This is a genomic window from Dyella sp. SYSU CM1112 (assembly GCF_058216415.1).
The window spans coordinates 114,008-171,678 of the sequence record NZ_JBZEGI010000005.1; the positions used below are offsets into that span (position 1 = coordinate 114,008).

Below are 57,671 nucleotides of genomic sequence, written 5' to 3' on the forward strand. Positions count from 1 at the left end.
ACCCCGCATGGTAAGAAGGAGCCCTTCGGGCCGCCAGGAAGCGTGCAGGGCCTCAACAGCTACACCGATTGGTTCAAGGGTGATCCGCAGATGGAAGGGGCCTACCTCGGTTATGACGGTCCGTGCCCGCCATGGAACGATTCGCTTGTGCACCACTACCACTTCCACATTCACGCGCTGGATCTCGAGTACCTTGCATTGAAGCCCGGCTTTTCATTAGCCGAGCTGCGTGCAGCCATGAATGGGCATGTCCTGGCAGAGGCTTCGCTGACCGGCACCTACAGCTTGAATCCCAACGTGCCGGCTTGACGGTTCCGGCAGCGGTATCCGGCGTCCGGACCCTGGAGGCTTTCACGCCAGGACAGCGCGCCCTGTGGCACATCGGACCAGGTGCGGCAGCAACCGCCCTGTCGGAAGCCGGGAGGCAGGATCGAAGAGGAGGACGCCGTCATGTTGCATTACGCCCTGGTGTTCCTGGTTATCGCGGTGATCGCGGCCATCCTCGGCTTCACCGGCATTGCCGGGACGGCCGCATGGATTGCCAAGGTGCTGTTCGTTTTGTTCCTGATCCTGGCGCTGATTGCGTTCTTTCGGCGTAGTAACTGAACAGACGGTGCGCGATTCAGCCAATGTCCCGACAAAACGCTAGAGTGAAGACTTAGGGATGCCTTCACTCCGTTGTGAAACGGCGATGTCGATAAGCGGTAGAGAACATCCTTTACTACGGGAGAATGTCATGAACAAAGAAGTCCAGGAGCACGAAAACGGCATGCACGGGCGCATCGACAACGGTGCCGAGCGCATCAAGCAAGCGACCTCCGATGCCGTGGCCAGCAGCAAAGAGAAATTCGACCGGGCAGCCGATCGGGTCGAGGAGCGCGTGCATCAGGCGACCGACAAGGCCGCAGGTGCTGCCAACCGTGCTAGCGACAAAGTCGCCGAGGCCGGCGAGCGGGGACGTGCTGCCTACGAGCAGGCCAAGGACCGCGCGGATGAATGGCTGGAAGACGTGCGGGAATACGTGCGTGAAAAGCCGGTGCAAGCAGTGGCCATCGCGCTCGGCGCTGGTTGGTTGCTCGGCCGCATTTTGCGTCGCTGAGTTTGATCGGTAGAACCTGAGCACGGAGGCGCGCCATGCACGATTCCGTGCACGATGATGATGAAACGACCGGGCAAGCCGAACCACCTTCGCAGCCGGCGTCCGCGGGCCTGCTTGATGAAATCGGTCGCCTGGCGCAAGCGCTGCGCAGCTTGTTCGGCGCGCAGCTGCATTTGCTGGCCGCCGAACTGGGGCTGGCCCGCAGTGCGGTGTCCTGGTTGTTGGCCGCCGGATTGGGGGCCACGATCGCAGGGGTGGGCCTGGGCCTTACCCTGTTGGGCCTGATGGGGCTGGTGCTGGCGAAATGGCTCGGCTCCTGGATTCTGGCGTTCGTGGTGCTTGCGGTAGTGGAAGCCCTGGCATTATTCGGCGCGATACTGTTGTTTCGCCGCTGCATGCATTGGATGAGCCTGCCGGCCACACGACAGGAATGGCACGCCATCATGCGCGACGCTTTGCATCAGGCCGAGCAGAATATCGACAAGGGGAAGAAATGACATGAGCCTGTTCAAGCAGCTTGAACGCGTTCGCGAAGCGCGCCAGCGCGTGGCGGTGCATCGGGAAGAAATGGCGGCGCCGGCAGCATCCCTGCTGGAGCGAGGCTACCGTCATCCCTTGACCACCGTCGGCGCGGCGGCAGGCGCCGGCTTCGTGCTTGGCAGTCTCGGAGTAGGTCCCGTGCGCGTGCCGGGCCTGGTCACGATGCTGAGCACTGGCGTGGCGGAGCTGGTGGCGCATGGCGCGCGGCTGATCGCCGAAATGGGCATGGACGACAACGGCGATGGCGATGGCGACAGCAGCCAGCCATGAGCACCATCGAGACCACCGCATTGCCTGGCCCTGCGGCCGAGGATGTGGCGACCGCTGAGCCCCCGCCTGCGCCAGCTCCCTCTTCCGCCTTTACCCGGCAGGTCAACCAAGCCACGCGAGGTGTCTACCGGCTGCGCGGACATTTGCGCGGCATCCGCATGACGCTCAACGCACTGCTGATTCTGGCCCTGCTCTACACCGTTACCCTGGTCAAGGCACTGGTCATTCCGCTGGTGCTGGCGGCCTTTATCGGATTGGCGCTCAACCCCATCGTGGCGCGTGGCACGCGTCATCGCGTACCCCGATGGCTGGGGGCGAGCGTGTTGATGCTGAGTCTGATCGCCGGCATCGCAAGCGGTATCAGCATGCTCACACAGCCCGCGTTGAGCTGGCTGCACACAGCGCCATCGCAGATACGCAGCTTCATTCCCAAGCTCGAACACATCACCCGGCCACTCGAAGCGGCGGGCCGGGCGACCCAGACATTGGTCAACGGCCATCCGACGCGGCCCACCGCTCAAAATGCCGGCGACGTCGCCATCAACGTATGGGACGTCCTGTCGAACGCGCCGAAAGTCCTGGCGGCGGTACTGACGGTAGTGCTGCTGGTATTTTTCTTTTTGGTCTATGGTGACCTGATCCTGCGTAGGCTGGTCGAGATCGCGCCCAATTTCGGCTACAAACGCCACGCGGTCAGCATCGTGCGCGGCATTCAATCCGAAGTGTCGCGCTATATCCTCACCACGGTCGTCATCAATGCCATGCTCGGCAGCATCACTGCGGGCATGCTTTATTGGCTGCACGTGCCCGACCCGCTGTTATGGGGCACGGTCGCGATGTTCGCCAACTTCATTCCCTATGTCGGCGCCATTGTCACCACGACGACGCTATTGTTTGTCGGCCTGGTGCATTTCGACGAATTCCCGCGCGCGCTGCTGCCCGCGTTCTGCTTCGCTTGTGTCACCGCTGTCGAAGGCAATCTGATCACCCCGATGATTCTCGGCCGGCGCATGCGCGTCAGCCCGATCGCCATCCTCATCTGGTTGTTGATCTGGGGTTGGCTATGGGGTGTTCCCGGCGCCTTGCTGGCTGTGCCGATGTTGACCAGCGCCAAGCTCATCGCGGAACGGGTACGCGGTTGGGAATGGTTTGCGCGGATGGTGCAGCGCTGACGGCCATGCCCGGCTGACATAGCACCCTCTCCCCTGTGGGGAGAAGGTCAGGGTCGGGCAAGGCAACACCATTACTGCGCTTGGGCCACTTGCGAGCAACTCGCGTCGCCACAAGCCTGCCAGCCACCGCCGAGTGCTTTGTACAGCGCAACGGCGCGCGTATCGATTGCACTTTCCGACTGCGCCAGTGCGTCCTCCGCGGCAAGTTGCACGCGTTCGGCATCCAGCAATTCCAGATAGCCGGTGGCACCTTCCTGGTAACGGATGCGCGCCAGTTCGGCCGCGTGCCGGCTTTGCTCGGCTTGCGCGATCAACTGCTCGACGCGCGCATGTTCCGCGTTGTAACCGGTAATGGCGTTATCCACGTCCTCGATCGCTTGCAGCACGGTGCGCTGATAATTCGCTTCCGCCGCATCGGCACGCGCTTCGCTGACATGCAGGTTCGAGCGCACGCGTTCCACGTTCAGGCCATTCCACGTGATGCTTGGCATGTAGGACCAGGCGCGTGAAGCCAGGCCGCCGAAGTCATTGCTGCGGCCAGCCAGGAATCCGACAAAACCGCCCAGCGTGATGTGCGGAAAGAAGTCAGCCTTGGCGACGCCGATGCGCGCTGTGGCGGCGGCGTATTCGCGCTCGGCCATGCGTACGTCGGGACGGCGCGACAACACTTCGCCGGCGTCGCCGATCGGCAACACTGTGGCGATCGGCTTGAACGTGGTGGGCGATACGTCGACATCCAGCTGGCCCGGCCGTTCGCCAAGTAACACCGCAAGCCGATATTCATAAGCGTGAGCCTGCGCATCCAGCACCGGCAATTGCGCTTTCGCTGCGCTGAGCTGTGCGCTGGCGCTCGCCACGTCTTGCTCCGACGCCGTGCCGATCTGCGCGCGCGCTTCGATCAGCTTCAACGAATCGGCCTGATTGCCGATATTGCGCTGGGCAATCGCCAGCCGCTGTTGCGTGCCGCGCAGCTCAAAGTAGTTGCGCGCCACTTCGGCAAACAGGCTCACCTGCGCATCGTGCAGAGACGCTTCGCTGGCACCGAGATCCGCACGTGACGCTTCCACCGAGCGGCGTATACCGCCAAACAGATCAAGCTCCCACGACGCATCGAAACCGGCCTGATAGGTATCGATCGGAATGCGTTGCGTGGTGAAGCCAGGCTGCTGTTCGATCGCGCGGCTGTAGGACACCGAGGGGTCGATAGTAGGAATCTGATCGGACTTGGCGCTGCCGAGCAAGGCGCGCGACTCGGTCAACCGCGCTTGCGCGATGCGCAAGTCAAGGCTCCCCTTGGCGGCGCGTTGAATCAGGGCATCTAGCACCGGATCGTTGAATTGTTTCCACCACGTAGCCTGAAACTGCGCGTGGCTTTCACGCGCTGCATCGACATTCTGCACCGTGGCCGGGGGCGTATTGGGTGTCTTGTAGTCAGGCCCCACGCTGGCGCATCCGGCCAGCGCGAGTGCCGTGAACAAAGCGGTATTACGAAGGAAAAGACTCATCTCAATGGCCCTCCAAAGCGGGCGATGTGGATGCATGCTGCTTCTTGCGTGCTTCGCGCCGTTCGACCACGGCACGGATCAGCACATAGAACAGCGGGGTATAGATCAAGCCGAATACGGTTACGCCGAGCATGCCGGAGAACACCGCCACACCCATCGCGTGACGCATCTCGGCACCCGCACCGTGCGAGGTCACCAGCGGCACCACGCCCATGATGAAAGCGATGGACGTCATCAAGATCGGGCGCAGGCGCAGGCGCGCTGCTTCCAGCACCGCATCGTGACGCGACATGCCTTCATGCTGCCGTTCGCGGGCGAACTCGACGATCAGAATGGCGTTCTTGCACGCCAGGCCCACCAGCACGATCAAACCGATCTGGGTAAAGATGTTGTTGTCGCCGCCGGAAACCCACACCCCGGCAATAGCAGACAGCAACACCATCGGCACGATCAGGATCACCGCCAGCGGCAGCGACCAGCTCTCATACAGCGACGACAGCACCAGGAACACCAGCAGCACGCACAACGGGAACACCAGCACCGCCGTGTTGCCGGCGAGAATCTGCTGATAGGTGAGTTCCGTCCATTCGAAGCTCATGCCGTTCGGCAGATTGTCATGCGCCAGCTTCTCCATCGCCGCCTGCGCCTGGCCGGAACTGAAGCCGGGAGCCGGGCCGCCGTTGATTTCCGCCGTGACATAGCCGTTGTAGTGCTGCACGCGCTCCAGGCCCGCCGCGCGGCGTACCGTGACGAACGAACCCAGTGGCACCATCTCGCCGCGCGCGTTGCGGGTTTTCAAATCCAGGATGTTCTCTGGTTCGTGGCGGAACGCCGGTTCGGCCGATACGTTTACCTGATAGATGCGACCGAAACGGTTGAAGTCATTCACGTACAGCGAACCAAGGTAGGCCTGCATGGTCTCGTCGACATCGGTCAGATCCACGCCCTCTGCCTTCGCCTTTTCGCGATCCACGTCGGCATCGATCTGCGGCACGCTGACCTGATAGCTGGAGAACAGTCCCGCCAGCGCCGGTACTTTCTGGCTCTTCGCGATCAAGTTCTGGGTCTGCTTGTACAACTCGTCGAAGCCAAGTTGGCCACGGTCCTCGATCTGGATGCGGAAGCCGCCAATAGTGCCGAGGCCCTGCACAGGCGGCGGCGGGAAGGTAGCGATGTAGGCATCCTGGATAGTCGCGAACTTCTGGTTCAACGCGGCCGCAATCGCACCGGCGGACAGCGATGGATCGCGACGTTCCTCGAACGGCTTCAATGTTTCGAACACGATGCCTGCATTGGTGGCATTCGTGAAACCGTTGATCGACAGACCCGGAAAGGCCACCGCGCTCTGCACGCCAGGTTGCTTCAGTGCAATCGCCGACATGCGGCGGATCACGTCTTCCGTGCGATCCAGCGAAGCCGCGTCCGGCAATTGCGCGAACGACACCAGGTATTGCTTATCCTGCTGTGGCACGAAACCCATCGGCACGTGGTTGAAGCCGAACCAGGCCAGACCGATCAAGGCCGCGTAGACCACCACCATCGCCGGCCCTTTGCCGACAATGCGATGCACGGTGCCGACATAACGATCCGCGCTGTAATGGAAGAAGCGATTGAAGGGACGGAAGAGCCAGCCGAGCGCTTTGTCCATCAGGATGGAAACGCGGTCCTTCGGCGCATCGTGACCCTTCAACAGCACGGCGGCCAGCGCCGGGCTCAGGCTCAGGGAGTTGAACGCCGAGATCACCGTCGAGATCGCGATGGTCAAGGCGAACTGGCGATAGAACTGGCCGGTAAGTCCGCTGATGAAAGCGGTCGGCACGAAGACTGCACACAGCACCAATGCGGTAGCAATGATCGGGCCCGTCACTTCATTCATCGCCCGTCGCGTCGCATCGCGCGGCGAATAGCCCAGTTCGATATTGCGCTCGACGTTCTCCACCACCACGATCGCGTCGTCCACCACGATGCCGATCGCCAGCACCAGGCCGAACAGCGACAGCGCATTGAGCGAGAAGCCCACCACGTACATCACCGCGAACGTGCCGATCAAGGACACCGGCACGGCGACCAGCGGAATGATCGAGGCGCGCCAGGTCTGCAGGAACAGGATCACCACCAGCACCACCAGCACGATCGCTTCCAGCAAGGTGTGCACCACGGCTTCGATCGAACCGCGCACGAACACGGTGGGGTCGTACACGATGTGGTATTCCACGCCCTGGGGGAAATCCTTCTTCAGCGTCTCCATCGTCGCGCGCACTTCGTCAGAGATCTGAATCGCGTTGGAGCCGGGGCGCGCAAAGATTGGAATCGCCACCGCCGGCTGGTTGTCGAGCAGGCTGCGCAAGGCGTACTGGTTGGAACCGAGTTCGATCCGCGCGACGTCGCGCAGATGGATCACGCTGCCATCCGGATCAGTGCGTACGATGATGTTGCCAAACTCTTCCTTCGTGCTCAGGCGACCCTGGGTATGGATATTGAGCTGGAAGTCGGTGTCGCTCGGCACCGGCGGTGCGTTCAATGCGCCGGCCGCGACCGCCACGTTCTGCTCCTGGATCGCATGCACGATGTCGCCCGTAGTGAGGTGGCGCTGAGCCAGCTTGTTGGGGTTCAGCCATACGCGCATGCTGTATTCGCCGGCGCCGAACAGCTGCACGTCGCCCACGCCGTCCAGGCGTGCCAATACGTCTTTGATGTGCAGGCGCGCGTAGTTCGACAGGTACAACATGTCGTAGCGCTTATCCGGCGAGGTGAGATGCACAACCATGGTCAGGTCGGGCGAACTCTTCTGCGTGGTCACGCCCAGGCGTTGCACTTCCTCCGGTAGCCGGGGCAGCGCTTGCGATACGCGGTTCTGCACTTCCACCTGGGCGTTGTTGAGATCGGTGCCCAGCGCGAACGTCACCGTCAAGGTCATCTGCCCGTCGCTAGTGGACTGCGAGGACGAATACAGCATGCCCTCCACGCCATTGATCTGTTCTTCCAGCGGCGTAGCGACGGTTTCGCCGATCACTTCCGGGCTCGCGCCGGGATAGCTGGCGCGCACCACGACGGTGGGCGGCACTACTTCGGGATATTCGCTGATCGGCAGCTTGAACACCGCGATGCTGCCTGCGATCACGAAGAGCAGCGATAGCACCGCGGCCATGATCGGCCGGTCGACGAAAAACTGTGCGATGTTTTTCATGTCAATTCTCGAATTCATTGGAATGACGTGCGCCACTGCGAGTCAGCGGGCGCGCCGTCTTTCTGCTCCCTCCCCTACACGAAGCAGGGGAGGGTTGGGGTGGTGTGAAACAGACTCGTGCCATCCCACCTGATCGCTCTTCTGCATGCAGGAGAGCGATCGGCCATGTCAGCCCTGCGAACGCTTCGGCACCGGCCGCGCATCGGCTTGCGCTGTCTGCGTATCGCTGCCGTCCGGATTTGTTTCCGCTGCATCGACCAGCGCCTTGTCCTGTGCATCCAGGCGGTAATCCATCGCCACTTGCTGCGGATTCACTTCCGCCCCGGGACGCACGCGCTGCAGGCCATTGATGACCACCACGTCACCAGCCTTCAGGCCGTTGTCGATCACGCGCAGGCCATGGAACAACGGGCCGATCGCCACCTTGCGGTACTGCACTTTGTGCTGCGCATCCACCACATAGACGAACTGGTTGCTGAGGTCCGTGCCGACAGCGCGATCGTCGATCAGTACGCGTGGACGCGGCTGGCCGCTCTGCAGGCGCACATGGGCATACAGCCCTGGCGTGAGCAGGCCGTTTTCGTCATCGAATATGGCACGCAAGCGCATCGTGCCCGAACCCGTGCGCAGCTGGTTGTCGACAAAGTCGATGCGGCCGGTATGCGGATAGCCTTGTTCGTCAGCCAGGCCCATGGTCGCTTCGATGCGTGCCGTGTGACCGTTCTGGACGGCGTTGCGGCGCAGGCGGTCGAGCTTCAGCCAGGTCTGCTCATCCACGTCGAAATACACATAGATCGGATTCACCGAGACCACGCTGGTCAGCACATCGGCGCTGGAAACCAGGTTGCCCGGCATGATGTGCGCGTTGCTCACGCGGCCATCGATCGGTGAGCGCACCTGCGTCCAGCCGAGATTGAGCTGGGCGGTGGCGAGCGCCGCGGTAGCGGCCTCCAGGGTCGCCTTCGCGCTCTGTTCGGCCGTGCTCATGCTGTCGGCGTCTTCTTGCGAGATGGCGTGCTGGGTGAGCAGCCGCTTGGCGCGGGCTGCGTTGGCCTGCGCCAAGCCGAGTTGCGCCCGTGCCTGCGCCACATTGGCGCTCAGCCGGTCCACCTCAGCCTGGAAGGGGCGCGGATCGATGCGGAACAACACATCGCCCTTATGCACTTCCGCGCCTTCCTTGAACTGGATGGCATCGATATAGCCGCCGACGCGAGGCCGTACGTCGACCGTATCAACGGCTTGAAGCTGACCGGTGAAGTCCGCACTGTCGCTCACGGGCCGCACCATCACCGGGGCCACGGTGACTTCGGGCGGGGCATTGGCAGCTTGCGCGTGGGCGCTGCCGCCGTGGTTGCCCAGCAACGCCCAGCTGCCGGCAATGGCTATAACGACCAGACTGGCCAGGATGGCTTTCTTCAACATGATTCGCTCCCTAGATCAGGTCGTGCCGCAATGCAGCACGATTTCGAGGAAACGAATAATGGGTATACCGTACAGTTTAGAAAATCCGTTTCTTGCGCAAGCCACTCGTGACTCCCAATCACGAATGGGCGCATAATCCCCGGCAGAATGTGATCTGGAACGTGCTATGGAAGATTTTTCCGCGATTTCCGCCTTCGTCCGGGTGGTCGAAGCGAAGAGTTTTGCGTCAGCCGCCGCCCAACTGGGCATGACCCCCTCCGGGGTGAGTCGCGCCGTCTCCCGGCTGGAAGAGCAACTGGGTGTGCGGCTGCTGTTCCGCTCCACCCGCGCCCTGCGCCTCACCGACGATGGCTCCTCGTTCTATACACGTTGCAAGGAGATCCTTGCCGATCTGGCCGAGGCGACCGAGGCCCTGGGCTACGCGCACCGCAAGCCCACCGGCAAGTTGAGGGTGGGTATGTCGGCCTCGGTAGGGCGGGCGGCCATCGTGCCTCAGCTCCCTGAATTCGAGCGCCGCTATCCGGACATCCGTCTGGAACTGATGATGTGCGACTACCCCTACGATCTGAATGAAGAAGGAGTGGATTGCGCCATCCGTATGGGCGAGCTGGAGGATTCCAGCCTGATCGCGCGCAAGATCGGCTACTTCCGCAACGTGTTGCTGGCCTCACCGGAGTATCTGCAGCGATACGGGGCGCCGAGCAGCATTGAAGATCTGAAACATCATCGCTGCATCAACTATGTCTATCCCAATGGCCGGCCGCGCCAGTGGCAGTTCGATGCGCCCAACGGCCGCATTGAAGTGGACGTCAACGCACATCTGCTGATGAATGACGGCGAGTCGGTGATCCAGGCGGCGGTAGCGGGCCTGGGCGTCATCCAGGCACCGCATGTGCTGGCGGCATGCATGCTCGATCTCGGCAAGCTTGAGCCCATCCTGACCGACACCGTTTCCACCGGTAAGAACGTGTGGATCGTGTATCCGCAGAAGAAGCATCTGTCGGTACGCGTGCAGGCTTTCATCGAATGGGCCCGCGAACTGTTCGAGCGCCCGTTCGAATCGGTATGTCCGATAGCACCGGTGGTGGAAGGCTTTCGTCCGCCGGTACCGGTCAGGAAAGAAAAGCCGGTGCGCGCGCAATGATGGCCTGCACCCGTCAAGACGTTCGTCGTCCCGGCAAAAGCCGGGGCCTGGTGTCAGGGTCCTGATTCCATCAGCTACCGGCGGGAATCAACAGTAGCAACGCCGCCCCCAGCGCGATGCGATACCACGCAAACCAGGTAAAGCGATGCGTGCGGATATAAGCCAGCAGCCACTTCACCACGACGAACGCGACGATCAGCGACACCACGAAGCCGACCATCAACGCCGTCCAGTCTTCGTGCACGCCACCGCCGGCTTTCAACGCTTTCAGCAACTCATAGCCGGTGGCGGCATACATGGTGGGTATGCCGACCAGAAACGAAAACTCCGTCGCCGCCGGGCGATGGCTGGTGCCAGCGAGCATGGCCGTGAAGATCGTCGCGCCCGAGCGCGAGGTTCCCGGAAAGATGCCCGCCACGATTTGCGCGATGCCGACCAGGATCGCGACACGCCAGGTGATTTCGCTGCGATCGGGCTGCCGTGCGGCAACCGCTTCCGCCCCCAGTATCCAGAAGCCGCCGATCAATAGCGCCCAGGCAATCGGCGTGATGGTCGCCGGCAGCTTGAATCCGTAATGCGTGGCAATGAAGCCCAGCACGCAAGTCATCAGGAAGGCCACGACGAGCTTATAAAGGTAAGCGCGGTTTGCCGGATCCTGCCACTGGGTAAGAAGCTGTCCGATGCGTTTCGAGTAAATCAGCGTGATCGCCAGAATGGCACCGGCCTGGATGCCGACATTGAAAAGGTCGGAGCGGCTACCAAGCCCGACATCCTCGGCGATCAGCAAATGTCCGGTACTGGAAATGGGCAGGAACTCGGTCATGCCTTCGATAATGCCGAGCAAGATCACGTTGACGAGGTCGTGCACGCAGAAAGCTCCTGGCGAGAGTGCAGAGGCGCGTGGCCGGCACCAAAACCGTATAGCCTAAGGCTAGTTCTATCTCGCTGGATGGGTGGGCGACGCCGCTGCTTCCGACATGTCGCGACAGGATGATGACGAACAGACCGACCCCCATCGAACAGCACCTGAGTGATCTTGCCAAACTGCGCCGGGTACGCGACCGGATCGACCGGGAGTATGCGCAGCCGCTGGATGTGGAAGCGCTGGCCGGTGGTGCAGGGATGTCGGCCGGTCATCTGAGCCGCCAGTTCAAGCTCGCCTATGGCGAATCCCCGTATGCGTATCTGATGACACGACGCATCGAGCGCGCGATGGCCCTGTTGCGCCGTGGCGATCTCAGCGTCACCGAGGTCTGCTTCGAGGTCGGTTGCGCCTCGCTGGGTACGTTCAGTACGCGCTTCGCCGAACTGACAGGCATGCCACCCAGCGCGTATCGGCGCCAGGAAGCGCATGCGACCGAGGGAATTCCCTCCTGCGTGGCGAAGCAGGTTTCCCGGCCGATCAGGAATCGAGAAGCGCGAATCCCGGAGCCGTCAGTAGAGTGATCGCACTTTCACTTGGACTGACGCCATGGATATCACCATTCACTCGACCTTCCTCCCGCAGACCGATCCAGAGGCATCGCTGGCCTTCTATCGCGACACCTTGGGTTTCGAGGTCCGTAATGACGTCGCCTATGGCGGCATGCGCTGGATCACCGTTGGGCCTGTCAATCAGCCCGGTACCTCCATCGTGCTGACGCCGCCGGCGATCACCCCCGGCCTCACCGAGGACGAGCGCCGCACCATCACCGAGATGATGGCCAAGGGCACCTATGCCATGGTCATCCTGGCCACCAAAGATCTCGACAGCACTTTCGAGCGCATCCAGGCCACTGGCGCCGAAGTCATCCAGGAACCCACGGCGCAGCCCTATGGCGTGCGCGACTGCGCCTTCCGCGATCCCGCCGGCAATCACGTCCGCATCAACGAAGTGCGCTGAGCACTGTCCGTGCCGATATGGCCGTAGCTGAAAAGCCACGGCCAGTCGGCGACCGTGCGGGTGTGGGAACGAAGATTCTATACGCACCACATAAGTGCAAAATGAGCCTTCATATGGTGCAAAAGGGATTCGCGCCAACCGCCCATTTTTATGCAATCATTTGAAGTTCCGGGCGTTTTGCAGTTGGTACGGTGCTTGCCTACAAGCACGCGCGATCCCCTTTCACGAATCATCGAGGTTTTACATGTCCGCCAAGAAAGTGCTCGACCTGATCCAGGACAAAGAGGTCGAGTTCGTCGACCTGCGTTTCGCCGACATGCTCGGCAAGCACCATCACGTCACCTTCCCGGCTCACGCTATCGATGAGTCCACCTTCGAAGACGGCAAGATGTTCGATGGTTCCTCGATCTCGGGCTGGAAGGGCATCAACGAGTCGGACATGGTGCTCATGCCCGACCCGGACACGGCTTACCTCGATCCGTTCAGCGCGCACACTCAGCTGGTCCTGCATTGCGACGTGCTGGAGCCCAGCACCATGCAGGCCTACGGCCGCGATCCGCGCTCCATCGCCAAGCGCGCCGAGGCTTACTTGAAGTCCACCGGCGTGGCCGATACCGCCTTTTTCGGCCCGGAACCGGAATTCTTCATCTTCGATTCCGTGCGCTGGCAGAACGACATGGGCCGCGTGTTCTATGAAATCGAATCGCAGGAAGCCGCGTGGAGTTCGCGCTTCAAATACGACGAAGGCAACAGTGGCCATCGTCCGGGCGTGAAGGGCGGCTATTTCCCGGTCAGCCCGGTCGATTCGCTGGGTGACCTGCGCGCCGACATGTGCAAAGTGCTGGAGTCGTTGGGCCAGGTGGTAGAAGTGCATCACCACGAAGTGGCCAACGCCGGCCAGTGCGAGATCGGCGTGAAGTTCAACACGCTGGTGACCAAGGCCGATGAGCTGATGACGCTGAAGTACGTCATCAAGAACGTCGCACACCAGAACGGCAAGACCGTCACCTTCATGCCCAAGCCGATCGTCGGCGACAACGGCAGCGGCATGCACGTGCATCAGTCGCTCAGCAAGGACGGCAAGAACCTGTTCTCCGGCGATCTCTACGGCGGCCTGTCGCAGACCGCGCTGTGGTACATCGGCGGCATCTTCAAGCACGCCAAGGCGATCAACGCGTTCGCCAACTCCACCACCAACAGCTACAAGCGTCTGGTGCCCGGCTTCGAGGCGCCGGTAATGCTGGCCTACTCCGCGCGCAACCGCTCGGCGAGCTGCCGCATTCCGTTCGTGTCGAACCCGAAGGGTCGCCGCATCGAAGTGCGCTTCCCCGATCCGATGCAGTCGGGCTACCTCACCTTCACTGCGCTGATGATGGCCGGTCTCGATGGCATCCTGAACAAGATCGACCCGGGTGCGCCGGCCGACAAGGATCTCTACGATCTGCCGCCGGAAGAAGAGAAGAACATCCCGCAGGTGTGCTCCAGCCTCGATGCCGCGCTGGAAGCGCTCGACAAGGACCGCGACTTCCTCAAGGCCGGCGGCGTGTTCACCGACGACTTCATCGACGCCTACATCGAACTGAAGATGCAGGAAGTGACCCGTTATCGCGCCAGCACGCATCCGCTGGAATTCCAGATGTACTACGCGATCTGATCGCGTCGCGATAAGGGGACGAACGACGGGCGCTTCGGCGCCCGTTGTTGTTCGCGAGTCCTGTGCGCGCCGGCGCAGATTTTGCTCGGCCGCGCAGCCTGCCATCTTTTTGTCATCCGGGGCGCTTACGGTTCCGGCATGACTTACGCACTCGACGCTTGCGGGCGCTACGCTGCCTGTCTCGACAGCATGGTCGCTGTCCATCTCCTCGGCGCAGAAAAAGCATGACGATCACGCGGCGTGACTTCCTGCTGGGAGCGGGTGGACTTGTCAGCGGACTGGCCTTCGTGGATGCGTGGCACCTGGCGCGCGCATCGACCATGCCCATGTCCATGCGAGCCCATGCGCCGACACTGGCCGCACCCAAGGTGCCGCTGATCAATCCTACGTCCCTGGCGCGTTTCGTCGATCCGCTGCCGATTCCGCCAGTGGCGCGGGCAACCGAACGCGCCGATCCGCTGCATGCAGGCCACAAGCTGCCTTGCTACACGATGGCGATGCGAGCCTGCAAGGTGCGTCTGCACCGCGATATTCCACTTACGCCTCTTTGGGGTTATGACGGCACGTTTCCCGGCCCCACGCTCGTAGTCCGGCGCAACGAGCCGGTGCTGGTCGAGTGGGTCAACGCGTTGCCGTCGAAGCATTTCCTGCCGATCGATCACACCATCCACGGTGCCGAACGCGACAAACCCGAAGTGCGCGCCGTGACGCATGTGCATGGCGCGCGTGCGCCGGCGAATTCGGATGGTTTTCCCGACGACTGGTATACGCCCGGCCATTCCGCCTTGTACCGCTATCCCAACGGGCAGGATGCGGCGACCTTGTGGTATCACGATCACGCGATGGGCATCACCCGGCTCAACATCTATGCCGGCTTGTTCGGTGCGTACATCGTGCGGGATGAACAAGAGCAGGCACTCGACCTTCCCTCCGGCCACTACGACATTCCGCTGATGCTGTGCGATCGCCTCGTCGCGCAGGATGGCCAGCTCTACTATCCGGTGTCGAACGACCCTTCCGCACCATGGGTCATGCAATGCGCCGGCAATCTCGTCTTGTGCAACGGCAAGATCTATCCCTATTTCGACGTCGAGCCGCGACGCTATCGTTTCCGCTTCATCAACGTCGCCAACACCCGCTTCTTTGATCTCTCGCTGACGCACGATCACGCCTTTCACCAGGTAGCCAGCGACCAGGGATTGCTGCCGGCCCCGCTACAGCGCCCGCACATCCAGCTTTATCCCGCCGAGCGCGCCGACGTGGTGATCGATTTTTCCGCGTTCGCCGGCAAATCCCTGCAGTTGCGGCATGAAGCCGAAGGCATCCTGGAGTTTCGCGTGCGTGCCAGCGGCACGCGCGACACATCGGCGCTGCCGGCGGTACTGCGTCCGGTTCCGCGCATCGATCCGGCCAGCGCGGCCAACCATCGCATGCTTACCCTCAATGAAGTCGACGATGCCAATGGCAATGCGCTGGTGATGTTGCTCGACGGCAAGCGCTGGGCCGATCCGGTCACGGAAAACCCGAAGCAGGACAGCATCGAAACCTGGAGCTTCATCAACCTTACCGGCGACGCACACCCGATCCATCTGCATCTCGTGCGCTTCCAAGTCATCGATCGCCGGCCATTCGACCTGTTCACCTGGAACGCGCATCGCAAACTCGTCTTCACCGGGCCAGCCGTCGCACCGGAACCGCAAGACCTGGGCTGGAAAGATACCGTACGCGCCGATCCCGGCATGGTCACGCGCATCGCCATGCGCTTCGAAGGCGAACCCGGCCGTTACGTATGGCATTGCCATTTCCTCGAACACGAAGACAACGAAATGATGCGGCCTTACGACGTACTGCCGGCGTCATCGTAAAGGCGGCGTCAACCCAGCGTGCAAGCCATCACACTTGTCGCAGCACTGTCACAAGGCGCGCTTACGGTGTCGTGTCTTTGCCAACGTTGCGTCATCTAGGCGGCGCACACTCGGCCGCAGTCCACATGGGGAAAACGCACATCCAGTGATGTGGACCGTAATCAGGGGGATTACTCGTTTGCAGGCTTTTCGCAGCATGCCAGCAGGAGACATCCGTTATGCCTACGACGCTTGGCCGTACCCGGTTGAAACCCTTTGTACTTGGCGCACTTGTTACCAGCCTTGTCGGGTTGGCGAATGCGCAAACCGCCAATCCACCGAACGACGCCCATTTCCGCGCGAACGTACCCAACACCGCAAGCCATCCTGTGAAGGGTGAGCCGGGCGGCATCATCACGCTCCACAATCCGAATGACGACCAGGATGCCAGCAATCGCACGCGCACCCCGATCAAGCACGTCATTCTGCTGATCGGTGAAAACCGTACCTTCGATCACGTGTTTGCCACCTACACGCCTCCGCGCGGACAAACGATCGAGAACCTGCTGTCGGAAGGCATCGTCAAGGCCGACGGCACGCCGGGTCCTAACGCTGCCAAAGCGCAACAGTGGCAGGCCAGTCAGACGGGCGATTATTCGATCTCGCCAACACGCACCGGTGCCTACGCCAATCTGCCGGCGATGAACACCGGCGGTGCGCCCACGCAGCCGTATCTCGCTTCGGCCGCGCAGGCACAGGCGATCGAACCGGCGCTGCCGAGCAGTGACTACGTCGAACTTGCGGAAGGTGGCACCGGCTTGCCGAACGATGTCGTCGACACGCGTTTCCCCGCTACGCTGCCGAACGCGCCGGTCGATATGCATGCATCCATCAGCTACAACGACTACGCCAACAGCCCGGTGCATCGCTTCTTCCAGATGTGGCAACAGCTTGACTGCAACATCAGCTACGCCACGCCGAAGAACCCCAGTGGCTGCCGTGCCGACCTGTTCCCCTGGGTAGAAGTCACCATGGGCGCCGGCAACAACGGCAGCACGCAACCGGCCAATTTCACGGATGAAACGACCGGCGAAGGCTCTACGTCCATGCAGTTCCTCAACATGGCCGAAGGCGATGCACCGTACTTCAAGCAACTCGCCGAGCAGTACACGATCAGCGACAACTTCCATCAATCGGTGATGGGCGGCACCGGTGCCAACCACATCATGCTGGGCTTCGGCGATCTGATTTACTACGCCAACGCCAACGGCGATCCCACTGTGCCGCCGGAAAACCAGATCGAGAATCCGAACTCGCAGAGCGGCACCAACAACTGGTGGGTGCAGGACGGCTACAGCGGCGGCTCCTACGTGGACTGCGCGGACGACACACAGCCAGGCGTGGCTTCGGTGCGCAAATACCTCAAGAGCCTGCCGTACCACACCTTCCGCGGCACGGACTGCAAAGCGGGCGCCTATTACCTGGTCAACAACTACAACCCGGGTTACCTGGGCGATGGCACGCCCGCACCGCTTGGCGCGCAGCTGTTCACCATTCCACCCACCAAGCAGCAAAACCTCGCGCTTCTGCTGACGCGTCATCACGTGAGCTGGAAGTACTACGGTGAGGGCTTCGATGGCGGCAAGGAAGACGGCGAAGCCGGCACCTTCTGCAATATCTGCGATCCCTTCCTGTACTCCACGCAGGTCATGACCAACCCCACCCTGCGCGCAAACAACCAGGATATCAACAACCTCTACAGCGACATCCAGAACGGCACGCTGCCGGCGGTCGCCATTGCCAAACCTGATGGACTGCTGGACGGCCATCCCGCATCGTCCAAGCTGGAATTGTTCGAAGGCTACGTACAGAAGATCGTGCAGATGGTGCAGGCCAATCCCAAGCTGTGGAATGACACCGCCATCATGATCACCTTCGACGAAGGCGGCGGCTACTACGACTCCGGCTACGTACAGCCGATCGACTTCTTCGGCGACGGCACGCGCATTCCGATGATCGTGGTATCCAAGTACTCCACCGGCGGTCGCGTGGTACATAGCTACGACGACCATGTTTCCTTCGACAAATTCGTCGAAGCCAACTGGGATCTGGACGAAACGATCTCGCGCCGCAGCCGCGACAATCTGCCGGATCCGATCTCGCTGCCCAACAACCCGTATGTACCGGTCAACGCCCCGGCGATCGGCGACCTGATGGATATGTTCGATTTCCATCGCGGCTGGGATGCCGATGCCAACGTTGCCACCACGCATTGAGCTTCACGCTATCGATACCCTGCCCGCTTCGGCGGGCAGGGTTTATCGTTTCATCCGTTCCACGTTCGCAACACGGTGTTTGCCATGACACGCACTACCCGCACAGCCGGCTATCTGAGCCGCTGGTCCCACCCCGTCGCCGCACTCATGCTGATCGGCGCATCTGCTGCGCTCAATACGCCTGCCCATGCTGATCCCGGTGATTTCCAGGCCATGCCGGGCTTATGGAAAATCACCTTGCACACCCTCCGCGACGGCCGCACGGGTGCCGCAACCACCACATGGAAATGCCTCTATGACGGTGGAGATCCCTGGACCACCTTTGTCGATGCCATGCAGCCGGAAGCGGATTGCCACCGTGCAGGAGAGCACCGCACCAGCACGGCGCTAGCCTGGAACGTGAGCTGCGGAGCCCATACGGGCAAAGGACACATCACGCTCGACTCGCCGCAGCATTACACCGGCGATGTCGCCTTGGATGGAAAAACCACCTTGCAGATCGAAGGCCAGCGTTACGCGGCGTGTACCGGTCCGAGTGATTAAAGCATGCATGAAGCAGTGAAGCAGGGACGAACGGTGTAGCGATCCGCCCCTGCTCCTACAAGGTGTCTGCCACCATGCATGCACCGACCACGACCGGTAACCTAGAATTTCTTCTGAACATTGATCAGGATCGATTGATCGTTCTGGTCGCCTGCGTTGATCTCTCGCTCGTATTCCAAGCGCAACGATAGCTGGCGAACGAGTTCCCAGTTCATCCCAAGCCCGATCAGAAAGTGATTTTGTGTGAGCTGATCGACCTGGGCACGGTAGATGGGGCCCGCGAGCAAATCTGCATAAGACATCGTCGCCTGGCTGGAGCCCTGGAAGTCGTGTCCGTATTCCAGTCGTAGCTGCGGCATCACCGTGCCGTAATCTTCCTTGATCAGATAATTCATGCGCATGCCGATGCTGGCCGTAGTGGTCTTCACCATCTGGTTGCCATAAGTCAGCGCGTAAATCGCATCGCCTTGCTCGGTATACCGATCCAGTCGTGCCGAAGCGACATCGAGGCGCCCATACGGCGAAATTAGCAAGGTATCGGTGCGGTATTCATAGCCTCCGGAAAGCGATGCGAAAGTCTGGTGACCGTCGCGACTTCCGCTCACGGTATTGCCATCGGCTGTTACATACCGACGCGCATCGAAGGAAAGCCACTGATAGCCAAGCAAGCCGTCGATAAAGGTCGACTGGCTTGGGCTGAAACTGGCATACCAGGCGATGTTGTAGCTGTTAGCAATGTCCGCGCTGCCGTTGTGACCAATGTCGGTGTCGTCATGCCCATAACCGACGCCGATACCGGTTGCGAACGACTGCGAGAAACGCCGATCGAGACCGACGCTGATGCCTGCCGTGGTGAAATCGAATCCGTTGGCTGTCGCGGTGGTGTCTCGCGAACCAAAATTCACCGCACCGCCTGTCCACAACACATAGCCATCCGGTAGCGGCGAGGCAGAAGCCGTGGGTGGGCTGGCGGGTGTCTGCGGGGACACCATGTAACGCCGATTGAGATTGCCTCCCATGGCTTGTGCATTGTTATAAGGCCACTGTGGCGAGATGCCGGCATCCGCGCTGTTGCCTGACATGAACGTCAGATTGTTTTGGAAATTGCCGTTGCTGCCACCGCCGCCATGCAGGCTTTCCAGGCGCTGTTGGAAGTTCTCGATCTGCCCTTGCGCAAATTCGCGCGCGGCATCGGCCTGTGCGCCGAGCACACCAAGCACTTCCGGATCCTTCGATGGATCGGGCCGCGCAGCCACCGTAATCGTCACCGTACCCGGCGCCGATGTCGCATAAGTGTTGCTCAACGTGTAGGTGATCACTGCCGCGCCGCTGAATGTCGGCGATGATGTGAAGTCGAGTTGATAGCCGCCCGTGATCGGCACGATGCTGGCCTTGCCCGCCGAACTTGGCGTCATGGACACTAATGTCGCTGCAGTAAACGGTCCGCCGTTGGCGCCTTGCGTCAGGTTGATCTTGGCCGACCGGCCCGCAATGGATGAGATGTTTTGCGGGGCGATGATCGGACGCGGATCGATCGTCACCGTCACCGTAGCCGGCTGCGAAACACCAAACGCATTGGTCAGGGTGTAAGTGAAAGTGATTTGCCCGGATGCGGTGGCGTCGGCGCTGTAATTGATCGTATTGCCCGCGACAGCCGCTTTGCCTGACGTGGGTGCCTTGACGATAGTAGTAGCGGTGAACGGCCCACCGGTGGCACCCGTCGTGGGATTGATGCTGATCGTATTGCCGGCCAGCACCGTAATGCTTTGCGCCTTCGCGGTGGGTATCGCCAGCGGGGTGACCGTAACGGTGACCGTTGCTGGCGCAGAAGTGCCGCCGGGGCCGGTCGCGGTGTACGTCAACGTATCGGTACCGTAGAAATTCTGCGTCGGTGTATAGACGATCGTCACTCCATTGACGACGGCCGTGCCGTGGGTCGGCGCAGTGCCGATGGCGATGCTGGTGATCGGGCCGGTATCGACCGTAGTCACTTTGATCGTCACTGCTTGATTGGCCGGCGTGCTGGCAGCGTCATTGACGGCGACCGGTTTAGGTTGCTGTGTACTGACCGTGTAGGCTTGTGAGCCGGAGAAATTCAGGCTGTCCTTGGCCGTGACGGTGAAACTGTAGCTGCCCGTCGCAGTGGGTGTACCAGACAACAGACCCGACGTGCTCAGAGTAAGACCTGTCGGCAACGCACCCGCGCTAACGGTATAACTGTAGCTGCCATTGCCGCCGCTCGCCGTGAGCTGCTGGCTATAGGCAGCAGCCACTTGCGCACCAGGCAGTGTCGTCGGGGCAACGGCGATGCTAGGCGCACCCACATTCACGCTGTACGACTTGCTCACCGTGAACGGGGCGCCGACACCCGTGCTGCTGTCGCTGCTGCGAACGGTAAACGTGTATGAACCGGCTGCTGTAGGCGTGCCGCTGAGCGTGCCATTGCTGCCCAGCGTGAGACCAGGCGGCAGGCTACCTCCCGTTACCGTATAGCTGTATGGCTGAGTACCACCGGTGGTGCTGAAGCTTGTGCTGTAACTGGACTCAGCCGTGGCAGCGCTCAAGCTGCCCGGACTCATCGATAGCGTCGCCGCACCGATGGATACGGTGTAGGCCTGCGTGCCAGTGGCGCCATCTGCATCGGTAGCCTGGATCGAAAAACTGAAGGAGTTGGCGGAGGTCGGTGTGCCGCTTAATGTGCCGGATGAGCTCAGCGTCAGTCCGGGGGGCAAACTGCTACCTGACGCAACCGCAAAGTGGTAGGGCGAGATACCGCCAGCAGCGTTGAGCGTTGTGCTGGTATATCCAGTGCCCACGTTTCCGTTCGACAGCGAACCAGGCGTCAGCGTAATAGCTGCCGCGCTTACGGTGAGCGTGTAGTTCTGGTTGACCGAGAACGGTGCGCCGCTGCCGGTGCTGTGGTCGGTTGCAGTCACCGTGACGTGGAACGTGCCCGATTGCGTCGGGGTACCGGACAACGTTGCCGTACTTGTATTGAAGCTAAGTCCAGTGGGCAGTGTGCCAGTGAGTGCATAGGTGTAAGGCGCGGTACCGCCGGTCGTCGTGAAGGTCAGGCTATAAGCTTGACCATAAGCGGCACTCTGGTTAGGGCCAGGCTGCAGGTTGAGCGATGGCGTACCGATGGTGCCGGAATAGGTTTGCGTGCCGGAATAAGGCCCGGTACCGGTGCTGCTGTCTTTGGCTTGCACGGTAAAGCTATACGCGCCTGCGTAGGTGGGCGTGCCGTTCAGCACGCCAGCGCTGGAAAGCGTCAAGCCAGCGGGCAATGTGCCGCTCGTTATGCTGAACGTGTAGGGCGACGTGCCGCCGTTAGCGGAAAGCGTCTGGTTGATCGCCACGCCATCGGTGATGGTGAGCGAAGCCGGTGTCACCGTTACCGTCGCGGCATTTATGCTGATCGAATAACTTTGCGTGCCGGTTTTCGAGTTGGCATCGCTCACCTGCACGGTAAACGGATACGTGCCGCCGGCGGTTGGTATGCCGGATAGCGTGCCGTTGTTGAATGTCAGCCCGGGCGGCAGGCTGCCGGACAATAGGCTGAACGTATAAGGCTGAGTACCGCCGCTGGCGGCGATCGTGGTCGATGTATACGTGCTGCCCACGGCTCCATTGGGCACTGTGCTGGTCGTAATCACCGGCGCCGCCGAGATCACATCCAGAGTGTAATTCACGACCTTGGTATAGGGTCCCGTGCCTGTGCTGCTGTCGGTCGCAGTGATCTGAAACGAGAAATTACCGTATACCGTTGGCGTTCCGCTCAGGGTGTTACCTGAAAGCTGGATGCCGGAGGGTAGCGCACCACCGGTGACGCTATAGGTATAACCAGGCGTTCCGCCGCTGGTGGACAGTGTTTGCGTATAGGCCGCGTTCTGCGTTGCATTCGGTAACGCACCGGAAGCAGGTGTCACGCTCAAGGTCGGTGCGTCGATGGTTAGCGTGATACTCGTCGTCAGCGTGGCGCCATTGGCGTCGGTGACATTGACACTGGGCGTGAACGTACCGCCGGCGGTCGGTGTGCCGGTGATTGCGCCCGTGCTCGTGTTGAGCGTCAAGCCAGCCGGCAGTGCGCCACTGGTGAGGGTATAGGTGTACGGCGTGGCGCCGCCGCTGGCGGTGATGGCGCTGTTATAAGTCACACCGACCGTGCCGGCAGGCAGCGTGGTATTGCTCCACGCCAACGGTGGCGCGATGGTCACCGTATAAGACGAGCTACTGCCGGTGTAATTGTTTTTATCAGCTGCGGTGAAGGTGACATGGTAGGTGCCACTGGTAGTCGGCGTGCCGCTCAAGACACCACTGCTCGACAACGTCAGTCCGGGTGGCAATCCGGTCGCGGTAAACGTATACGGCGCCTCACCGCCACTGGCCGACAAAGTAAGGCCGGCATAAGTCGTGCTCACGGTGCCATTCGGCGGTGTGTTTGGCGATGGTGTTACCGTAATCGGCGGCGCCAGCACGGAGAGGGTGTAGGTGACTTGCGTTGAATTCCCTGCGCTGTCGGCTACTTCAACCGAAAAGGTCGTGTTTCCTGTAACGGTTGCGGTTCCTGACAACGTACCGTCTGATCCGATGGTGATGCCGCTTGGTGGCGCCGTACCCGGTACTTGTGAATACGTGTAAGGCGCAGTGCCGCCGCTGGCAGATATCGTCTGGTTGTATAGCTCATCAGCATACGCAGTCGGCAAGCTGCCTGACGCTGGTGTCACATTGATGACACCGCCGTTGACGGTCAAGGTCAGCGTTTCCGGCTGCGAAGCACCGCTACCGTCAGTGACCTCTTCCGTAAAGGTGAATGAACCGCTCTCAGTCGGCGTACCCGATAGCAGGCCCGAACTGTTCTCGGTCATGCCGTTAGGCAGCACGCCCTCGGAGATGTTGAAGGTATAGCCGCTACCGCTGCCACCGCTGGCTGAAAATTGCTGAGAGTAGGATGTTCCGATCGTCGCGGCAGGGAGGGATGTCGGGGAGATCGACAGGGGTGTCGATGACGATCCGCCGATAGTCACTGTCACAGGATGGTCACTACCGTCGCCATCTATCCATGTAAATGAATCGCTGGTGGCAGCGGTGTCCGTGTTTTGATAGGTGACATAAGAATCATCGGTAACAGTCACCGTGCCGTGTTGGGGAGAGGCCGCAATCGGGTTAGTACTGCCATCACCGGTATTGCCGATCGTGCCGAGGCCTCCCGTGCAGGTGTATGCGTTGATTTGATAGGAGCCGTCCACCGCCACCGAGATGGATGTCGGACATGTATCCGCATGCGCTAACGCTGGGACCAGGCCAAGCGACGCCAGGCATAACAACCACGTGCACACTCGAAAGCCGAGTTGCAACGCGGAAATGCGTACAACAGCGCGCAGGCACGCCGTCCCCTTTCGACGCACTATCATTGGTTTGTTCCCCTTGTGCCCCTAAACGCCTATTTACAAACGGCGCATATCGAGCGATAAACGTAAACTGCATCACGGTTTCGATGCAAACTCTAGCATCAGTTTTAGGAAAACGTCTTGCGCGGTGCGGCGGACGTGAAGGCTTTGTGAAAATCCAACCTAGCAGTCATTGAGTCGGCCACAGGGGGTCCAGCGATGTCTGATTATTATCTTGGGCAGATCATGCTCAGCGGCTTTACTTTTGCACCGCGTAATTTCGCTTTTTGTAATGGGCAGCTCCTGTCCATACAGCAGAACGCGGCCTTGTTCTCAGTGCTCGGCACGTATTACGGCGGCGATGGCCGCGCGACGTTCCAGCTTCCCGATTTGCGTGGGCGCACTCCGGTGGGCGCAGGCGGTTCGGCAGACGTAAACTGGCAGCCCGCGCCCTACGCGATAGGAGAATCCTTCGGTAGCGAAGCGGTCACGTTGACTTCCAATGAAATGCCGCGCCACACGCATCTGATCAATGCCGCCACCACGGCGGGCGCTGTTCGTGACCCGAAAAACTCGCTGTATGGCAAGCCGAATGAAAACATCTATGCCGGTGCCAGCAGTGGCTTGACGCCACTCAATGCTGCGCAAATGAAAAACACTGGCGGCAACCAGCCACATCCGAACATGCAGCCGTTCAATGTGCTGACCTTCAACATTTGCCTCAGCGGTGTCTACCCCTCACGCAATTGAAGTATCGGCACTGACTGCCGCTTCATTCAGGAGACTTCCATGGTCACTCCCTATGTGGGTGAAATTCGCATGTTCGCATTTAAGCGCGTTCCGGAAGGTTGGGTCGCGTGTGATGGCAGTGCGTTGAAGATCGCTGACTACAACGCGCTCTATGCTTTGCTCGGCACGACGTATGGCGGCGATGGGCAAAATACTTTCAATGTGCCGGATCTGCGCGGCCGTGTGCCGCTGCATCAAGGCCAGGCTCCGGGCCTCAGCATGCGCTTGCCGGGACAGATTTCAGGCACGGAAACGGTGACCTTGCTCGCGCAGCAAATACCGGTGCACAACCATCTGGTATATGCCACTACTAACGCCGCTAACACCAACACCCCGGGCACGGGTGTGGTACCCGGCGCCTTGACCGGCACCGACACCATGTATGCGACCGACACAAGCGGGACCTTCAGCTTTGACCTTGCACCCGCCGCGGTCGGTACGCAAGGCGGCAGCAGTTCGCATGAAAACGCCATGCCGACGTTGACCGTTGCCTATTACATCGCCACTGTGGGCCTTTATCCCACGCAAGGCTGATTGATGCCATCGACACGCGTTGCATGACACATCAACGTCTTATCGCCCGGGGTACGTCATGAACTATTTTCTCGGTGAAATCCAGTTGTTTGGCTTCAACTACGCACCATATGGCTGGGCCTTGTGCAATGGTGCCACTGTACCTGTTTCGCAAAACACGGCCTTGTTTTCTCTGCTCGGTACGATATATGGCGGCAATGGCCAAACCACGTTCCAACTGCCCAACCTGACCAATCGCGTGGCATGCGGCCAAGGACAGGGGCCCGGCCTCACACAGCGTGATATCGGATCCGTGTTCGGTGATTCCAGCGTGACGCTGCTCAGCACGGAAATGCCAGCGCATACGCATGGGCTGACGTTGTGGAATCAGCCCAATTCCGCCGTGCGCACCAACCGGCCAGCTCCGGGCTCCTACATGATCGAGCCCCAACAGACCAATCCGTTTCCATCCCCTCCTGTCTCCCCCAACACCACGTTCTCGCCGAGCATGTCGGGTCCCGCCGGTCAATCATTGCCGCATGAAAACCGGCAGCCGTCGTTGGCGCTGAACTACTGCATCGCGTTTTCCGGCAGTTTTGTTTATCCCAACGGCAGTTGATGTTCCCGTCATTGCCGCCGCTGGCGTTTCCCCCGGCGCAAGTCGTGATCGACGCCAGCGACGCGATGCGCGTGCGCGGGCTCAGCGTACGTGCCGCTATCGAAGATGATCTGCCTTACCTGCGCAAGCTCTATCAAACCTCGCGCCAGGATGAGTTGGCCTGCACCGATTGGCCCGACGCGTTCAAACAGGCGTTCCTGGATAGCCAGTTCGCGATGCAGCACCTGCATTACGTGAACCAATTCAGCGGTGCCGACTTCTGGATCGTGGAGCAACACACGCAACCAATCGGACGCTATTACCTGCTTCGCCAGGCGCCGCATTACCACATCATCGAGATCAGCCTGGAAGCTGCCTGGCGCGGGCACGGTATCGGCGGCTTGCTGCTCGAATGGACACAATCACTGGCGCGCGAGCAAGGGGCCAGCGGCATCGATCTGCAAGTGGACGAGGCCAATCTGCCTGCCCATCGTCTCTATCAACGCCGCGGCTTTACCGAATTGGCAAGACAGCCCCCAAGCATCGCCATGCGTTGGGTCAATCTGCTGCACGGCGAGGTTCAGTTGAATACGGCCTGATAAAGAAAGCCGTCCTGATTGCGTCCCACCGGCACCAGGAAAATACCGAACTCGCTCATCGTCGGACAGGACATCTGATAAACGCGTTGGGGGAACAGCACCGGCGTTGCAGAGTGAAAGATCAGGGAAAACGGTTCCCGCACCATCCCGTTGAATACCTGATGCGGCAGTGGCGCCGCTTCCACCAGTACGAATGGCGTACGGCCCTGGTCAACGTCGACCGAAAACGTCTCGTTGAGCCGAGACGCAAAATCTTCCAGTTTCAGAAATTGCATGCGATTCCCCTTTTCGCCTGACCATGCGAAGTGTCACATATTCGCGTTGTGCTTGCGATGACCGATACGGGGGATTTGATGTGTGCATCGCTCCACCGATGGAAACATCAGTGCCCGTAACAATGGAATAAGTGAATCAATGTTTTCATTGAAAAACCACCAGGGATCATGGCCCGTGGATCAAACGGTTTTGACTCAAGCTCTGCGCACTCACAGCGCTTTTTCTCAGGCGACGCATGCAAAAAGAGCGGGGCTATTTAAGTCAGCGTCGTTCTGGCTTCGAATCTGCGCTGTACGTGCATGACTCGCGTTGACTGGGACTGTGCGGCAAGCCCACACAACCCCAGCCCTCCCCTGCAAGCAGGGAGGCAGTAGATAGTGCAACGCAAATAGAAAGAACGACGCACATGTGCACGGGGTACTGCAAGAAGCAAGCGTACGCAGCGTAATGAGGCAAAGTCTCAAACTTTCGTCGCATCAGCGAATGGCGCTGGACAACGCGCGGTGTTTTCCGCGAAGGTTTGCAGGTCGGGTGTGCTCATCGCACAGCAGATGGCACAGCACGCCCGACCTTGAAGTGAGAGCGCGGGCCGCATGAGCTACAACTCATACGACCCGCTGACCATAACAACTTACACGAGGAAGTTATCATGGCTAAGCCGGATGATACGGCAAGCACGTTCTGTGCTCACCCCCTGTCGTTTTTCATTGCTCCCACCATCATGCTGCTTGCGTGGTGCCAGGCGAATCGGGGCACGTAGCCGAAAGGGCTTACCACCTTAGGCAAGGTATCAGGGCATGCGCCCTGGGTCCCATCACGTCGCGTGCAATGCGCGGCGTGACCCAACGTCATGGAATCACGCTATGCAAAACGAGCATCATCCCCTGCTGGAATCGCATCCTTATTGGCTGAGCGAAGACGGCCACGTCAAGCTGCAGGAAATCCGCGACCAGCTTTTCTTCCTCGCGGCACTCGCTTACCCGCAAACGGAGCAAGAAGAGTGCGTGCTATTGGAAATTGGGCGAGCACCCCTGGGCGAGAGCTTCGAGCGATTCGCGGGACAAATTAACGCGGTGTTGGACCATGCCGTGACACGCCCGCCTGTAAAGATTGTTTGATGAGCAACGCACGCCCACGCCTGACCCATCCCGTCAGGTGCTAGCCATCCAGCGCTGCAGCCTGCTTGCCGAATTGACGTGCTCGCCGCTTCTCTTCCCGGCGAGCCTTGCGCGCTGCCTTGCGCAGGCGGCGATCGTAGGACCACAGGTAAATGGCCGGCGTGCTCAACAAGGTGAGCAACTGCGAGACAAGCAAGCCGCCGAGAATCGCGATGCCCAACGGCTGGCGCATCTCCGAGCCAACGCCGAAACCGATCGCCAGCGGCAGCGCCGCGCCCATCGCTACCAGCGTGGTCATGGTGATCGGACGAAAACGTACCAAGGCCGCTTCGCGAATCGCTTCCGCTGGCGTGCGTCCGTTTTCGCGTTCCGCCACCAAGGCAAAATCCACCATCAGGATCGCATTCTTCTTCACGATGCCGATCAACATCAGCACCGCGATCACCGACATGGTGCTGATCTGCGTATGCGTCACCAACATGGCGAGGAACGCACCCATGCCCGCAGCCGGCAAGGTGGAAAGAATCGTCAGGGGATGAATGAGGCTTTCATAAAGTATGCCCAGCACGATATACATCGCCAGGATCACCGCCATGAAAATAACCGCGGTGTTGGTGGCCGCTTCCACCAGTTTCTGATTGCTGCCGGTAAATTTCTTCACAATGCCCGGTGGAAGATGGGCGGCGAACATCGCCTGATCGATTAACCGCAGACCGTCGGCCTGCGTGACACCGTCGGCGAGGTTGTAGTGGATGGTGGCTGCTTCGAGCTGGTTGTAGTGCTGGATGTCAGTCGGCTCGATTCGTGGCACCACCTGCGCCATGGCAGAAAGCGGCACCATCTTGCCGCGGCTGTTGCGCACATACATGTCGAGCAAGGACGCCGGGTCGAGCGAGTTGGCGTTGTCTGCCGTCAACACCACCTGATATTGATTCATGTCTGAATAGATCACCGACGCAGGCGCCTGGCCAAACGCATTGTCCAGCGTCTGGTCGATGTCGCCCATGCCCACCTGCAGGCGCGAGGCGGCATTGCGGTCGACCTGCAGCCATTGTTGGCTGCCGATATTGTCGAAGCTGGTGCTGACATCGCGGAACGACGTCATCCCGCGCATGATTTGCGCCAGTCGCAAGGTGGGTTGCTCCAGGGGAGCGCTGGACGTGCTGGTGAGGTCAAACGCATATTTGCCGCGCGCCTGATCGCCGCCGCCGTCGCTGAAAAAGCCAAGGCTGGTCACCGCGACCTTGACGTCGGTCAGTTGCTTGTACCGCTTGGTGAGGCGCGCGATCACCGCGCTCGCCGGCTCCCGTCGCTGGCCCGGCCCATCGCCCAGCGGCTTGAGGTCCACAAAGAACGAGGCTTCATTGCCCACGCCACCGTTGGTGTCGTTGCCGCCCAGGAACGAAGCGACATCGAGCACCGCCGGATCGGTCTCCATGATGGCGCCGACCGCCAGCGTGCGTTGGGCCAGCAGCGTCGGCGAAATATTCGGATCGGCCACCAGATTGGCCTGCAGCATGCCGGTATCGCCTTCGGGCATCAGCGTGCCGCCCGCCGTTTTCGCAACCGCCATGGCCAGCACGACAGTCATCACCAGCAGGATCAAGGGTTGCCAGCGCATGACGCGGCGATGATGCATGGCCCAGTCGAGCGCGCGCTCATAGATGCGGAGCATCCAGCGGTCGAAACGCTCCACCGCCATTTCCAGACGTCCCGGCACATGCACGTCACGCTTTTCTTCCAACAAGTAACGACCGCACAGCGCCGGCGTCAGTGTCAACGAGACCAGGGCCGAGATCACGATCGTCGCGATCAGCGTGACCGAGAACTCGCGCATCAGGATCACCATGCTGCTGTGCCCGAAGACCATCGGCGCAAACACCGCGATCAACGACAAGGTGATGGAGATCACCGTGAAGCCGATCTCGCGCACGCCGATCAGCGCGGCGTCCAGTGGTTTCGCGCCTTGCTCCATGTGACGGAAGATGTTCTCGATCACCACGATCGCATCGTCCACCACGAAACCGATGCACAACACCAAGGCAATCAATGACAGCATGTTGAGCGTGAAGCCCAGCGCGTACATCAAGACGAACGCGCCCGCCAACGACAGCGGCACGCTGAACATCGCGATGATGGTAGGACGCACGCGGCGCAGGAACAGCAACATCACCAACGCCACCATCACGATGCTGAGCAGCAGCGCGATTTCAACCTCATGCAGGGCGGATTGGGTGGAGAGTGTCAGGTCGAAGATCGGCGTGATCTGCACATCGGCCGGCACCAGCCCGTGAAGTCGCGGTAGCGTAGCGCGGATGTCGCGCACCACTTGCACGGCATTGGCTTCCGGGCGTTTCGTCACGCGCAGGATGGCGGCGTGACGGTTGTTGAACCACGCTTGCTGGGTCGCATCCTGTGCGCCGTTCGTCACGGTGGCGACATCCGAGAGCCGCACCGGCGCGCCTTTCTGGTTGGCGATGATCAGCGAGGCGAAATCGCTCGCGCTTTGCAGGTCATCCGTAGCAGACACCGTCATCTGCGTGACGCCATCGCTCAACATCCCTTGCGGCGAAGCGACGTTCGCCGCGCGCAAGGCATTCGCCACATCGTTCGCCGTCAGGCCTTTGGCGGTGAGCGCGGCGTTGTTCAGCGATACGCGAATGGCATGCGGCGAACCACCGATCAACTGTGCCTGCGCCACGCCGGTGATCTGCGACACCGCCGGTCGCATCAGCGTATCGGCCAGATCGTAGAGTTTGTCTGCCGGCATGCTGGCGGATGTCATCGCGATCAGCAGCACCGGAATGTCCGAGGTGTTGGCCTTGAAGTATTGCGGCGGAAACAAAGCCATTTGCGATGGCAGATCCGGCGCAGCCGCATTGATGGCCGCCTGCACATCACGTGCCGCCTGGTCCGAGCTGCGCGAGGTATCGAACCGTATTTGGATGGACATGCCGCCCTGGGTCGAGTCGGACGTCATCTCCTGCACGTCCGGCATGCGCCCTAGCTGACGCTCCAGTGGCGCCGTGACCGTGTTGGCGATGGTTTGCGCATCGGCACCCGGTAGCTGCGCAAAAACCGACACCGCAGGAAACTCGACGGATGGAAATGCCGCCAGCCCCAGGGCGAGGTAGGTGCAAAAGCCCGCCAGCAACAGCCCGATGGCCAGCAACGAGGTGCTGGTGGGTCGGCGAATCAATGGCGCAAATAAATTCACGCATTCACCTGCCTAGGCACTGATAAGCATGTGATGTGAATACGCGCAGAAAACACAGGTATATCCATACCTACGTCATACCGCGACGCGCACGCCGTCAAATGTGCCTGAAGTCTGTCCGTGCCATAAGGCACGGCATGCCTCTTGAAAGCTTGTGAATGACTTCTGTCACGTGTGCTTCACAGATGCGTCATCGCACGGCTGACTTCAACTTCCGTGTACCTTCGTCGATCCATCTTGGAATCGTGCCGCGTTGACGAAAGACCTGCGTGCTGCAAGGCCGTTGTAAAAGATGGCATGGCGTTCCATCCACGCGCAATCAGCAATGGCCATGCTGCTGGCCAGCGCTCAACCGTGCAGATGTCCGTGCAAGTGGCCGTGACAAAGGCATTCTCCATCTGCGTCGACCGTGCCGAACATGTTTTGCAACAAGGCTTCGCTGGGACTCCATTCGCCGATGGCCGGATGAATCAACAAGGCTTTGCGTGCAGTCAATCGCGTGTTGGACATGGCAGCATCGATCGCCGCGCGTTCATAGGCCTTCACCGCATGCACCAGTCCCCGCACTTCATCGGGCAGCGGCGCGATAGGTTCGGGCACGATAGAGTCGAGACTGATGCGCGATGCCGTTTCCACGATCTCGTCCTCGCCCAGATCGGCCAGCGCGCCGCGATTACGCGTGTTGACCACGATGCTTGCAGGCTTTGCACCGGTCAAGGCGCTCATCACATCGATGGCGATGCGGTGATAACCGGTCGCGGTGCGGAACGGATCCACCTGCAAGCTGACATCGGGATCGAACGCCGAGCCGCCTTCTGCTTCCAGCTTCATGTAAGAGCCCGAGCGCTGGTTGAGATAGGCGGTATACGCCGCGACGGCGCCATCGCCGTCGCCCGCGCCAAGCCGACTCTTGAGCGTGTCGATCAGCATCAGGTTCAACTGCTGGATTTCGGCGCCACGGCTGCCGCCTTGCTGCAACTGGTTATGCAGGGCGCGGCGGCGTTCGTAATAGAAGAACAGGTATTCGGTGGGAATGAGTCGCAGCGAACGGAGCATGTTGTAGTCGAACAACGGTGCGATGTAGAGCTGGCGCAGCAACTCGTCGCTGCCAAGCAAGGTGTCCATGACCTCCTTGCCGCGCACGCGCACGCTGCGAACCCAGCCTAGATGGTTGAGACCGACGTAGTCGCAGTGCACGTCGCTCAACGGCTCACCCAGTGCCTTGGCAATGTTGTGGAACAGCTCGGTTGGCGTATCGCAGATACCGACCATCTTGACCTTGGTATGCGTGGTGACCGCCTGGGTAATCAAGCCGGCGGGGTTGGTGAAGTTCACCAGCCACGCATCCGGGCTCAGCCGTTCGACCAGGCGTGCTTGTTCGAGCGCGGCGGGCACGGTGCGCAGCGCCATCGCTACGCCGGCCGGCCCGGTGGTTTCCTGCCCGGGGTAGCCGTTTTCAATGGCCGCCTGTTCGTCCACGGCCCGGCCAACGATGCCGCCGACGCGGATGCTGTTCATCACAAAGTGCGCGCCGTCGATGGCCTCTTCGGCGGACGCAGCCGCACGCAAATGCAGCGAACCGCCGGACTTGGCGACGATCGCCTTGCCCAATTCCACCATCACGGCGAGACGATCCTGATCGGGATCGTAGAGCACCAATTCCTTGGCACCCAGCGCTTCCGTGGCTTCGTCGACGCCGAAGATCACCAGTGGCGCACGCACGCCGCCGCCACCGATCAAGGCGATCTTACGGTCCATAGGTTTGCTCATACATGCTCCTCAACGACAAAGAATCAGGAAGTCCTTGCAGCGCGCCGATGCGGGTGGTGCACAGCGCGCCGCAAATGCAGGCGCGGCGCAGGCACTCTTGCGGCGACTCGCCGTTCAATACGCCCGCGATAAAGCCGGCATCGAAGGCATCGCCCGCGCCGGTCATGTCCACCGCATCCACATGCGGCGGCGGTACCTGCAGCAACCTGCCCTGTACGACGGCTGCCGCGCCGGCTGCGCCCAGCTTGATGACGCCGTGCCGCAGATTCATCGACGCCGCCCACTCGCGGAAGGCATCGGCGCTTTGCGAGCCGGTCAACACCTGCGCTTCGGCTTGATTGGGAAAGAAGTAGTCCACCGCGCGGCAGGTCCATTGATTGCCTGGATCGCGCAGCCAGTCCGGACTGAAACCCACGTCCAGCGATGTGGTGCATCCGGCTTTGCGCAACAGCGGCAGCAGCCGTTTGGCCAGCTCCGCGTTCAGCGGCATGGCGAAATGCACGTGACGCGCAGCGATCAGTTCTTCATGGATGCTGGCATCGTCGAGCAGTTCGCCCAGGCGGCGATTGGCGCCTGGGTAGGTATAGAAAGAGCGGTCTTCCCGCGTGGAGACGCTCACCGTGACGCCGGTATCCAGCGACGAAGAACGCAGGCCGTCGGCGGACAGGCCGAAACGCTTCAGGCGTGCCTCGAACCAGCCGCGATCCGCTTCGCCGATCAGCCCGATCAGGCGCACGCGGCATTGCAGTTGCGCGAGTCCGCAAGCGGTATTGATCGCACCGCCACCGAGTTCGCGAAAGTAATGATCAGTGCAGACTTCTTCGCCCGGGGCGGGCCAGCGTTCAAATCCGTTGAAGACATGATCGGCATAAATCTCGCCGACGGATACAACGTCCCAGCGCTTCATCGGCTCTGGAAAGGCCATGCTTTCTGTCTCCATGCGTCGATCATGAAAATAAGCGTGCCGCCCAGCATGGCCGCCACACCGGCGAGGATGTGCCGGCCAGGGCTGGTGCAAACGATGTACAGCCAGCCGATCACGCTGATCAGCACCGGCAACGGATACAGCGGCATGCGAAAGGTGTCCGTATCGCCACGTCCTCGGCGGCGCAAAAGCACGATGGCCATGCACTGCGCCAGGTACTGGAACATGATCTGGATCACCATCAGCGCCGCGATCAGATCGTCCAGCGACAGCATGCACGCCAGCGCTGACGCGGCGCCGGTGAAAAGCAGCGATACGGTCGGGAAGTGCCCGCGCGGATGCAACCGCGCGAATATCCGGAAGAACTGGCCGGATGCCGCCGCCGCATACGGCACGCGTGAATAGCCCAGCAACACCACCAGCGCCGAACCCCAACTCGCCAGCAGGATCAACAGCACGGCCGTGACGCTGCCGGCGCGGCCGTAGATCGATTGCATGAAATCCGCCACCACCGCCTTGGAATGTGCTGCCTGTTGCCACGGCAGCACGCCCAGCACCGACAGGTTCAGGCCCATGTAGAGCACTGCCACGATCGGGATCGATACCAGCACAGCAAGCGGGATCGTGCGCTTGGGCCGTTTGATCTCGCCGCCCAGCATGCACACGTTGTTATAGCCGCCGTAGTCGTACACGGCGATCAGGCTGACGGTACCCAGCCCTAGCCAGAAGCCATGCTTCGAATCGCCGCCTGCATGCATGAAGCTGGCCGCCAGATGCGTATTGAAATGCAGCAGGCCGCTCAACACGATCCACACGCAAGCGCCCATCACCACCACGCTGATCAGCAGCGAGAGCCGTTGCACCGAATCGATCTTGCGATAAAGCAAAGCCGTGTTGATCAGGCAGAGCAGCATGGCCGTGATCACTTGGCCGTGATGGCCCATGCCCGGGATCAGAAAAGCGAAGTATTGCGCGAAGCCGACCGCCGCGGAGCCAATCGACAGCGGCGCAGTCAGCACGGTCTGCCACAGATACAAAAACCCGAACAGGCGTCCCGCCCGCTGGCTGCCATAGGCGGTACGCAGGTAGTGATAAGGGCCGCCTGATTCCGGAATGGCCGAGCCGAGTTCCGCCCACACCATCCCGTCGCACAGGCAAAGCAAGGCGCCCGCCAGCCAACCCACCAACACCATCGGTCCGGCCAAGGCCGACAGCGCGAGCGGAATGGTGATGAACGGACCCACCCCGATCATGTTCAACAGATTGGCGGAAAGGCCGCCCCAGAAACCCATGGCGCGGGTCGGTACGTGGTCCGGTTCAGCGCTTGCTGTGGCTTCCGCGGCGTGATCGAACACCTTCATCATGCCGCGCCTGCCTGGTTTTCTGCGCAACGGATAGGAGCCGCGCCGGTCTGGTGCAGATCCAGCATCAGCACTTCATTGTCGCCGGCTCTTAGCCATTCAGCGGGACAGTACAGGCATTGCTGTGGCCCGATATGCCAATAGCGCCCCAGCAAATGGCCGTTGACCCAGACATAGCCTTTGGTCCACGCGCGCATGTCGATGTAGACATCGCCTTGCGTTTCCAGATGGATGCTTGCCTTGAAGAACAGGCCGGGACGATCGGGATGCGTGAGCGTAGGTTTCAGTGCGGCAATGAAGGCATCGTCCAGCGGCAAGCCGTAAACCTGCCAGTCGTGCAGTGGTGCGTTGTCGAGACGCACATCGCCGACCAGACCTTTGCGATCGCCCAGCGGCGGGCCGTAATTAATGTGGCCGAAACTGTCGATCAGGATATCCAGCACCATTTCGCCGTCACGATGGGCGTGCGCGACTTGCAGTGTCGGCGACGAGGGAAGCCGGCGGTCGCGCATGCGCGATATCGTTCCGCGTTCGATCTGGTCGATATGGATGATCGCGTAATCGTGCACGCCGTCGAGATAGAGCACGCGGCCATGCGGCGCGCGTTTGCGATACACCACGATGCCCTGGTTCTGCCGCAGCAGTGGCTCGTTGCCGAGGGGTGTGTGGGTTGCTATCGGCGCCGGCAAGTTGTCCCACAGCGAGGCGAACGGCGCCGGCATGGCATCCGCGAACGATGCCTTGGGGCAAGGCGGTGGTATCGCTGGCAAGGGCGAGCCGGTGGCTTTGCCGATGATCTTGCGCAATACGTGATATTTCGGCGTGGCATCGCCGCATTCGTTGATCGGCGCGTTGTAGTCGTAGCTGGTAATCACCGGCTGGAAGTTGGAGCCGTCATCGTCCGCGTTGGCGCCGGCAGTCAGGCCGAAGTTGGTGCCGCCGTGCACCATGTACAGGTTGAAGGAATAACCACCGGCGATGATCCGGCGCAGCGCTTCGGCATCGCTTTTGTCGGCAAACCCTGGTTCGCCCCAATGGGTAAGCCAGCCCGGATAGGTTTCACCGACCCAGACCGGAACATGCGGCGCGAGACGCGAGCCTTCTTGCAATGCAGGCGGCGCCGCACCGTCCAGGCCGAGCGCGGCGCCAGGGAGATACGCGTGGCGGCGCTTGAAATCGGATAGCACATCGCAAATCGAAAACGGTCCGTGGACGCCGTGGGCTTGCCACATATCGCGAACGGCCTCCAGATAACCGACGTCTGCAGCAAACGATGAATACTCGTTCTCCACCTGCAACATCAGGATCGGACCGCCCGCCGAGACCATCAGGGGCGCGATCTTCGGCGCGATGGCCGCAATATAGCGCTGCACCGCAGCCATGTAGGTGGGATCATGGCGATCGCGCAGCGCGATGTTTTCGTGGCGCAGCAGATACGACGGCAAGCCACCCAGATCCCATTCGCCGCATATGTAAGGTCCGGGACGCAGATACACCCACATCCCTTCTTCCTGGCAAAGCTTGATGAAGGCGACAAAGTCGCGGCGCTCTGAGCTGAAGTCGAAAACGCCGGGCTCGCTTTCCAGGTAATTCCACATCACGTATAGCGCGATGGTGTTCAACCCCATCGCCTTGGCCATGCGAATGCGATGCCGCCAATACGATACGGGAATGCGTGCAGGATGCATTTCGCCACTGCGGATCTGAAAGCGCGCGCCGTCCAGTACGAAATGGTGACCCTGCAAGGCGAACCGGTGTGCTTTGCCGTCTGCTTCCGGCGCGGGCGTGACAGGCGCCTTGCCATGATGTTCGGCGAGGGTGATGCGGCTGTCCAACGCCAGGGTGGATAACAGGGCAAAACGAATGAACTGGCGGCGTTTCATGGGCGGGGATCTCTATGCATACCCGGGTACGAAGCGCGGGGTGAGCCGCTTCTGCTGCAGTGAAACGTTTTGGTCGTCGCCGCCATGACGGGCGGAAGACGCATCAGCGGCAACCCTCCCCCATGCGCGGGGGAGGGAGCAGCGTGCATCAACGGGCAGCGCACACATCGCATCAGAAGTTGTACTTGACCGTCAGCAAGGAGGTCATGCCGGTATCGACGATATCGGAGACCGCCAGGTTGCGTTTGCCGATATGCGCCCAATAGCTGTAGTTGTCGGCCAGGTTGGAAATGGAGAAGTCCACCTGCAAGCCGTTCTTGAACATGTAGCCGGCATGCAAATCCAATCGCTTGATCGGCCTGATCCACAGGTCATCCCACGGGCCGCCCTGATTCAGGAAGTCGTATTCGGCCAGCCATGCGCTGGTGTAGTGGTAGCTCAGGTTGAGCGAGAAGCCGTCCTTCTCGTAGAACACCTCTGCGTTCGCCATGAACTTGGGCGCGCTTTGCATTTCTTCAGCGCGGAAGCCGGCCATGCCCAGGTCCGCGTTCGTGTTCTGGCGAGTGGCATTGAAACCGACACCGAGGCCGTCGAACGGCGCAGGCAGGAATTTGAATTTCTGGTGAGTATCCAGCTCGACGCCGTAGACGCGTGCATTGCCGCCGTTCTCGGGGGTTTGGTACAGCACCGTACCTTCGCCGGAGGTGGTGGAGTTGGCCTGTCCGCCGCCGGAGTCGTAGATGTAATGGCTCAGGTGCTTGAAGAAGCCGGCGATCGAGGCATAGCCGCCGTTGTTGCTGTTCCATTGGCCGGAGATATCAAAGTTAGTGGCCTTGATCGACTTCAGGTCCGGGTTGCCGCGGGTGATGGTAGTGACGCCATCGGAAATGCTCACGTTCTCGCCGGAGCCGAGCTGATAGAGCGATGGGCGTGTATAGCTTTGCCACAACGCTACGCGATACACCGCGTTGTCGCCTTGCCGATAATTCAGGAACACACTGGGAAGCGGTTCGTTGTAGACCGTGTGGTTTTTCTGGAAAGCGCCGGGTTCTTCGTTGCCTGCACTGTCTTCCGGCGTGACCCAGTAGGTGTTCTGAATCTCGGTGTGCTCGAAGCGGAAGCCGGGAATGATTTCCAGGTTGCCGAAGGTGTACGTGGCCTTGCCATAGATGGCGCTGACTGCTTCCACCCCGCGCAAGGTGTCGCAGTTGTAGTTGTTGATGTAAAGGCTTTTGCCGCAGGTATCCAGATCACTCGATACCAGGTATTGATCAATCAGGTTGGCGACCGCGGATTGGCTGATCTTGGCCGTGTTCCAATCGTATTTGCCGGGAAAGATCGCGTTGTAGCTGCCATCGAAGATGCCCAGGTCGCCGAGTGTGGTGGTGCCGTCGTTGATGCCCGCAGTCGACCAGTCGCGGTCGCTGAAGTTGCGGATGCTTTCGCTGTACTTGGCACCGAACTGGATCGAGGACAGTGCACCGCTGTCGAAGTCGTAGCGGAAGTCGACCTTGCCACCACCTTTGCGCTGGCCGGAGTAGATCTCGGTCAGTTCGCCATAGTCATTGGCGTACATGGAAGGGATATTGTTGACCTGGTTCAGCAGCGCCGGTGTCAGCTGCGGGTAGGGAAAGCCACCGGGGCCATAAGTCACCAGTGAGCTGCCGCTGTAGGCAAAATTGGTTTGCGAGTACTTGTCTTCGCGGCCGTCGATTTCCACGTGATTGGGGCGATCGTTGTCGCCGAAGCTGTAGAACACGTTCGGCGAAATGGTCCAACCGCCCGCGGTCTTGTCGAAGCCGGCCTGGAAGGTGGTCATATCCGCGATTTCCGGATTGGTTTCGAACCAGTAACGTGCGGCGATGCGGCCGATGTTCGGCTGGTACACGCCCGTGTTGCCGATCTCCGAATAGGTGACGTTCTGCGGAATCAACTGCGTGAAGGCCGTATTTTCGGTGGTCTGCGCATACGCGTAAGTCATGCGCAGGTACGCAGTGAGCGTGTCGTCGAGCCGCGCGTCGAACGAGAAGTTGCCGCCGTAGCGGCGCTCATAACCCGGCACCACACCCACGTCCATGCCGGTGCTGGTCAGGTTGTAGGCCTTGTCGTAACCCGGCGCGCTATGGCCCTCGGCATCGGTATGCGCGAATGCCCAGGAGCCGTCGTTCAATGCGCTGGTGGCCGCGGCCAGTTCGCTATTGGTGTAGGTGCGGTAGTCGTAATAGGCGCTGGCATAAACGCCGAACTGCTTCTGGTTGCCGAACTTGGTCTGGAAATCGGCCGCCATGCCACCGCCAAGGCCACTGCCGCCGTAATCCTGCGCGCGGCTTTCCGAACGGCCGCTCACCGAAACGCTGCCGCTGGTGTCCTTGGCGTAGTCGAAGGCGGTCGGCGTGCGGAAATCGACGGTGCCGCCGATCGCATCGCCGTCCATATCGGCGGTAGAAGTTTTGTTCATCACGATGGTCTGCAGCCCGGACGGCGGCAACAGGCTCAGCTGTACGCTGCGCGTATAAGGCATGCCTTGCGCCACGTCCACGCCGTTGATCAGGTTGACGTCGTAGTCGGCAGGCAAGCCGCGTACCGAGGCATACACGCCTTCGCCACGTGCGGCGCCATCGACGCCGGAGAAATAACCCGAGCCGGTATTCGTCACGTTCACGCCGGGAATCAGGCCCAGCGCTTCGGCGACGTTATGCACGGCGGTGTACTGTAGGTCGGCAGCCGACAACACGTTGGTGGTGTTGGGCGCATCCATCTGCATGGTGGCGGCGTCGTAGCGGTTGGCGGCAACGGTCACGACATTGAGTTGAGCCACCTTTTTCAGATTGAGTGCGACCGTTGCGGGTGCGTTGGCAGATACCGTCAGCGCTGTGCTGGCCGTGGCAAAGCCGTTTTGCGAGGCGGAAACGGTGTAGCTGCCTGCGGGTATGTTCGCGAAAGTGAAATTGCCGTCCTTATCGGTGGTGGCCGTATAAGTGGTGCCGCTTAGAGTCACGCGCGCATTGGCCACCGGTTGCCCCGATGCTTCTTGCTGCAGATGACCGTGCACCTCGCTCGCCATAACCGGCGCTGCCATACCTGCGGCGACCAGCCCGGCGGACAGGGCGATCGCTATTTTTCTACGCTTTAAACCAGCCGTTTTCATTCGATTGCTCCGATGAAAGGGTGCGACCGTCCAACGGGCTCCCCCCGCAGCGTCCGGTCTTGATAGATGCGACGCGACGACGCGACTTGCCGTGCAAGCCGTCAACGCATGCGCCACGTGCAATCGAAAACAGCCTCGATCGACAGGCAGCGGTGCGAATCGTCAGTCAATAAGGAAGGTCAGGCGGCGATAGCCGGCGGCGAATAGCCGGCAATGCATTTGCCGCGCGCGCGCAGCGCGCTTTTCTTGGCTTGATCGCGTACGGAGATGGACCTGCACTGCCGCTTTGCCGAGCACGCGCGGGCAACTACTGCCCAAGCGCAGCCCGATGCATTCTCAGTGAGGGAACAGCGGTTCATGTATGTCCGTTCCTACCAAGCCTTATGAGCGACAGTGGTCCAAGATAGGTAAGGAGTCCGTCTTCACGGTGGCAGCTCTTCTTCTCCCCAGAAGAAGACGCCGATCCATCTACTCATCAACCTATCATCCCCATAGGCAGTACAGCTTTTACTTGCCTCTTCACGTCAAGTCAACAAGTTTTGACGAGAAAAATCGCTGAATTTGTGGATGCTGCCTTGAGGTATTGCGCTGGTGCGCAGCTTGCATGTGCGTGGTGCTTGCACGGGCCTGCGCACATCCGCAGATCAGTTATCCGTGGCCGTTGCTTGCTTGCCCAGTTGGCGCAAGCGGCGCTTTTCTTCCCGTCGCGCTTTGCGTGCGGCCTTGCGCAAGCGCCGATCGTAGGCCCACAGATAAATGGCTGGCGTGCTCAGCAAGGTGAGCAGCTGCGACACCAGCAAGCCGCCGACGATGGCGATGCCCAATGGCTGGCGCATTTCCGAGCCGACGCCGAAACCGATCGCCAACGGCAACGCCGCGCCCATCGCGACCAGGGTCGTCATGGTGATAGGACGGAAGCGCACCAATGCTGCTTCGCGAATGGCATCCGGTGGCGACAGGCCATGTTCGCGTTGCGCGACCAGCGCGAAGTCGACCATCAGGATCGCGTTCTTTTTCACGATGCCGATCAGCATCAGGATCGCAATGATCACCATCAGCGAAAGCGGTGTCTGCGTCACCAGCATGGCGAGGAACGCACCCATGCCGGCGGCCGGCAGCGTCGACAGAATGGTGAGCGGATGCCCCAGGCTTTCATAGAGAATGCCGAGCACGATGTACATCGCGATGATCGAGGCGAGCAACAGGATGCCGCCGTTGGATTGCGCTTGCTGGAATTGCTGGTTGACGCCGGTGAAATCCAGGCGCACGCCTGGCGGCAGGTGCACGGCCAAGGCCGCCTGATTGAGCAGTTCGATGCCTTTGTTCTGCGCAATCTTCGGTGCAAGGTTGTAATTGATGGTGGCAACCTGTTGCTGGTCGTGATGGCGGATACGCATGGGGCTGATGTCAGGCACCACGGTGGCCAGCGCAGACAGCGGAATCATCTGTCCCACCGTGTTGCGCACGTAAAGATTCAGCAAGCCTTCGGCGCTTGTCGATTCGGAACTGGAAGATGTCAGCACCACGCGGTACTGATTGATATCCGAATAAATCACCGACACCTGGTTCTGCCCGAACGAGTTGAGCAGCACCGAGTCGATATCGCCGATGTTGACGTGCAGCCGCCCCGCATTCTCGCGATTGATGCGGATTTCCTGTTGCTTGCCGACCAGGTCGAAATCGCTGCTGACGTCGCGGAACTCGGGCATGCTGCGTAGCTTGCGCACCATGTTGAGCGTCAACGGCTGCAGATTTTCTCCACCGGTGGTATCGAGAATCTGCACTTCGTATTGGCCGGCGTTGTCGCCGCTGCCGCCGCCGCTCAGGAACTGCACCGGGCTGATGTAGACCTTTACGCCGGGCAGCACATCAAACTTTTTCCCTAGCCGCTCCATCACTTTCTTGATGTCGTCGGGACGTTCGTTGGGGCCGTCGCCGCGCGGCTTCAGGTCGGCGAACATGGTGGCGCTATTGCCTACTGCGCCGCCGTTCTGGTTGTTGCCGCCGAGCATGGTCAGAACATCGCGCGTGGCCGGGTCTTTCTGGATGATCGCATCCACCTGTTTTACCCGCGTGGCCAGCAGGGTCGGCGAGATGTTGGCGTCCGCGCGCACGTTGAGTTGCAACTGGCCGGTGTCTTCATCCGGCATGAAGGTGCCGCCGGCGGTTTTCACGACCGCCATGCCAAGCACCACGGTGAGGACCAGCAGCGTAAGCGGTTGCCAGCGCATGAGCCGACGATGGCGCATGGCCCAGTCGAGGGCGCGTTCGTAGTGACGATGCAGCCAGCGGTCGAAGCGATGCAGGGCTTGTTCGATACGCGAGGGTGGCTGCGATGTTTCCGTATCCAAGGTGAGGAAATGACCGCATAGAGCCGGCGTGAGCGTCAGCGAAACAATCGCCGATATCACGACCGCCGCGGTCAAGGTGACCGAGAATTCGCGCAGCAACATGATCAGCATGTTGTTGCCGAACAGCAGCGGTGCGAAGACTGCGATCAGGGACAGCGTGATGGAAATCACCGTGAAGCCGATTTCGCCCACGCCGCGCAGTGCGGCATCGAGCGGCGCTTCGCCATGTTCCATATGGCGCACGATGTTTTCGATCACCACGATCGCATCGTCCACCACAAAGCCGATGCACAGCACCAGCGCGACCAGCGACAGCGTGTTCAAGGTGTAGCCGAGCGACCACATCACCACGAACGCGCCGGCGAGCGATAGCGGCACGCTGAGCGCGGCGATCAGCGTGGGACGCAGCTTGCGCAGGAAAACCAGCATCACCAGCGCCACCATCGCGATGCTGATGAGCAATGCGACCTCTACTTCGTGCAAGGCCGACTTGGTGGTTTGCGTCAGGTCGAGGATCGGCGTCATCTGCACGTCGGCCGGCAACCATTGACGCAGTTGCGGCAGCTTGGCGCGGATGGCTTCCGCCGTGGCGACGGAATTCGCTTCCGGCCGCTTGTTGATTTGCATGCCCACTGCGCGCATGCCGTCGAACCACGCCGCCTGGTATTTGTCCTGTTCGCCGCTGGTGATCTTGGCGACGTCCGACAGGCGCACCGGCAAGCCTTTCCGGTTGGCGATGATCAGGTTGGCGAAATCCTGCGGCGTGTGCAGTGCGTCGTTGGCGGTGACGGTCATCTGCGTCTGGCCGTCGCTCAGGATGCCTTGTGGCGAGGTGACGTTGGCCGCACGCAAGGCGTTGGCGATGTCGTTGGCGGTGAGTCCCTTGGCCGACAGGGCGGCGGTATTGATATCCACGCGCACCGCGTGCGCCGTGCCGCCGAACACCTGCACCTGCGCCACGCCGGGAATCTGCGCCACCGCCGGGCTGAGCAAGGTATCGGTGAGGTCGTAGAGCTTGTCCGGCGGAAGGCTGCTGGAGGTCAGCGCGATCAGCAACACCGGAATCTGCGAGGTATCGAATTTGAAGTACTGCGGCGGGCTCGGCAACGAGCTGGGCAGGTCGGGTGCGGCGGCATTGATTGCCGACTGCACATCCTCGGCAATCTTGTCGACATTGCGACCGAAATCGAAGCGCACCATGATCGTGGCGCTGCCTTGCGTGGCATTGCCATACATTTCCTGCACGCCCGGGATGCGCCCCAGGTGGCGTTCCAGTGGCGCCATCACCGTGGTCGCCATGGTCTGCGGACTGGCACCGGGCTGCGCGACCGTGACGAACACGCCGGGAAAATCCAGCGTGGGCAATGCGGCGACGCCCAGCATCAAGTACGCGCAAAACCCGGCAATCGTCAGGCCGATCGCCAGCAATGAGGTACCGATAGGCCGACGGATAATCGGCGCGAAAATATTCATCGCGTTACCTGTGCAGCGTCAGGTAAATGCAAGCCATGCCTGCGCGTCTCCAGCGCGGGCAACGGCGCAAGCGAAAAGAAGGGCGCAATCATGGGCACCTTTATGCCTGGGAAGCCAGACCTGCAAATGTGCCTGAAGTCCGGCCGTGCCGAAAGGCATGGCGCGGCCGGAGATGTGAAAAGACGTGTTGCGGGACTGCCGGACATGGCGCCCTCCCCTGCATGCAGGGGAGGAGGGTTGGGGCGGGATTGCCCGAGCGTGCGCTGAGACCGACCGCTACGCTGTAGCAGCCGTTGCTGCTGCTAAGCGAACCATAGGGTGCTCAAACACGCCGCTTTATCAGGGGCTGTAACGCAAGGTCAGATACCAGGTACGCCCTAGCTGGTTGTAGTAGTAGGCGGTCTCGTAGCTGTGATCGAACGCGTTCGCCAGTTTGGCTTCCACCTGCCAGCCGGGTGCGAAGGTGTAGCTGGCGCGCAGATCGGTGGTGGCGTAGCCGCCCAGGCGATAGACGTTGGCCGCGTCGTCATAGCGCTTGCCGGAAGCGAATTCCGTTACGCCGAGATTGATCTTGCCGAAGCGGCGGTCGACATCGATGCGTGCGGTGCGCTCGGCACGGCGTGGCAGGATGTTGCCGTTGTCGGCGCTGCCGTCGTCGTCTTTCGGCTGCAGCAGCGTGAGATAGCTTTGTACGCGCCAGTCGTCCACATCGAAACCGAATTGGCCTTCAATGCCGCGGATGCGCGCGCGGCTGATGTTCACAGGAACGAATTCGCTGTTGAAGCCGATCAGGTCGGTGATGCGTGTCTGGTACGCGTTTACACCCCAATTCCAATGATCGAGCTGTTGCGTGAGGCCGACTTCAACGCTGCGCGAGGTTTCCGGCTTCAGGTCCGGATTGGAGGTGGGCACGCCGCCGAAAGCCGGGAAATACAGATCGTCGAAGGTCGGTGCATGGAAAGCGGTTCCATAACTCACCGATAGCACGGGCCCATGTTCGAAGTGATAACCCCAGGCCGCGGAGCCGGTGTTGTGGTTGCCGAACTGATCATTGTGATCGTGACGCGCGGAGACCTGTATTTCGTTCTGGCCGAAGGTGCCCTGGTATTGCGCAAAGGTGCCGGTATCGCCGCGCGTGGTCTGCTCGAAGGCGGTGTCGCTGGTGATGTGTTCCTGCTCATAGTCCACGCCTACGGTGAGCAGTTGATTGGAGGTGAGCGTGATGTCGTTCTGCCACGAGGCCTGGTTGCGGCGGGAATTGAAATAACCGGTGCCGGTGCGTGGGTAGTACAGGCCGAAATAACTGCCCTGGTAGAACGTGGCGTCGTCATCGCGGGTTTGCCCGGCGTCGAGCGTGACTTTCCAGATCGAGAGCGGCGAAAAGCTCAGGCGCGCGCCGGCTACGTATTGCTCTTCGATGGCGTCATTGCCGCCATAGGGGCTGCCGGTGTATTCGGCGTTGCTTTTGCTGCGCAGCCAGTCGAAGGCCAGTTCGGTGCCGTTGTCCCAGCGATAACCGAAGTTGGCGAAGCCGTTCCAGTTGCGGTAGGCGTCATTGCGCGGATCGTCGACGAAACAGGCGACACCGAGTTCCGCCGCACCCATGCGGCAGGCGGGAATGCCGCCGGTGTATTCGCCGCCGAGGCTGGCGTTGTACCAAAGATGATCGGTGCCGCCGGACAGGCCTGCCTGCCCGTTGACGAAACCGTGGCTGCCGCCCGTCACGCTGACGGAGGGCGAAATACCGCCGTTAGGCTGGCCGTGGCGGGTAAAGATCTGGATCACGCCACCCAGCGCGTCGGAGCCGTACAGGCTGGCGCGCGGTCCGCGCACGATCTCGATGCGGTCAATGACGTTCACCGGAATCTGTTCCAGCGCGGCCAAGCCGGAGCTCACGGAGCCGATGCGTATGCCATCGACCAATACCAGCACGTGCGTGGCATTGGTGCCGCGCACATAGACGGAAGTCTGCTGGCCGATGCCACCCGTTTGCGCAATGGAAATGCCAGGAAGGCCGGTGAGCAGATCAGCCACCGAAACCGGCTGCAGCCGTTCGATGTCTTCGCGCGTAATGACGGTTACCGATGACAAGGCATCGTTGGCGGTAATGGCGGTACGGGTGGCGGTGACGATCACCGGCGTCAACGTGCCGCTTTGATCGGAGGTGGTTTGGGCGTAGAGGGCCGGGCTGGCCAATCCGGCCAGCAGCGCCGCTGCAAGCGCAGTCTTCTTCAACATGATGTGTATGACCCCTTGCCGCACGTCCCCGCGCGGCGCAGATGAATGACTGGCGCCAAAGGGGAAAAGCAGCGGAAAGAGCGGGCAGGCGACGGCTGCAGCGCGATCTCCGTGCCTCGCCCGCCGCGAGCACCAGAACCTGGAGAGCCATTCAAGGCTCTGTCGCGGGCCGGTCTCCGGACTTGCGAGTGGCATGCGGATCCGCATGCCGCCGAACGGCGCCTTCCCATGTCGTGCACAGTGGCGTGTGACCGTTCGTGATAGCTGCCGGCCATGTCATGGACCGACGGCGCTACCGCGCTCGCTTACCGTTGCGGGGGCAGTGCCGGCCTTGCTGTGGGAACACAGCGCACCGGCTTCCCGTTTCATCCCCTGGGCGAACAGGGGACACCCGAAACGGGCGCCACTGTAGCGGTTGGGGACGGCCAGGGCAATTCGCCGTTATTTCCACCGCAAGAACATTTCCACCGCAAGAACGAATGACCCCTCTCCTGTAGGCGGGGGAGGTCATGTCTCGGTTGTAATGCGCGGCATCAGTCCGTCTGCAATTCCGCTACGAAGTCGTAGATGTCGCCGCGATACCAGGAGGTGGTGAATTCCACCACGCGGCCATCGTCGAGGAAGCTGCGGCGTTCGATATGCAGACCGGCACTGCCCACGCTGACATGCAACAAGCGGGCCTGACGCGCCGCCAGCAACACGGCGCGCAAGCGCTGCAACGCACGCACGGGGCGGCTGTTGTGCTTTTCCAGTGCTTCGTACAGCGAGTCGTGCACTTCGTGCGGATCGGGCAGCACACTGGCCGGCACCACGCTGCGTTCGATCGCCAGCGGCTCATCTTCGGCATAGCGCACGCGGTGCAGGCGCGCCACCAGCACGCCGGGGGAAAGGTTCAGTGCCATCGATTCTTCCGGCGTCACTTCGCCCACGCTGCGTTCGAAGAATTCGGAACGCGGATGCAAGCCGCGTGCACGCAGGTCTTCGGTAAAGCTGGTCAGCCGCGACATCGGCTTGATGATGCGCTCGGCCACAAAGGTGCCGGCGCCGTGGCGCTGGGTGAGCAGGCCTTCTTCAACCAGGCCTGAAATTGCCTTGCGTACCGTCACGCGCGACAGACCCAGGACCTGCGATAAATCGCGTTCGCTGGGTAAGGTCTGGCCCGGCTCGATGTCGCGATGCTGGATCACATTGCGAATAGCCCGGCGCAGCCGCAGGTAAGCCAGCGGCTGATGGGTGGTCGTATCACGGCTCAGGCGCCGGTATTCCTCGGCCAGGGCACTTTGCATAGCTGGCAACCATACCAATGGCGAACCACTGGCACAACAGGGCGTTACACGGGGTGGCCGCCAGCTTAGGAAAATTTTGCATACGATTGCACACCGAAAACACTGGTATGGCCTGGTATGTCATTGGTACGATCAGAGTTCCCCTGGCAGCCGCATCCCCGCGACTGCCCGCATTCCATGAGGTGAGTTGTGACTGCACCTGCTCAACCGGTCGATCTGTTCGATCTGGTGATTTTCGGCGGTACCGGCGACCTGGCCGTACGCAAATTGCTCCCTGCCCTGTTTCATCGTTTTATCGACGGCCAGATCCAGCCCGGCAGCCGCATCATCGGCGTGGCCCGCGAGGGTCTGGATGACGACGGTTATCGCGCGCAAGTCCGCTCCGCCATCAACGGCGCAGCCAAGGCGCAGGCGGACAAGCTCGACGCCTTTCTCAAAATGGTGCACTACCGTCCGCTCGACGCCCGCAAGGACAACGGCTGGGACGACTTCGCCAAGCTGATGGGCGAACAGCCCGATCACGTGCGCGTGTTCTATCTCTCCACCTCGCCCGAATTGTTCGTGGACATCTGCCAGCGTCTGGGCGGCTACGGCCTCAACGAGGGCAAGTCGCGCGTAGTGCTGGAAAAGCCGATCGGTCATGACCTGGCCAGCGCCAACCGCATCAACGATGACGTCGGCCGTGTCTTCGCGGAATCGCAAACCTTCCGCATTGACCATTACCTCGGCAAGGAAACGGTGCAGAACCTGCTGGCGCTGCGCTTCGGCAACGCCCTGTTCGAGCCGCTGTGGAACGCCGGCCATATCGATCACGTGCAGATCACCGTGGCGGAAACGCTCGGCGTGGGGCGCCGCGGTTCCTATTACGATCATGCCGGCGCGCTGCGCGACATGGTGCAGAACCATATGCTGCAGCTGCTGTGCATGGTGGCGATGGAGCCGCCCTCTTCGCTGTCGCCGGATGCGGTGCGCGATGAAAAGCTCAAGGTGCTGCATGCGCTCAAGCCGATCAATGAAGCCAACGCTGCCCAACTCACCGTGCGCGGCCAGTACCGGGCGGGCGCGGCCGAAGGGCAGAGCGTGCCGGGCTACATCGAAGACTTGAACAGCGATAGCAAGTCGAAGATCGAGAAGTCCAATACCGAAACCTTTGTGGCCTTGAAGGCGGAAATCGCCAACTGGCGCTGGTCCGGCGTGCCGTTCTATCTGCGCACCGGCAAGCGTCTGGCCGAGCGTGTGTCGGAAATCGTGGTGGCGTTCAAGCCGGTGCCGCATTCCATCTTCACCGCTTCGGCCGGTCCGCTGGCACAGAACCGCCTGGTGCTGCGCCTGCAGCCGGATGAAGGCGTAAAGCTGTGGCTGACCATCAAGCATCCGGGTCCGGGCGGCCTGCGTCTGCGCCACGTACCGCTGGATATGAGCTTCGCCGAAGCGTTCGGCGTGCAACAGCCCGATGCGTATGAGCGTTTGCTGCTCGACGTGGTGCGCGGCAACCCCACCTTGTTCATGCGTCGTGATGAAGTGGAGGCCGCATGGAACTGGGCCGACCCGATCCTCGCTGCCTGGGCGGCGACCGGCGAGTCGCCGCGTCCGTACACCTCCGGCACCTGGGGACCGAGCGCGGCGGTAGCATTGATTGAGCGCGATGGCCGCACTTGGGATGAGGATCACGAGCCGTGAGCGCGAAGCACGCCTTGCATGCGTTCGATGACGCCCAGGCGCTGGCCGAGGCCTTGTCGGCAAGCCTGGCGGGTAAGTTGCGCGAAGCGATCGATGTGCGCGGCGAAGCCTTGATCGCGGTTTCCGGCGGCAGCACGCCCAAGCGTCTGTTCGAGGCGCTTTCAAACAAGGCGCTGGATTGGTCGCGGGTGACCGTCACGTTGGTGGACGAGCGCTGGGTGCCCGAATCGGATGAGCGTTCCAATGCACGACTGGTTGAATCGCTGCTACTGCAACACCGGGCGGCCGATGCGGAATTCGTGCCCTTGTACGTGGAGGCCGCGACACCGGAAGCCGGTATTGGTGAAGTGCGTGCACGGGTGGCTGCCTTGAAGCAGCCTTTCGACGTGATCGTGCTGGGCATGGGGCCGGATGGACATACGGCTTCTTTCTTTCCCGGTGGCGATCGCCTCGGCGAAGCACTGGATACGTCGAACACGGCGCAAGTGTTGCCGATGCGAGCACCAGGCGCCGGCGAACCGCGCATCACGTTTACCTTGCCGGTGCTGTTGAAGGCGCGGACGCTGTATCTGCACATTCAAGGCAACGACAAGCGTGACGTGCTGGCGGAAGCGGAAAAGCCTGACAGCACCCTGCCCATTGCTAGCGTGCTGCGTGCCGAGCGGCCACTGGAAATTTATTGGTGCCCTTGAAGCGTCGCCTCTTGCCTCGCCCTGCCCCCTTCCGCGAGTGCGACAAGCAGAAATGGATTCCGCTGCGTAGGGGAATGGCAATGACGCCAAGGCCGCATCAAACATCGTCAAACCGTTGCCGTTAATCCGACTGGCAAGAAAAGCATCAACGCCGAGCTCTCTCGGTTGGAGTCTGAAATGAGTTTGCATCCCGTCGTTGCCGAAGTGACCGAACGCCTGCGCGAGCGCAGCCGCGATACGCGCGCCGCTTATCTGGATCGCATCCAGGCCGCGATGATCGACGGCCCGCATCGCGCACGCCTTTCCTGTGGCAACCTCGCGCACGGCTTTGCGGCATGCAACGCGTCGGACAAGGCCGCGCTACGCGAAGGCCACACGCCGAATATCGGCATCGTCACCGCTTACAACGACATGCTCTCGGCGCATCAACCGTATGAACGTTATCCGACGTTTATCCGCGAGATCGCGCGGCAAGCAGGCTTTACCGCGCAGGTGGCCGGCGGCGTGCCGGCGATGTGCGATGGCGTGACGCAAGGGCGCGCGGGCATGGAACTGTCGCTGTTCTCGCGCGATCTGATCGCGATGACCACGGCCGTGGCCTTGTCGCACGACATGTTCGACGGCGCGCTCTACCTGGGCATCTGCGACAAGATCGTGCCGGGGCTGCTGATCGGGGCCTTGAGCTTCGGACATCTGCCCGGCGTATTCATACCCAGTGGCCCGATGCCCAGCGGCATCAGCAATGAACAGAAATCGAAAGTGCGCCAGGCCTACGCCGAGGGTAAGGCCAGCCGTGACGAATTGTTGGAAGCCGAAGCGGCTTCTTATCACTCAGCCGGCACCTGCACCTTCTACGGCACGGCAAACTCCAACCAGATGCTGATGGAGATCATGGGCCTGCATTTGCCGGGCGCGAGTTTCGTAGCGCCGGATACGCCGCTGCGTGATGCGCTCACTGCCGAAGCCGTGCGCCGCTGCGCCGCGCTAGGCAAATCGGGCGTGCATCTGCCGATCGGCCATATCGTCGATGAGCGTGCCATCGTGAATGGCGTGGTGGGCCTGCATGCGACCGGTGGTTCCACCAATCACCTGCTGCATCTGGTGGCGATTGCGCAGGCGGCCGGCATTGCACTGCGCTGGGAAGATTTCGACGTACTGTCCTCGGTCGTGCCCTTGCTGGCGCGCGTGTACCCGAATGGCTATGCCGATGTGAATCAGTTCCACGACGCAGGCGGCATGTCGTTCCTGATCGATCAGTTGCTGACTGCCGGTCTATTGCACGGCGATGCGCGCACTGTCGCAGGCACGGATATGTCCGGTTACGCAAAAGTGCCGGAATTGGATGCCTCGGGCCAGCTGATCTGGAAACCGGTATCGAAGGAGAGCGGCAACCGCGGCGTGCTGCGCGGTATCAGCGAGCCGTTCCGCACCGATGGCGGCCTGCGCATGCTGCACGGCAATCTTGGCCGTTCGGTGATCAAGGTTTCATCCGTGCCGGAAGATCGGCTGGTGATCGAGGCGCCTGCCGTGGTGTTCCACGACCAGGATGACATCAAGCATGCTTTTGATCGCGGCGAGCTCAATCGCGACTTCATCGCGGTAGTGCGCTTCCAGGGACCGCGCGCCATCGGCATGCCGGAGCTGCACAAACTCACGCCGACGCTGGCCGTGCTGCAGGATCGTGGGCACCGCATTGCCCTGGTGACGGACGGCCGCATGTCAGGCGCCAGCGGGCGTGTGCCGGCGGCCATTCACGTAACTCCGGAAGCCGATGATGGCGGCCCTATTGCCAAAGTGCGCGACGGCGACATCATTCGCCTGGATGCTGCAAAAGGAACGCTCGACGTGCTTGTCGATGCCACCGAATTTGCGGCGCGCACACCGGCCGTTGAGGATCTCTCCAGGCATCAGCATGGCATGGGGCGCGAGTTGTTCACGCTGTTCCGCCGCAACGCGGTGGCTGCCGACCTGGGTGCAGGCGTGCTTTGAAACGTATCTCCTTCTCCTCATGCGAGGAGCGGCATTTCATTTTTGCAATATGAGCCTTTACCCATGACCATCGAAACCAAGCAACAGCACGTCGAAGCCACCATGCGTCTTGCGCCGGTGATTCCGGTGGTGATCATCGAGGACGCCAAGCATGCGGTGCCGATGGCGCGTGCCTTGGTGGCAGGAGGCATTCCCGCGATTGAAGTAACGCTGCGCACGCCGGCCGCGCTCGACGCCATCCGCGCCATTGCCGCCGAAGTGGAAGGTGCGGTGATCGGCGTCGGGACCGTGCTTACGGCAAACGATCTGCGTGCGGCAGAAAAAGCCGGCGCGCGCTTTGCGGTCTCCCCTGGTGTATCGCCCAACTTGCTCGCGGCGGCGGACGACAGCGCCCTGCCCCTGCTGCCTGGTGTGGCGACCGCCAGCGAAGCGATGACCATGCTCGAACGCGGATACCGGCATCTGAAATTCTTCCCCGCCGTTCCTGCTGGCGGTGCGAAATTGCTCGGTGCCTGGGCAAGCCCGCTGCCCCAGTTGCGCTTCTGTCCCACCGGCGGCATTTCACTCGCCAATGCGCTCGATTTCTTTGCGCTGCCCAACGTGCTCTGCGTGGGAGGGTCCTGGCTTACGCCGGCTGACAAATTGAAAAGCGGCGACTGGGCGGGCATCGAGCAGCTGGCGCGCGAGGCGGCGCTGCTCAAGAAGGCATAGCACGTCTATGTGCGCAGGGATGTGACTTTTGGGCTGTGAAAGTCGTATCCCAGCTTGCCTAAGCTGAGAGGTCGGGCGCTACGCTCGCCTCATCAGGAATCTCATATCCATGCGCAAGCTTCCGCTCGCCATCGCCCTTGCCGCACTATTGCTCGGCAGTGCCAACGCTGCCGACCACAAGGACAAAACAGCCTCGAACGAGGCGACGCCCGACGCCGCACTCTTGCAGCCACAGGCCTCGACGACCGAAGGTTCGGTTTCGGTCGAAGGCAAGCGCATCGCATACAAAGCCGTGGCCGGCACACTCGTGCTGCATGGGAAGGGTGGCAAGGAAAACGAGCCCACGGTCAGCATGTTTTATGTGGCGTATTTCAAGAAAGATGCCGATCCCTCCAAGCGCCCTATCACCTTCATCTACAACGGCGGCCCGGGTTCGGCGACAGTCTGGCTGCATATGGGCGCGTTCGGACCTCGGCGCGTGCTGACCAAGGACGACACGCATACGCCGGCAGCACCGTATCAACTGGTCAACAACGATTACAGCTTGCTGGATGCATCGGACGTCGTCTTCATTGATGCGCCAGGCTCGGGCTTCAGCCGCCTGATCGCGAACGATGCCGATCCGTCCAAGCGCGAAGCGCAGATGAAGGATCGGCAGAAAGAGATCTACAGCGTCGATGGCGATGGGCACGCGTTCGCCCAGTTCATCACGCAGTTCCTGTCGCGCTATGGCCGCTGGAATTCGCCGAAATACCTGTTTGGCGAAAGCTATGGCACCACGCGTTCCGCGGTACTGGCCAATGATCTGGAAAATGAGAACAGCGTCGATCTCAATGGTGTGATCCTGCTTTCCCAGATTCTCAACTTCGATACGAGCATCGACGGTCCGGACCAGAATCCAGGCGTGGATCTGCCCTATGAACTGGCGCTGCCGACGTATGCCGCGACGGCTTACTACCATCACAAACTGCCGCAGCAGCCAGCCGCATTGCAGCCGTTCCTGCAGGAAGTCGAGCAATTTGCGTTGGGCGACTATGCCGAGGCGATGCTGCAGGGATCTCGCCTGGACGATGCACGCAAGCAGGCCATTGCGGAAAAATTGCATCAATACACCGGCCTCCCGGTGAGCTATCTGCTGAAGGCAAACCTGCGCGTGACGGGCGGCATGTTCGAACACGAACTGCTGGGCGATGATGGCGACACGACCGGGCGGCTGGATACGCGTTTCGCGGGTCCCTCGCTCGATCCGCTCGGCAAGGAGGCCGAATACGATCCGCAGTCCTCGGCGATCAGTTCCGCCTATATCGCGGCATTCAACGATTACGTGCGCAAGGACCTGAAATACGGCCAAAACCAGGTTTATCGCGAATTTGCCGATATCAAGGAATGGGGGTTCAAGCACAACGGCCACGATGGTGCCGTGAACGTCATGCCGGACCTGGCCAACGCCATGAAGACCAATCCGGACCTGAAAATCCTGCTCAACGGTGGTTACTACGATCTCGCCACGCCGTTCTTCGCGGCCGACTACGAGATGCACCACATGCCTATTTCACCCGCATTGATGAACAACATCCGTTACGAATGGTACCCATCCGGGCATATGGTGTACGCGCACGTGGCCTCGCTGAAGTTGCTGCATGACAACGTGGCGCGTTTCATCGAGCAGACCGATAACGTGAGCACGCATTGATTCCCTGTCCGGCGTTGCAAGTGGCGTCGCGGAGGCGTCACTCGCGGACGGCTTGGTCATCCTTGGTCCCCGCGAGAGCGGGAACCAAGCACCTTGTCATATCGCCAAAGACGCCGGCCCCGGCTCTCGCCGGGGCAACCAGGCGGTAACATGCCGACTGTCTTTCTGGAGTCCACGCATGCGCGCCCTCATCGATCGCTACATCGACGCCTACAACCGCATCGACGTCGGTGCCATGCTCGCCACAACGCACAGCGAGGTGATCTTTGAAAACTACACGGCAGGCGTGCTGAGTGTTCGCACCGTCGGTATCCACGAGCTGCGTCATCTGGCCGAAAGCTCCCGCCATTTGTTTTCGGCGCGTCGGCAAACCATCACTGGCTACCACGAAGACGAGGGCGTGGCCTACGTGCAAATTTATTTCGAGGGCACCTTCGCCGTCGACCTGCCCAACGGCATTCGCGCCGGACAGAGCATCGCCTTGCATGGACGCAGCGAATATCGCGGGCGTGATGGCTTGCTGATTTACATCGCCGACTTCAGCGATTGACTGGAATCATCCCTGGTCGGATCACCGATGCACATACGTCACATCGCTGGTGCCGTCCGGTTCCGGCCGACGTAGCAAGGCGTTATACCAACGGCGCTGCTGGACAAGGTCGCTTTCGATCAGCCATTGCGGTTTATGGGCAACCAAGGCGGCAACGGGCACGCCGTCTTCGTAAAGTACGCGTGTGCCAGCCAGGGCGGGCAGGCGGTCGCCGGCGAGCACGGTGCCGACGAGGTTGAGGGGATCGCTGCCACTGAGGCATACGCACAACTGTTCCGGATCACGCTGACGTACGGTGCGTAGGTGGGCAATCGCTTCGGGCAGGGCGAATTGTTCGCCGACCAGACCTTCCACAAAACGTCCGCCACGGATTTCGCCGCGGGCTTCGAGGCGATGGTAGATGCGCAGCAGTTCGCGCCAGGAAGGCAGCCATGGCGCTTCGCGTTCCAGCAGCTTCCAGAAGACAACACCGTAGCGGCGCAGCAGGACGCGGGCGATGTGTTCGATGGGATCGTCGGGAGCGGTGCTGTCACGCGAGGAAGTCCCCTCGCCCTTGGCTTCTGCTCGCGGGGGAGAGGAGGTCTGTCGTCGTACATGCGACCAACGCCCTGCATCTTCGATTTCGCTCAGTGTGTGTCGGCGCACGCGACGATGACGCGGCGATTCGCGTTTGGCCGCAGGTGTGAGCAAGGCGCGCAGGCCGGCGAAGCTGTCGGCGGTGACGCGCCCGGCAGACACCAGCTCACCAAGGGCATCTTCCAGTTCGGTGCGCAGCAGATGCGCCGCATCGATCAGCTCGTCGAAGAACAGGGCGCCATGCGAAGCCAGTGCGTCGGCCACTGCCTGTGCGCGTGAGGAAAGCAGCGTTTCCTGCTCGCGGTTGCGATCCGCCATGGACGTCCAGATGTTCAGCTGCCGCCGCGGCAGCAACACGATGGGCGTGGCACGTACGGGCCCTCCACTGCCGCCGCCGCTACGCAGGCGATTCCAGCCGAAGCGGCCCGCGCGGCAAAGTTCGTCGAGCCAGCGGCTGGAATAGTCCTCGATGCGAGAGGCCAGTAATTCACTTTCCCAGGCACCGGCTGCGGCTTCGAAACCTTCGAGTTGTTGAAGCACGGCATGGAGCGCGTCGGGACCGTGACGTTTCGTGCCCGGTGTGGTGTGCTGCCATTCGAGCAGGAAGCGCATCAGGTCCCGGCGGCTGACAGGCTCGATTTCGCGCCGCAGACGCCCGATGGTGTAGCGATGGATGCGTGCGAGCAGATGGCGTTCGCACCACTCTGTGTCGCTGGCATCGGGCGTGAAATGCCCCTGCATTACGTAGCCTTCGGATTGCAGGCGGATCAGCGCGAGATCGATGTCGGTGGCGTCCACCTGCATCGAGGCGGCCAACGCGGCGACGGTGCTGGGACCGAGACCGGCGAGGCGTCCGCGCACGAGTTCAATCAACGCATCTTCGCGCGACCACCCCTGCGCGCCGAATTCGGCGGGGGCGGCGATAGGGGGATGCAGCGCGGCGTCGTTATGCACGGCTTGCCACATCGGCAACTTCTCGGCGCAGATCCATAGGCCCTGCTCTCCCTGCGGGTGGGCGGCTGGGAGGGACGTGCTCGAACTTGCGGCAGGATCAGCGGCTTCACTCCACGCCGAGGCTTCTCCGTTGCGTGCAGAGGAAGGCGCGAAAAGCGTCGCCCGTTGGGATTTGGCGAGCTTGTGCAGCCAGTCGAGCCAACCGGCATTCGACTCGGCTTCTTCGGCGGTGACGAAGCCGAGCACGTTGAGCGCTTCATGCATTTCGTCCGTGCTGCGTACGTCAGGCCACGCTTCGCTGCGTACCGCAGCGATGGCTTCCGGATCGAGACGCGCCAGGTCGTCGGTGTCTTCGATGCCGTTCCAGTGGCGTGTCTGCACGGCGCGCGTGCGACGCTCTTCCAATGGCGCGTCGTCAAGAAACGCATAAGGTGCCGCGTTGAGGATTTCGCTGGCGAGCGGACTGGGCGCGGTGAGGTCGCGTGCGACGACGGTGATGGCGCCCGACTCCAGACTTTTGAGGATGCCGAGCAGGCCGTCAACGTCCATCGCTTCGCGCAGGCAGTCGTACAAGGTCTGGTTGACCAGCGGATGGTCGGGAATGTGTCGTTCGCCGGTGATGTTTTCCAGGCAGGCCACCTGATCGGGAAAAACCGTCGCGAGCAGGTCTTCGCTCTTCATCCGCTGCAATGGCGCCGGTACTTTCTTGCCGCCCGCATAACGCGGGAGAGCCAGTGAAGTGACGGCGTTCCAGCGCCAACGAACCGGAAACAGCGGTGCGTCGAGCAAGGCTTGCACCAGCACATGTTCGGCGCTGTTGCTATGCAGATAACGCGCGACTTCGATCAATGGAAAACTGTGGCTGGTGGACAGCGACAACACGATTGCATTCTCGGTTGCCGCGGCTTGCAATTCGAAATTGAACTGGCGGCAAAAGCGTTTGCGCAGCGCCAATCCCCACGCTTTGTTGATGCGACTGCCCCAGGGTGTATGGATCACTAACTGGGTGCCGCCGGATTCGTCGAAGAAACGTTCGAATACCAGCGTGGATTGCGTAGGCATCGCGCCGAGCGCGGCTTTGGCCTTGGCCAGGTACTCCACGATCTGTTGGGCAGCGGATTCGTTCAAGCCGAGTGTGCCGCGCAGCCAGTCGAAGGCCGCTTGCACGCCGCCCGCATCGATGCGGGTCGATACCTCTTCGCGCAGGCGCGATACACCCAGCGACAATTCGTTGCTGCGACCCGGCGCCTCGCCCAGCCAGAAAGGGATGCTCGGTGGCGCACCCTGGGCATCTTCCACCCGCACGCGGTCGCGCTCCACGCGCAAGATGCGGTAACTGGTGTTACCGAGCTG

The 57,671-nt window shown here is 61.2% G+C and carries 39 protein-coding genes, 1 pseudogene and 1 riboswitch (2 of these 41 running past the window's edge); of the genes and pseudogenes, 24 read left to right on the forward strand and 16 right to left on the reverse strand.

Annotated features, from left to right (window positions below; genetic code table 11):
* The 6 genes from AC4HNJ_RS09430 to AC4HNJ_RS09455 form a co-directional block, all read left to right on the forward strand.
* Positions 1 to 309, forward strand: the final stretch of a protein-coding gene (locus AC4HNJ_RS09430) for a YbhB/YbcL family Raf kinase inhibitor-like protein (protein ID WP_490479307.1). The gene continues 315 nt to the left of window position 1, outside the view; the window shows 309 of its 624 coding nt (coding positions 316–624); its start codon lies beyond the left edge, outside the window; the stop codon is at positions 307 to 309.
* Between the two features lie 141 nt (positions 310 to 450).
* Positions 451 to 606, forward strand: coding sequence for a DUF1328 domain-containing protein (locus tag AC4HNJ_RS09435; RefSeq protein WP_490479308.1), 156 nt, complete (start codon positions 451 to 453; stop codon positions 604 to 606).
* A 130-nt stretch (positions 607 to 736) separates the two neighbouring features.
* Positions 737 to 1,099, forward strand: a complete 363-nt coding sequence (locus tag AC4HNJ_RS09440; protein ID WP_490479309.1) for an ElaB/YgaM/YqjD family protein — start codon at positions 737 to 739, stop codon at positions 1,097 to 1,099.
* A gap of 35 nt (positions 1,100 to 1,134) precedes the next feature.
* Positions 1,135 to 1,596, forward strand: coding sequence for an ABC transporter ATP-binding protein (locus AC4HNJ_RS09445; protein ID WP_490479310.1), 462 nt, complete (start codon positions 1,135 to 1,137; stop codon positions 1,594 to 1,596).
* A 1-nt stretch (position 1,597) separates the two neighbouring features.
* The gene (locus AC4HNJ_RS09450) at positions 1,598 to 1,909 is read left to right on the forward strand and encodes a hypothetical protein (RefSeq protein WP_490479311.1); all 312 of its coding nucleotides are present in this window, start codon (positions 1,598 to 1,600) and stop codon (positions 1,907 to 1,909) included.
* Positions 1,906 to 3,081: an AI-2E family transporter gene (locus AC4HNJ_RS09455; RefSeq protein ID WP_490479312.1), complete on the forward strand. Its 1,176-nt coding sequence runs from the start codon at positions 1,906 to 1,908 to the stop codon at positions 3,079 to 3,081. Before AC4HNJ_RS09450 ends, AC4HNJ_RS09455 begins: the two co-directional genes overlap by 4 nt.
* 71 nt (positions 3,082 to 3,152) lie before the next feature.
* Here AC4HNJ_RS09455 and AC4HNJ_RS09460 read toward each other — a convergent pair whose 3' ends face one another.
* The 3 genes from AC4HNJ_RS09460 to AC4HNJ_RS09470 all read right to left on the reverse strand — a co-directional run bounded on the left by AC4HNJ_RS09460 (position 3,153) and on the right by AC4HNJ_RS09470 (position 9,195).
* Positions 3,153 to 4,586 (reverse strand): efflux transporter outer membrane subunit, encoded by a 1,434-nt coding sequence (locus tag AC4HNJ_RS09460; RefSeq protein WP_490479313.1) that lies wholly within the window; start codon positions 4,584 to 4,586, stop codon positions 3,153 to 3,155.
* Between the two features lies 1 nt (position 4,587).
* Positions 4,588 to 7,773 carry an efflux RND transporter permease subunit gene (locus tag AC4HNJ_RS09465; protein ID WP_490479314.1) on the reverse strand — a complete coding sequence of 1,062 codons (3,186 nt, stop codon included), beginning with the start codon at positions 7,771 to 7,773 and terminating at the stop codon, positions 4,588 to 4,590.
* 168 nt (positions 7,774 to 7,941) lie between these two features.
* Positions 7,942 to 9,195: an efflux RND transporter periplasmic adaptor subunit gene (locus tag AC4HNJ_RS09470; RefSeq protein ID WP_490479315.1), complete on the reverse strand. Its 1,254-nt coding sequence runs from the start codon at positions 9,193 to 9,195 to the stop codon at positions 7,942 to 7,944.
* Positions 9,196 to 9,361: 166 nt separating this feature from the next.
* Between AC4HNJ_RS09470 and AC4HNJ_RS09475 the strand changes: the two genes are divergently transcribed.
* Positions 9,362 to 10,339 (forward strand): LysR family transcriptional regulator, encoded by a 978-nt coding sequence (locus tag AC4HNJ_RS09475; RefSeq protein ID WP_490479316.1) that lies wholly within the window; start codon positions 9,362 to 9,364, stop codon positions 10,337 to 10,339.
* Between the two features lie 70 nt (positions 10,340 to 10,409).
* On the opposite strand, the gene AC4HNJ_RS09480 is transcribed toward AC4HNJ_RS09475, so the two are convergent.
* Positions 10,410 to 11,207, reverse strand: a complete 798-nt coding sequence (locus AC4HNJ_RS09480; protein WP_490479317.1) for an undecaprenyl-diphosphate phosphatase — start codon at positions 11,205 to 11,207, stop codon at positions 10,410 to 10,412.
* A gap of 125 nt (positions 11,208 to 11,332) precedes the next feature.
* Here AC4HNJ_RS09480 and AC4HNJ_RS09485 point away from each other — a divergent pair, with 125 nt between their 5' ends.
* The 6 genes from AC4HNJ_RS09485 (at position 11,333) to AC4HNJ_RS09510 (ending at position 18,538) form a co-directional block, all read left to right on the forward strand.
* The gene (locus AC4HNJ_RS09485; RefSeq protein ID WP_490479318.1) at positions 11,333 to 11,785 is read left to right on the forward strand and encodes a helix-turn-helix transcriptional regulator; all 453 of its coding nucleotides are present in this window, start codon (positions 11,333 to 11,335) and stop codon (positions 11,783 to 11,785) included.
* Between the two features lie 25 nt (positions 11,786 to 11,810).
* Positions 11,811 to 12,221 carry a VOC family protein gene (locus AC4HNJ_RS09490; protein WP_490479319.1) on the forward strand — a complete coding sequence of 137 codons (411 nt, stop codon included), beginning with the start codon at positions 11,811 to 11,813 and terminating at the stop codon, positions 12,219 to 12,221.
* 244 nt (positions 12,222 to 12,465) lie between these two features.
* Positions 12,466 to 13,875 carry a type I glutamate--ammonia ligase gene (gene glnA, locus AC4HNJ_RS09495; RefSeq protein ID WP_490479320.1) on the forward strand — a complete coding sequence of 470 codons (1,410 nt, stop codon included), beginning with the start codon at positions 12,466 to 12,468 and terminating at the stop codon, positions 13,873 to 13,875.
* 224 nt (positions 13,876 to 14,099) lie between these two features.
* Positions 14,100 to 15,740, forward strand: a complete 1,641-nt coding sequence (locus AC4HNJ_RS09500) for a multicopper oxidase family protein (RefSeq protein WP_490479321.1) — start codon at positions 14,100 to 14,102, stop codon at positions 15,738 to 15,740.
* 218 nt (positions 15,741 to 15,958) lie between these two features.
* Complete coding sequence (locus AC4HNJ_RS09505; RefSeq protein ID WP_490479322.1) at positions 15,959 to 17,995, forward strand: alkaline phosphatase family protein; 2,037 nt, start codon at positions 15,959 to 15,961, stop codon at positions 17,993 to 17,995.
* A gap of 84 nt (positions 17,996 to 18,079) precedes the next feature.
* The gene (locus AC4HNJ_RS09510) at positions 18,080 to 18,538 is read left to right on the forward strand and encodes a hypothetical protein (RefSeq protein WP_490479323.1); all 459 of its coding nucleotides are present in this window, start codon (positions 18,080 to 18,082) and stop codon (positions 18,536 to 18,538) included.
* A 101-nt stretch (positions 18,539 to 18,639) separates the two neighbouring features.
* On the opposite strand, the gene AC4HNJ_RS09515 is transcribed toward AC4HNJ_RS09510, so the two are convergent.
* The gene (locus AC4HNJ_RS09515; protein ID WP_490479324.1) at positions 18,640 to 23,952 is read right to left on the reverse strand and encodes a putative Ig domain-containing protein; all 5,313 of its coding nucleotides are present in this window, start codon (positions 23,950 to 23,952) and stop codon (positions 18,640 to 18,642) included.
* A 195-nt stretch (positions 23,953 to 24,147) separates the two neighbouring features.
* Here AC4HNJ_RS09515 and AC4HNJ_RS09520 point away from each other — a divergent pair, with 195 nt between their 5' ends.
* From AC4HNJ_RS09520 to AC4HNJ_RS09535, 4 genes are read left to right on the forward strand one after another with little or no spacing between them, the layout of a single operon-like run.
* Entirely contained in the window at positions 24,148 to 24,678 is a 531-nt protein-coding gene (locus AC4HNJ_RS09520) for a phage tail protein (RefSeq protein ID WP_490479325.1), read from the forward strand.
* Between the two features lie 39 nt (positions 24,679 to 24,717).
* On the forward strand, positions 24,718 to 25,251 hold the full coding sequence (locus AC4HNJ_RS09525; protein WP_490479326.1) for a phage tail protein: 534 nt from the start codon (positions 24,718 to 24,720) through the stop codon (positions 25,249 to 25,251).
* A gap of 58 nt (positions 25,252 to 25,309) precedes the next feature.
* Positions 25,310 to 25,849, forward strand: a complete 540-nt coding sequence (locus AC4HNJ_RS09530) for a phage tail protein (protein ID WP_490479327.1) — start codon at positions 25,310 to 25,312, stop codon at positions 25,847 to 25,849.
* Positions 25,849 to 26,427 carry a GNAT family N-acetyltransferase gene (locus AC4HNJ_RS09535; RefSeq protein ID WP_490479328.1) on the forward strand — a complete coding sequence of 193 codons (579 nt, stop codon included), beginning with the start codon at positions 25,849 to 25,851 and terminating at the stop codon, positions 26,425 to 26,427. Before AC4HNJ_RS09530 ends, AC4HNJ_RS09535 begins: the two co-directional genes overlap by 1 nt.
* Here AC4HNJ_RS09535 and AC4HNJ_RS09540 read toward each other — a convergent pair.
* Entirely contained in the window at positions 26,409 to 26,702 is a 294-nt protein-coding gene (locus tag AC4HNJ_RS09540; RefSeq protein WP_490479329.1) for a DUF6916 family protein, read from the reverse strand. The two genes, AC4HNJ_RS09535 and AC4HNJ_RS09540, sit on opposite strands and share 19 nt — an antisense overlap.
* 864 nt (positions 26,703 to 27,566) lie before the next feature.
* Between AC4HNJ_RS09540 and AC4HNJ_RS09545 the strand changes: the two genes are divergently transcribed.
* Positions 27,567 to 27,821: an XAC0095 family protein gene (locus tag AC4HNJ_RS09545; protein WP_490479330.1), complete on the forward strand. Its 255-nt coding sequence runs from the start codon at positions 27,567 to 27,569 to the stop codon at positions 27,819 to 27,821.
* A 40-nt stretch (positions 27,822 to 27,861) separates the two neighbouring features.
* Here the strand turns inward: AC4HNJ_RS09545 and AC4HNJ_RS09550 are convergent, their stop codons facing one another.
* The 9 genes from AC4HNJ_RS09550 to AC4HNJ_RS09590 all read right to left on the reverse strand — a co-directional run bounded on the left by AC4HNJ_RS09550 (position 27,862) and on the right by AC4HNJ_RS09590 (position 47,473).
* Complete coding sequence (locus AC4HNJ_RS09550) at positions 27,862 to 31,038, reverse strand: efflux RND transporter permease subunit (RefSeq protein ID WP_490479331.1); 3,177 nt, start codon at positions 31,036 to 31,038, stop codon at positions 27,862 to 27,864.
* Positions 31,039 to 31,386: 348 nt separating this feature from the next.
* Positions 31,387 to 32,808, reverse strand: coding sequence for a family 4 glycosyl hydrolase (locus AC4HNJ_RS09555; protein ID WP_490479332.1), 1,422 nt, complete (start codon positions 32,806 to 32,808; stop codon positions 31,387 to 31,389).
* Positions 32,786 to 33,733 carry a carbohydrate kinase family protein gene (locus AC4HNJ_RS09560; protein ID WP_490479333.1) on the reverse strand — a complete coding sequence of 316 codons (948 nt, stop codon included), beginning with the start codon at positions 33,731 to 33,733 and terminating at the stop codon, positions 32,786 to 32,788. Before AC4HNJ_RS09560 ends, AC4HNJ_RS09555 begins: the two co-directional genes overlap by 23 nt.
* Positions 33,712 to 35,094, reverse strand: a complete 1,383-nt coding sequence (locus AC4HNJ_RS09565; protein WP_490479444.1) for an APC family permease — start codon at positions 35,092 to 35,094, stop codon at positions 33,712 to 33,714. The genes AC4HNJ_RS09560 and AC4HNJ_RS09565 overlap by 22 nt, the downstream gene beginning before the upstream one ends.
* The gene (locus tag AC4HNJ_RS09570) at positions 35,094 to 36,977 is read right to left on the reverse strand and encodes a beta-galactosidase (RefSeq protein WP_490479334.1); all 1,884 of its coding nucleotides are present in this window, start codon (positions 36,975 to 36,977) and stop codon (positions 35,094 to 35,096) included. Before AC4HNJ_RS09570 ends, AC4HNJ_RS09565 begins: the two co-directional genes overlap by 1 nt.
* A gap of 172 nt (positions 36,978 to 37,149) precedes the next feature.
* A complete protein-coding gene (locus AC4HNJ_RS09575; protein WP_490479335.1) occupies positions 37,150 to 40,125 on the reverse strand; it encodes a TonB-dependent receptor in 2,976 nt (991 codons plus the stop codon).
* A gap of 644 nt (positions 40,126 to 40,769) precedes the next feature.
* Complete coding sequence (locus tag AC4HNJ_RS09580; protein WP_490479336.1) at positions 40,770 to 43,949, reverse strand: efflux RND transporter permease subunit; 3,180 nt, start codon at positions 43,947 to 43,949, stop codon at positions 40,770 to 40,772.
* Positions 43,950 to 44,288: 339 nt separating this feature from the next.
* The gene (locus tag AC4HNJ_RS09585) at positions 44,289 to 46,187 is read right to left on the reverse strand and encodes a TonB-dependent receptor domain-containing protein (protein ID WP_490479337.1); all 1,899 of its coding nucleotides are present in this window, start codon (positions 46,185 to 46,187) and stop codon (positions 44,289 to 44,291) included.
* A 150-nt stretch (positions 46,188 to 46,337) separates the two neighbouring features.
* Positions 46,338 to 46,597: riboswitch (cobalamin riboswitch) on the reverse strand.
* Between the two features lie 123 nt (positions 46,598 to 46,720).
* Positions 46,721 to 47,473 carry a GntR family transcriptional regulator gene (locus AC4HNJ_RS09590; RefSeq protein ID WP_490479338.1) on the reverse strand — a complete coding sequence of 251 codons (753 nt, stop codon included), beginning with the start codon at positions 47,471 to 47,473 and terminating at the stop codon, positions 46,721 to 46,723.
* A gap of 189 nt (positions 47,474 to 47,662) precedes the next feature.
* Between AC4HNJ_RS09590 and zwf the strand changes: the two genes are divergently transcribed.
* The 6 genes from zwf (at position 47,663) to AC4HNJ_RS09620 (ending at position 54,788) form a co-directional block, all read left to right on the forward strand.
* Entirely contained in the window at positions 47,663 to 49,153 is a 1,491-nt protein-coding gene (gene zwf / locus AC4HNJ_RS09595) for a glucose-6-phosphate dehydrogenase (RefSeq protein ID WP_490479339.1), read from the forward strand.
* Positions 49,150 to 49,845 carry a 6-phosphogluconolactonase gene (gene pgl, locus AC4HNJ_RS09600; RefSeq protein WP_490479340.1) on the forward strand — a complete coding sequence of 232 codons (696 nt, stop codon included), beginning with the start codon at positions 49,150 to 49,152 and terminating at the stop codon, positions 49,843 to 49,845. The genes zwf and pgl overlap by 4 nt, the downstream gene beginning before the upstream one ends.
* A 177-nt stretch (positions 49,846 to 50,022) precedes the next feature.
* Positions 50,023 to 51,834, forward strand: coding sequence for a phosphogluconate dehydratase (edd, locus tag AC4HNJ_RS09605; protein ID WP_490479341.1), 1,812 nt, complete (start codon positions 50,023 to 50,025; stop codon positions 51,832 to 51,834).
* A 63-nt stretch (positions 51,835 to 51,897) separates the two neighbouring features.
* The gene (gene eda, locus AC4HNJ_RS09610; RefSeq protein WP_490479342.1) at positions 51,898 to 52,545 is read left to right on the forward strand and encodes a bifunctional 4-hydroxy-2-oxoglutarate aldolase/2-dehydro-3-deoxy-phosphogluconate aldolase; all 648 of its coding nucleotides are present in this window, start codon (positions 51,898 to 51,900) and stop codon (positions 52,543 to 52,545) included.
* A gap of 109 nt (positions 52,546 to 52,654) precedes the next feature.
* On the forward strand, positions 52,655 to 54,238 hold the full coding sequence (locus AC4HNJ_RS09615) for a S10 family peptidase (protein ID WP_490479343.1): 1,584 nt from the start codon (positions 52,655 to 52,657) through the stop codon (positions 54,236 to 54,238).
* Positions 54,239 to 54,416: 178 nt separating this feature from the next.
* On the forward strand, positions 54,417 to 54,788 hold the full coding sequence (locus AC4HNJ_RS09620) for a nuclear transport factor 2 family protein (RefSeq protein ID WP_490479344.1): 372 nt from the start codon (positions 54,417 to 54,419) through the stop codon (positions 54,786 to 54,788).
* A 21-nt stretch (positions 54,789 to 54,809) separates the two neighbouring features.
* Here AC4HNJ_RS09620 and AC4HNJ_RS09625 read toward each other — a convergent pair.
* Positions 54,810 to 57,671: pseudogene (locus tag AC4HNJ_RS09625) on the reverse strand (Lhr family helicase) (its annotated part continues 915 nt past the right edge of the window); the annotation flags it as partial.

Bases quoted from the DNA above. Each gene is read 5' to 3' on its own strand.
- AC4HNJ_RS09435 (WP_490479308.1), top strand. From the start codon at position 451: ATGTTGCATTACGCCCTGGTGTTCCTGGTTATCGCGGTGATCGCGGCC.
- AC4HNJ_RS09440 (WP_490479309.1), top strand. From the start codon at position 737: ATGAACAAAGAAGTCCAGGAGCACGAAAACGGCATGCACGGGCGCATC.
- AC4HNJ_RS09445 (WP_490479310.1), top strand. From the start codon at position 1,135: ATGCACGATTCCGTGCACGATGATGATGAAACGACCGGGCAAGCCGAA.
- AC4HNJ_RS09450 (WP_490479311.1), top strand. From the start codon at position 1,598: ATGAGCCTGTTCAAGCAGCTTGAACGCGTTCGCGAAGCGCGCCAGCGC.
- AC4HNJ_RS09455 (WP_490479312.1), top strand. From the start codon at position 1,906: ATGAGCACCATCGAGACCACCGCATTGCCTGGCCCTGCGGCCGAGGAT.
- AC4HNJ_RS09460 (WP_490479313.1), bottom strand. From the start codon at position 4,586: ATGAGTCTTTTCCTTCGTAATACCGCTTTGTTCACGGCACTCGCGCTG.
- AC4HNJ_RS09465 (WP_490479314.1), bottom strand. From the start codon at position 7,773: ATGAAAAACATCGCACAGTTTTTCGTCGACCGGCCGATCATGGCCGCG.
- AC4HNJ_RS09470 (WP_490479315.1), bottom strand. From the start codon at position 9,195: ATGTTGAAGAAAGCCATCCTGGCCAGTCTGGTCGTTATAGCCATTGCC.
- AC4HNJ_RS09475 (WP_490479316.1), top strand. From the start codon at position 9,362: ATGGAAGATTTTTCCGCGATTTCCGCCTTCGTCCGGGTGGTCGAAGCG.
- AC4HNJ_RS09485 (WP_490479318.1), top strand. From the start codon at position 11,333: ATGACGAACAGACCGACCCCCATCGAACAGCACCTGAGTGATCTTGCC.
- AC4HNJ_RS09490 (WP_490479319.1), top strand. From the start codon at position 11,811: ATGGATATCACCATTCACTCGACCTTCCTCCCGCAGACCGATCCAGAG.
- glnA (WP_490479320.1), top strand. From the start codon at position 12,466: ATGTCCGCCAAGAAAGTGCTCGACCTGATCCAGGACAAAGAGGTCGAG.
- AC4HNJ_RS09500 (WP_490479321.1), top strand. From the start codon at position 14,100: ATGACGATCACGCGGCGTGACTTCCTGCTGGGAGCGGGTGGACTTGTC.
- AC4HNJ_RS09505 (WP_490479322.1), top strand. From the start codon at position 15,959: ATGCCTACGACGCTTGGCCGTACCCGGTTGAAACCCTTTGTACTTGGC.
- AC4HNJ_RS09510 (WP_490479323.1), top strand. From the start codon at position 18,080: ATGACACGCACTACCCGCACAGCCGGCTATCTGAGCCGCTGGTCCCAC.
- AC4HNJ_RS09515 (WP_490479324.1), bottom strand. From the start codon at position 23,952: ATGATAGTGCGTCGAAAGGGGACGGCGTGCCTGCGCGCTGTTGTACGC.
- AC4HNJ_RS09520 (WP_490479325.1), top strand. From the start codon at position 24,148: ATGTCTGATTATTATCTTGGGCAGATCATGCTCAGCGGCTTTACTTTT.
- AC4HNJ_RS09525 (WP_490479326.1), top strand. From the start codon at position 24,718: ATGGTCACTCCCTATGTGGGTGAAATTCGCATGTTCGCATTTAAGCGC.
- AC4HNJ_RS09530 (WP_490479327.1), top strand. From the start codon at position 25,310: ATGAACTATTTTCTCGGTGAAATCCAGTTGTTTGGCTTCAACTACGCA.
- AC4HNJ_RS09535 (WP_490479328.1), top strand. From the start codon at position 25,849: ATGTTCCCGTCATTGCCGCCGCTGGCGTTTCCCCCGGCGCAAGTCGTG.
- AC4HNJ_RS09540 (WP_490479329.1), bottom strand. From the start codon at position 26,702: ATGCAATTTCTGAAACTGGAAGATTTTGCGTCTCGGCTCAACGAGACG.
- AC4HNJ_RS09545 (WP_490479330.1), top strand. From the start codon at position 27,567: ATGCAAAACGAGCATCATCCCCTGCTGGAATCGCATCCTTATTGGCTG.
- AC4HNJ_RS09555 (WP_490479332.1), bottom strand. From the start codon at position 32,808: ATGAGCAAACCTATGGACCGTAAGATCGCCTTGATCGGTGGCGGCGGC.
- AC4HNJ_RS09560 (WP_490479333.1), bottom strand. From the start codon at position 33,733: ATGGCCTTTCCAGAGCCGATGAAGCGCTGGGACGTTGTATCCGTCGGC.
- AC4HNJ_RS09565 (WP_490479444.1), bottom strand. From the start codon at position 35,094: ATGAAGGTGTTCGATCACGCCGCGGAAGCCACAGCAAGCGCTGAACCG.
- AC4HNJ_RS09570 (WP_490479334.1), bottom strand. From the start codon at position 36,977: ATGAAACGCCGCCAGTTCATTCGTTTTGCCCTGTTATCCACCCTGGCG.
- AC4HNJ_RS09575 (WP_490479335.1), bottom strand. From the start codon at position 40,125: ATGAAAACGGCTGGTTTAAAGCGTAGAAAAATAGCGATCGCCCTGTCC.
- AC4HNJ_RS09580 (WP_490479336.1), bottom strand. From the start codon at position 43,949: ATGAATATTTTCGCGCCGATTATCCGTCGGCCTATCGGTACCTCATTG.
- AC4HNJ_RS09585 (WP_490479337.1), bottom strand. From the start codon at position 46,187: ATGTTGAAGAAGACTGCGCTTGCAGCGGCGCTGCTGGCCGGATTGGCC.
- AC4HNJ_RS09590 (WP_490479338.1), bottom strand. From the start codon at position 47,473: ATGCAAAGTGCCCTGGCCGAGGAATACCGGCGCCTGAGCCGTGATACG.
- edd (WP_490479341.1), top strand. From the start codon at position 50,023: ATGAGTTTGCATCCCGTCGTTGCCGAAGTGACCGAACGCCTGCGCGAG.
- eda (WP_490479342.1), top strand. From the start codon at position 51,898: ATGACCATCGAAACCAAGCAACAGCACGTCGAAGCCACCATGCGTCTT.
- AC4HNJ_RS09615 (WP_490479343.1), top strand. From the start codon at position 52,655: ATGCGCAAGCTTCCGCTCGCCATCGCCCTTGCCGCACTATTGCTCGGC.
- AC4HNJ_RS09620 (WP_490479344.1), top strand. From the start codon at position 54,417: ATGCGCGCCCTCATCGATCGCTACATCGACGCCTACAACCGCATCGAC.